We start from the raw sequence: 55576 nt of genomic DNA, 5'->3' as shown, positions 1-55576 counted from the left end.
AGCATGACCGGCAGCAGCAGCACGGCGAGGCCGGAAACCGGCAGCGAAATCAGGCGCGAAACGGCCATGGTGGCGGAACCTTCCCAAACGCAATAACGGGCGTGGGATAGCATAAATCCTGCCCCGAGGCCAATCACCGTCATCCAATATGGCGGGCCGCTCATTTTTACACAACAATAGTGTTGTAAATGAATGGCCATGAATTTTCCCTTAATCGCGAAGATTCGCCAGATCGATATTTTATCATTATATTACAATTGCTTACGTGGAAGCCGCATGCGGCTGGCCCACCCAGTATGGATTTCAGCGCCGGCCCCACTCGGCCACCCACTTGCTTCAGCCGTTCAGGGCGACATCGGCGCCGGCGGGGATGGCGCGGGGTCGTCATTTCCGCCACAGCATTGGGAGGGGCGGGTCAGCGTCGCTGTCCTGGCGACGAATCGCCCGGACGGATTCGGTGTGGCGCGATTGCAACAGTAATCGGAAAAGCAGGCCGGATTCCCATGCTTTAATTGACACTTGCAGGGGGGCAGTGGCTTCATCCCTGACGATCACTCAGCCCACCCGGGCTGATTGTTCGTTGCTCGCCGCCGGGCACTGCAATGCTGGCGGCAAGTACTGCAACCCAAATCCCGGTGGGAGAGGAAAAGAGGAACATGAAGAAGACGCTGCTTCTGCAAACCGCGCTCGTGGCTGCTGCCGGCATGATGCTGGCCGACGCTGCGACCGCCCAGGACAAGGCCGTTCCGATCGGTGTCACCGTCGGCGGCTACATGGTCCGTTCGTTCAGCGTGCAGGACCGCGGTGTTCAGCAGGTTGATCAGCCGGCTGCCACCTTCGCGGCGCCTGACGCGGAAATCTGGTTCAACATCCGCTCTGTTCTGGACAACGGCACCGTGATCGGCGGCCGTATCGAGCTGGAAGGCTCGACCGAAAGCGACCAGATCGACGAATCCTACCTGTTCGTCGAGAAGCATGACCTTGGCCGTATCGAAGTCGGTTCAACCGACCTCGTGCCCAACAAGATGCTGTACGGCACCCCGAACGCCATCCCGGGCGACTCGACCACGGTGACCGGCGCTTCGGGCGATTTCTTCGGTAGCAACTCCTACATGATGTGGTTTGCTTCGAATCCGAACGACAAGGAGCACATCAACATCTATACCTCCTCGAACCGCTATTTCGGTTCGAAGGTTGGCAAGGGTCTGCAGCTCGGCTTCTCATATATGCCGAACGCCTGTGAAGATCGTGGCACGAGCGCGGGTACGGCTGGCTCCTGCCAGACCTTCTCGTCGGCGGCTAACAGCAGCACCGTCAACAACCTGCATAACGTCTATGCGGCCGCGGCGAACTACGTCGAGTCGTTCGGTCCGGTTGATGCCGCTCTGTATGCCGGCTGGTATCAGGGCACCCCGGGTTCAGGCACGACTGCTGCGCACAATGGTGACACCCTTGGTGGTTACCAGGGCGGCGTGAACTTCGCCTACAACATCGGCGACGGTTCGCAGATTCAGATCGGTGGCCTGTTCACGCAGGAATCGACCGACGCGAATACTGCTAACAAGCATGGCTATGCCGGCGGTCTGAAGTATCTGACCAACGGTTCGAAGGCTGGTTCGGTCGGTATTGGCGTCGAAGGCCGCAAGATCCGCGTTACCGGTAACGAAGAGACCCTGTACATGCTGGGTGTGACCTACCAGGTCGCCACCGGCATCCTGACCTTCGCCGGCGCCGGTCACGAGACCGTCGATCCGGACGGTTCGGCCAGCGACAACAAGCAGACCTTCGGGACTGTCGGTATCCGTCTGGACTTCTGATCCGGTTTCTACCGGGTAAGAAAGGAGAGGGCAGGGAAACCTGCCCTCTTTTTTTATGTAAATTCCGGCCGATTTTCTGGCTGGAAACAGTCTGTTGTATAAATGCAACAGCCCGCGCACGGGCTCATCCCCTGTGTCCGTTGTCACGTCTTTGAGCTTTAAGCCGATTAAGCTTTGGGCATACTGGTGACTAATATGCTGCCGCTAGGGCAATCGCGGGAGATCGTCCTTCGACGCTGACCTGTCACCCCCATAAAGGACTCCCAGGATGAGAAAGACCCTTCTTCTGCAAACCGCGCTCGTCGCGGCTGCCGGCCTGATGCTGGCGGATGCTGCCAGTGCCCAGGACAAGGCCGTTCCGATCGGTGTTACCGTCGGCGGCTACATGACCCGTTCGTTCTCCATTCAGGATCGCGGCGCCCGCCAGGTCGACCAGCCGGCGCAGACCTTCGCGGCGCCGGATGCGGAAATCTGGTTCAATATCCGCTCGGTTCTGGACAACGGCACCGTTGTCGGCGGCCGTATCGAACTGGAAGGCTCGACCGAAAGCGACCAGATCGACGAATCCTACCTGTTCGTCGAGCGTCGTGACATTGGCCGTGTCGAACTCGGCTCGACCGACCTCGTGCCCAACAAGATGACCTACGGCACGCCGAATGCCATTCCGGGTGATTCGACCACCACGGTCGGCTCTGTCGGCGATTTCTTCGGCAGTGATCAGTACCGCCTCCGGTTCAGCGCCATTCCGGACGACAAGGAGCACATCAACCTCTACACGTCGGCGAACCGCTATTTCGGCTCGAAGGCAGGCAAGGGTCTGCAGCTCGGCTTCTCGTATCTGCCGAACGCCTGTGAAGATCGTGGCACGAGTGCGGGTACGACCGGCTCCTGCCAGACCTTCAGCGGCGCTGCGAATGGCAGCACTGTCAACAACATGCAGAACGTCTACGCGGCCGCGGCGAACTACATCGAGTCGTTCGGTCCGGTCGACGCCGCTCTGTTCACCGGCTGGTACCAGGGTCGCCCGGGTTCGGCTTCCAACCCGAACGGCGACACCCTGCAGGGTTACCAGGGCGGCGTGAACCTTGCCTACAACGTCGGCGACGGTTCGCAGGTCCAGCTCGGCGGCATGTATACCCAGGAAGAGCTCGACACGATTTCGGCCAACAAGCACGGCTGGTCGGGCGGCCTGAAATACCTGACGTCCGGCTCCAAGCCCGGTTCGGTCGGTATTGGCGTCGAAGGCCGCAAGGTCCGAGTCACCAACGTCTCCGCCAGTGCCGGCGGCAACGGCCAGGGCTCGGATGAGACCCTGTACATGCTGGGTGTGACCTACCAGGTCGCCACCGGCATCCTGACCTTTGCCGGTGTCGGCAACGAGAAGGTCGAATACGACACTGCCGGTATCTCGGACAACAAGCAGACCTTCGGGACTGTCGGTATCCGTCTGGACTTCTGATCCGGTTTCTACCGGGTAAGAAAAGAGAGGGCAGGGAAACCTGCCCTCTCTTTTTTTGTCGGAATTCCCTGCCGATGCTTTCTTGCCTGTTGCCAGTCCGGGATGCCTGCAGCCGTCACTGTAGCCATTTGGCAACACTGCCGTGCCGATTCCGCCACTGTGATGGCGATCACAGTGTGACTGCGATCACGGACTGAGCCGCAGTGGCAACTCTGGTTATGCTCCGGTCTGCGGGTAACGCACAGGAACCTTCTCTCGACGCTGACACGTCACTCCAAACGAAGGATTCCATAGATGAAAAAGACGCTGCTTCTTCAGACCGCGCTCGTCGCGGCTGCCGGTCTGATGCTGGCGGATGCTGCCAGTGCCCAGGACAAGGCCGTTCCGATCGGTGTCACCGTCGGCGGCTACATGACCCGTTCGTTCTCCGTTCAGGATCGCGGCGCCCGCCAGGTCGACCAGCCGGCCGCCACCTTTGCGGCGCCGGATGCGGAAATCTGGTTCAACATCCGCTCGGTTCTCGACAACGGCACCGTTGTTGGCGGCCGCATCGAGCTGGAAGGCTCGACCGAAGCCGACCAGATCGACGAATCCTACCTGTTCGTCGAACGCCGCGACATCGGCCGTATCGAAGTCGGTTCGACCGACCTCGTGCCCAACAAGATGCTGTACGGCACCCCGAATGCCATCCCGGGCGATTCGACCACGGTGGCTGGTTCGGTCGGTGACTACTTCGGTGGCTCCTACCAGATGTGGTTCGGCGCCATTCCGAATGACAAGGAACACATCAACATCTACACCTCCTCGAATCGCTATTTCGGTTCGAAGGCCGGCAAGGGTCTGCAGCTCGGCTTCTCGTATCTGCCGAATGCCTGTGAAGATCGCGGCACGAGCGCGGGTACGACCGGTTCCTGCCAGACGTTCAGTGCCGCTGCGAACAGCAGCACCGTTAATAATATGCAGAACGTCTATGCGGCTGCAGCCAACTACATCGAGTCGTTCGGTCCCGTCGATGCTGCCCTGTATGCGTCGTGGTACACCGGCAAGCCGGCTTCCAGCACCTTCGCCTCCGCTGGCGGTACCGACAATGTCGGTGGCTATCAGAGCGGCGTGAACTTCGCCTACAATATCGGTGACGGTTCGCAGGTGCAGCTCGGCGGCCTGTACACCCAGGAATCGCTGGACGCGAATACCGCCAACAAGCATGGCTGGGCCGGCGGTCTGAAGTATCTGACCAATGGTGCGAAGCCCGGCTCGGTCGGTCTCGGCGTCGAGGGCCGTAAGGTCCGCGTCACCAACCTGACCAACATCAACGGTGACGGCAACGGCTCCGAAGAGACCCTGTACATGCTGGGCGTGACCTATCAGGTCGCCACCGGCATCCTGACCTTCGCCGGCGTCGGCAACGAGAAGGTCAACTACGACACCGCGAGCATCAGCGACAACAAGCAGACCTTCGGGACTGTCGGTATTCGTCTGGACTTCTGATCCGGCCACACGGTCTGATCTGGAAAGGGAGCCGGGCAACCGGCTCCCTTTTTCTTCTTTTTTGTCCGGCCGGTTGCTAGTGCAGCAGCAGGGTGGCGAGCAGGCCGGTAATGGCCGCGAGCAGGGCCGTTTGCAGAACGCGGATCGGGTCGCGTCCCCGTGCCGTCGGCGATGCGGCAGGGGATATCCCGTCGCCGGCCGGTTTCTCCAGCCGTTCGGCAATTTCCGGCAGCCGGCGGAGAATCCGCAGCAGGCTGCCCGCCGCATCGCGCAGCAGGGCTTCCGGCCCGAGATTGTCGCGCGCCCAGTCCTCGATCACCGGCCGGGCCGCTTCCCAGAAATTGATATTGGGATCGAGGCTGCGCGCCACGCCCTCTACCGTCACCATGGTTTTCTGCAACAGCAGCAGGTGGGTCTGCGTCTGCATGCCGAAGGTTTCGGTGATCTGGAACAACTGGGCCAGCAGGCGGCCGATCGAGATTTCATCGACCGGCCGCCCGAGGATCGGCTCGCCGATCGAGCGGCAGGCCTGGGCGAAGGCGTCGACGTCGCGGTCGGCCGGCACATAGCCGGCCTCGAAGTGGACCTCGGCCGCGCGCCGCCAGTTGCCGGTCAGAAACGCCCCCAGCATCTCGGCCATGAATCGCCGCGTCTTCATGTCGAGCCGGCCCATGATGCCGAAATCGACCAGTTCCAGCCGGCCGTCGGCGGCGACGAACAGGTTGCCGTGGTGCATGTCGGCATGGAAATAGCCGTCGCGCAGCGCCTGCTTGAGGAAGACGCGGATCACCCGGTCGGCCACGGCGGCCGGGTCGAGGCCGGCAGCAATGATCGCGCCGCGGTCCTCGATCGGGATGCCGGCGATGCGCTGCACTGTCATGGCCCGGCGCGCCGTGCGCTGCCAGTCGATGGCGGGGACGATCACATCCTCGTCGTCACGGAAATTGTCGCGCAGTTCGGATGCTGCGGCAGCCTCGAGACGCAGGTCGAGTTCGATGGCCACCCAGGCACGCAGGGAAGCCACCACGTCGCGGGGTCGCAGGCGGTCGAGTCCGGCGACCTGGCGCTCGGCCGCCTCTGCCAGCCAGGCAAAAAGTTCAAGGTCGCGGGCGAAGGCATCGGCAACGCCGGGCCGCAGCACCTTTACCGCCACCAGTTGGCCATCGGTCGTTTCGGCGAAATGCACCTGCGCCACGCTGGCGGCCGCCACCGGGGTGTCATCGAAACTGGCATAGATCTCGTCCAGCGGCCGGCCGAGTTCGGCCGCGACGATGCTGCGCGCGGTGGCGGCGGCAAACGGCGGCAGGCGGTCGCGCAGCTGTCCGAGGTCCGCAGCCAGTGCCTCGCCGACCAGATCGGGTCGCACCGACAGCACCTGGCCGAGCTTGATGAAACTGGGGCCGAGCTCGCCGAAGGCGGCGGCCAGCCGCTCGCCCTCGCGCAGATTCCGCCGGCGCCTGCCGAACAGCGCCTGGAACAGGCCAAGGCCTGTCCGTGCCGCTGCTGGCAGCGGCAGGTCGCGCTGCAGGATGCCAAGTGCATCATGGCGTGCCAGGCAGCGGCCGATGGCAAACAGGCGGAGCAGGTGGCGCAGGTCGGTCAGCACGGGCGTGGCAAATCCGTCAGATGCGCCAGCCGGAATGCAGCGCGGCGATGCCGAAGCTGAGGTCGCGGTGCTGCACATTGCCGAAGCCGGCCGCGCGGATCATCGCCGCGAAGCTTTCCTGGTCGGGAAAGCGGCGGATGCTCTCCACGAGATAGCGGTAGGACTCCTCGTCCTTCGCCACCAGTCCGCCGATCTTCGGCAGGACGTTGAAACTGTAGAGGTCGTAGGCCTGCGCCAGCGCCGGATTGCGCACTTTCGAGAATTCCAGGCACAGAAAGCGCCCGCCCGGCTTCAGCACGCGATACGCTTCGCGCAGCGCGACGTCGATATGGGTGACATTGCGGATGCCAAAGGCAATCGTATAGGCATCGACCGAGCGGTCGGGCAGGGCCAGCGCCTCGGCATCCATGCATGCCCAGTCGAGCCGGGTCAGCCGGCTCTGGTCGATGGCGCGGTTGCGGCCCTGCTCCAGCATGGCGGCATTGATATCGGCGACCAGCACCTCGGCCTGGGGTGCCCGGTCGAGGATGCGGAAGGCGATATCGCCGGTGCCGCCGGCGACATCCAGCACGCGGATCGCGCCGCGGGGGCTGAGCCAGTCGATCATGGCGGATTTCCACAGCCGGTGGATGCCGCCCGACATCAGGTCGTTCATCAGGTCGTAGCTGCCGGCGACCGATTCGAAGACGCCGCGGACCAGCCGCACCTTGTCGCCTACCGGCACGCTGCGGAAGCCGAAATGGGTCTGGTTTCCAGTATCTTGGCCCGGATCTGTCATGACGGGGCCGACCATAGCCGAAATGCCGCCTGCGCGGTATAGACAGAGCCATGCCGGAACTACCCGAAGTCGAGACCACGCGCCGCGGCTTGGCGCTCAGGCTGGAAGGCCGCCGTATCGACCGTATCGAGGCGCGCCGGCCCGACCTGCGCTTCCCGCTGCCCAAGGATTTTGCCGCCCGTATCCGCGGCCGCCGGGTCGAGGCGCTGGAGCGCCGGGCGAAATACATCCTGATCCGGCTCGACGGCGGCCTTGTCTGGCTGATCCATCTGGGCATGTCGGGCCGCATGGTGCTGCGTCAGGGCTGGCCCAACGAGATCGGCCCCCACGACCATGTCCTGTTCAGCACCGACGAGGACTGGACGGTGGTGTTCAACGATGCCCGCCGCTTCGGCATGATGGACCTGATCGAACCGGACGCCATCGCAGGCCATAAACTGCTGGCTGGGCTGGGGCCGGAGCCGCTCGATGATGCCTTCACGGCGGCCGTGCTGGCCGCGGCGCTCAGCGCGAAAAAGACCCCGATGAAGGCGGCCCTGCTCGACCAGACCGTGGTGGCCGGCCTGGGTAACATCTATGTCTGCGAGGCGCTGTTCCGTGCCGGCATCGACCCGCGCAAGCTGGCCGGCAGCGTGAAGCCGGAGCGGCTGGCCAAGCTGGTGCCGGCGATCAAGGCGGTGCTGCGCGAAGCGGTGAAGGCCGGCGGCTCATCCTTGCGCGACTATGTGCAGTCCGACGGCGAGCTCGGCTATTTCCAGACCCGGTTCCGCGTCTATGACCGCGAGGGACAGGATTGTGTGACCTGTCGCCGCCCGGTCCGCCGCATCGTCCAGTCGGGCCGCTCGACCTTCTACTGCGGGTCCTGCCAGAAGTGACCCGCCGGGGCTGAGCCGGGGGCTGATCCGGGGCTGGTCCGGTGTCGGTTTTCTCCCTGTAATCCGGCCGCCAAAGGCTTCCAAAACCGGTCCTGACCTGCCACATTCCCGGCCATGTCACGCCCCGGCTGGAGGTTTCTCCCGGTCCCGGCGCTAGCCGCATGTCTCGGTCTCGGCCTCTTGGTCGGCGCGGGTCTGTCGCTGGCGGGTTTTCTTGCAAGCCACTGGAATGTAAAGATTTTCATCGGCGACGCCTGGGCCGCCGAGGCCTTCCTGTCGGTCGCCGACGATATTCCGCTGATGTCCGGCCTGACCGAGAATACCGATGCCGCCACCGTCTTCGACAAGCCGGCCGGCCGCATCGTCACCGCCGAGGCCGGCGGCCCGGTCACCATCGCGGCGGTGCGGGCGTTTTATGCCGCCACCCTGCCGCAGCTCGGCTGGCTGCCGGACGGCGACAATCGTTGGCGGCGCGATGCCGAACAGCTCCGGCTCGGCTATGCCAATGCCTCAGGCCGGCTGACCGTGCGGTTCGAGATCCTGCCCAACCAGTAACGACGCCCGCGAAGAGGCGAGCAAAAGGAAGAGTGTCATGGCGTATGAAAACATCCTGGTGGAAGCGCGCGGCCCGGTCGGGCTGATTACCCTCAATCGCCCGCAGGCGCTGAACGCGCTCAGCTCTTCGCTGATGCAGGAACTGGGCAAGGCTGTTGACATCTTCGAGGACGATCCCGCCATCGGCTGCATCGTCGTCACCGGTTCCGAGAAGGCCTTCGCCGCCGGCGCCGACATCAAGGAAATGCAGCCCAAGACCTACATGGATGTCTTCAAGGCAGACTTCATCACCCGCGACTGGGAACGCGTCGCCAAATGCCGCAAGCCGGTGATCGCCGCGGTGGCCGGCTATGCGCTCGGCGGTGGCTGCGAACTTGCCATGATGTGCGACTTCATCCTCGCCGCCGACAATGCCAAGTTCGGCCAGCCGGAAATAAACCTCGGCACCATCCCGGGCGCCGGCGGCACCCAGCGGCTGACCCGCTTCGTCGGCAAGTCGAAGGCGATGGAGATGTGCCTCACCGGCCGCATGATGGATGCCGAAGAGGCCGAGCGCGCCGGCCTGGTCAGTCGTATCGTGCCGAAGGACCAGCTGCTCGACGAAGCCCTCAAGGTCGCCAACCGCATCTGCGAGCTGTCGCAGCCGATCGTGATGATCGCCAAAGAGTCGGTGAACCGCGCTTACGAGACCACGCTGGCCGAAGGCATCAAGTTCGAGCGCCGCGTCTTCCACTCGACCTTTGCGACCGAGGACCAGAAGGAAGGCATGGCCGCCTTCGCCGCCAAGCGCAAGGCCGAGTTCAAGAACCTCTAGGGCGACGGGAAGGACGACGGTATGGCACCGCGCGGCAAATCCCGCAGCGACGCGCAGGAGAGCGAGAGTGTGGACCCGGCAGCCGGCCTGCTGCCGGCCGGCCTGCGCGACGTTCTGGCGCCGCGCGCCGAATGGGAGGCACAGGCCAGCGAGAAGCTGCTGGCCGGCTTCGCCCGTCACGGCTATGTGCGGGTCAAGCCGCCGCTGATCGAGTTCGAGGAAACCCTGCTGGCCGGCTCCGGTGTCGCACTGGCGGGCCAGATGTTCCGCGTCATGGATCCGGTATCGCAGCGCATGATGGGCCTGCGCAACGACGTCACGCTCCAGGTCGCCCGCATCGCCGCCACCCGGCTGCGCGATGCCGTGCGGCCGCTGCGCATGGCCTATGCCGGCCAGGTGCTGCGCGTGCGTGGCAGCCAGCTGCGCCCGGAGCGGCAGTTCGCCCAGGCCGGTTTCGAGCTGATCGGTTCGGATGCGCTGGCCGCCGATGTCGAGACCGGCGTGCTGGCGGCCGAAGCGGTGGCCGCGCTCGGCGTGCCCGGTCTGTCGCTCGATATCACCCAGCCGCAACTGGCGCCGACCATCACCGAGGCCCATGGCCTGGACCCCAAGGCGGCCCGCGCCGCCCGCCGGGCACTGGATCGCAAGGATGCTGCTGAACTGAAGGCGGTCGGCGGCGCCGCGGCACCGACCCTGCTGAAGCTGCTGGAACTGGCCGGCCCGGCGCGCCGCGCGCTGGATGGCCTGAAGGCGCTCAAGCTGCCCGATGCGGCGGCGAAGATCGTTGCCGACCTCGATGCCCTGGTGCGCGAGGTTTCGGCAGCGGCGCCGGACCTGCTGGTGACGCTTGATCCCGGCGAGTTCCGCGGCTTCGAATATCACACCGGCATCGCCTTCAGCCTGTTCGCCCGCAATGTGCGCGGCGAACTCGGCCGCGGCGGCCGCTACACCACGCCGGCCGGCGAGCCGGCCACCGGCTTCACGCTCTATCTCGACAGCGTGATGCGCGCCCTGCCGGCGCAGCCGGTGCCGCCGATGGTCTATCTGCCCCATGGCACGCCGCGCAGCACGGGTGCCGAGCTGCGCCGCCAGGGCCATGCCACCTGGGCGGCGCTCAACCCGGAGGCCGGCGATCTGAAAAAGGCCGCGAAAGCCGCCGGCTGCAGCCATGTCTGGGACGGCACCGCCGTCCGTCCCGTCTGAATCCCTGATTTCCGTTTGCCGTGAAGGACTGTTGAGATGAGCAACGTGGTGGTTGTCGGCGCCCAGTGGGGCGACGAGGGCAAGGGCAAGATCGTCGACTGGCTTTCCCTGCGCGCCGATGTGGTGGTGCGGTTCCAGGGCGGCCACAATGCCGGCCATACCCTGGTGATCGGCAACAATGTCTACAAGCTGTCGCTGCTGCCGTCGGGTATCGTGCGGCCGGGCAAGATGTCGGTGATCGGCAACGGCGTGGTGGTCGATCCCTGGGCACTGATCGCCGAGATCGAGAAGCTGCGCGGCCAGGGTGTCGCCATTTCGCCGGCGAATCTCAAAGTCGCCGACAATGCCGTGCTGATCCTGCCGCTGCACCGCGATCTCGACGGCCTGCGCGAGGATGCCGCCAACGGCGTGAAGATCGGCACCACCCGGCGCGGCATCGGTCCGGCCTATGAAGACAAGATCGGCCGTCGCGCCATCCGCGTCTGCGACCTCGCCGACCGCGCCATGCTGGAACGCAAGCTCGACGGCCTGCTGTCGCATCACAACGCGCTGCGCCGTGGCTTCGGTGCGCCGGAAGCCGACCGCGCCGCTCTGCTGGCCGAGATCGAGGCGATCGCGCCGCAGATTCTCGAATATGCCGCGCCGGTCTGGCTCGAGCTTGACGAGGCACGCCGCACCGGCCGCCGCATCCTGTTCGAGGGCGCGCAGGGCTCGCTGCTCGACGTCGACCACGGCACTTATCCGTATGTCACATCGTCGAACACCATGGCGGGCAGTGCCGCTGCCGGCTCCGGCCTCGGGCCCGGCTCGCTCGGTTACATTCTCGGCATCGTCAAGGCCTATACCACGCGCGTCGGCGAGGGGCCGTTCCCCACCGAGCTGGTCGACGGCGTCGGCCAGTGGCTCGGCGAGAAGGGCCGTGAATTCGGCGTGGTGACCGGACGCAAGCGCCGCTGCGGCTGGTTCGATGCCGCGCTGGTGCGCCAGTCGGTCAAACTGAACGGCATCCATGGCATCGCGCTGACCAAGCTTGACGTGCTGGATGGCCTTGACGAGCTGAAGATCTGCACCGGCTATGAACTGAACGGCAAGCGGCTCGACTATTTCCCCGCCGCCATGGCCGACCAGGCCGCGGTGACGCCGGTCTACGAGACGCTGGAAGGCTGGAAGGACAGCACCCAGGGCGCGCGCAGCTGGGTCGACCTGCCGGCGACGGCGGTGAAATACGTCCGCCGCGTCGAGGAACTGATCGGCGCCCCGGTGGCGCTGCTCAGCACCTCGCCCGAACGCGACGACACCATCCTGATGAAGGACCCCTTCGAGGATTGAGCGGCGGTTGCACGGGCTTCTGCTGCATACCCGGAAATGCGGGCGATAGCGGCCACATTACCGGAAAGTAATGTCGCCATTACCGGGTGATAACTTTCGTTTCCACGCCCTCGGGCTGAGACTGTGCCCATCGGATTTCATCCACGGGAGCGGATCTCATGCTCAGGACCCAGGAAGCTGCATTGTATTCGGTCGGTGCCGCCGGTATCGGTGCTCTCTGCGAGGCGATCTGCCTCGATGCCGCCGAAGTGGCGCGGGCCCAGCGGGTCAGCATCTGGTTCTTCGCCGAGGACGGCAGCATGGTCTGCCAGCGCATGGTCGATACCCTCGACGGCCGCATCCAGCAGGGTGCGGTGATCCCGCGCGACGCCACCGAAGCCTATCTCGAAGCCGCCAGTCGCGGCCTTGAAGCCACCGTCACCAACAACGCCCCGGCCCTGCATGACGGCAGCGCGGTGGATGCCAACCGGCTCGACCTGTTGCTGGTCGATGGCGTCAATGCCCCGGCGGCGGTGTTCCGCTGTGAACGGCCGGCCGGCGCCGCCGACTGGTCGGAACGCGATCTCTATGTGGTGCGCAACCTGGCGCAGACCCTGGCTGCAACCCTGCGCCGGACCTGCAACAGCCATCAGCCGCCGCAACGCGATGCCGCGGCGGCCCAGCGGCGTCCGCTGCTGCCGCCGATGGGAATGATGCCGCAGAATCTGGGCCGGATGGGTCTTGAGGGAATGGCCAAGCAGCCGCAGCTGGATATCCGACTGCCGGACCTGACGCCACCGTCGCTGTCCGAGCCGGAAGAAGCCGGCGGCGACCTGCCGCCCTACTGGAGCGACGAAGGCGAATGCTGATCGGCGGGAGCCGGCAGCTGCACTGACTGAAGGGCGCCTTTTGGCGCCCTTTTTACTGCAGGGCGGTGGGCGACATGCCCTGTTCGGCCGCCGCGGTACGCACCGATTTCTGCAGTTTCTCGAAAGCCCGCACCTCGATCTGGCGCACGCGCTCGCGGCTGATGCCATAGCGCGACGACAGGTCTTCCAGGGTGGCCGGATTCTCGGTCAGCCGGCGCTGCACCAGGATGTCACGCTCGCGCTCGTTCAGGCCGCCCATCGCCGCTTCCAGCAGCTTGTGGCGGCTGTCGAACTCATCGCCCTCGGCCAGCCGGGTTTCCTGGTTCGGCGTCTCGTCGACCAGCCAGTCCTGCCACTCGCTGCTGCCCTCCTCGTCGCCGCGCACCGGTGCGTTCAGCGAATGGTCGGGCGCCGCCAGCCGGCGGTCCATGGTGATGACTTCGTCCTGCGAGACCGAAAGCTGGGTGGCGATCTTCTCGACCTGCTCGGGCGTCAGCTGGCCGCCATCGATCGCCTTCATCTGGCCGCGCAGGCGGCGCAGGTTGAAGAACAGTTTCTTCTGCGCGGCCGTGGTGCCGATCTTCACCAGCGACCATGAGCGCAGGATGTATTCCTGGATCGAGGCGCGGATCCACCACATCGCATAGGTCGACAGCCGGAACCCCTTGTCGGGATCGAAGCGTTTGACCGCCTGCATCATGCCGACATTGCCTTCCGAGATCAGCTCGCCGACCGGCAGGCCATAGCCGCGATAGCCCATGGCGATCTTGGCCACCAGACGCAGATGGCTGGTCACCAGCTTGTGCGCGCTCTCGATATCGCCGCGGTCGCGCCAGGCCTTGGCCAGCAGGAATTCCTCCTCCGGCTCCAGCATGGGAAACCGGCGGATTTCGGAAAGGTAACGCGACAGGCCACCTTCGGTGGCGGAAATGGCAGGCAGGCTGGCAGAGGCCATGGATTTTCGTACTCCCCCGGCCGGCGCCGCTTTGGGTCGGGCGCCGGGCTCGGTTTGAAATGTGGGGTTGCTATCTTGCATTATCAATGAGTGGAGCGGCGGAATGCGGCGGAAGTGGGGCGGTAAACCGCAACATCCTGTGCGGCCCGTCACGGGGCCGGCCGGTCCCGCAGATGCCAGACTGCCCGGGCGAGCGGTAAACCGCCCTGATCCAGATCAGGTTCCCGGCTGCCATTCCCGCAGGATCACCGCCACCAGCAGCATGTCGACCCGCCGGCCGTCGTCGCTGAGCGGCAGCAGCAGGGATTCATTCTCGAACAGCCGGCCGTCCATCACCAGGCGGTGGCGCCGGCGGCGGAACGGCCGGCCGGTCTCCGCCACCTCGGTATAGGAAATCCTTAGAATCTCTCCCATTTCCCTGCGCGGATACTGCTCGAGATCCTGTCCCGTCGGATCGAAGCCGACATCCTCGACCAGGTTGACGCCGAACAGCCGGAAGCGGAACCGCAGCCGTGGCCCGCCATGCCGCACCTCGACCAGGGCCAGGTTGCCGAGGATATAGCCCATGTCGAGCGGATCAATGTCGGCCCGGGCCGGCATGGCGCGGCCGGCGCGGCAGGAATCCCAGTAGGCGGCCAGCCGCTGCAGCCGGGAATCCTCGATACCCTCGGGCAGGGCGGGAATCTCCATGCCCCGGATACTAACGGTTTTTGGGGTCCAGGGCAGCGATCAGCCCGGCCATGTCGGCGGGCAGCGGGCTTTCGAAATGCAGCTCTTTGCCGGTCACCGGATGGCGGAAACCCAGCGTCGCCGCATGCAGGGCCTGGCGCGGGAAACCGGTCAGCGTCGCCACCAGGGCGTCGTCCAGCGCGAAACGCCGCCGGCTGCGGCTGCGGCCGTAGAGCGTATCGCCGACCAGCGGGTGGCCCTTGGCGGTGAGATGGACGCGGATCTGGTGGGTGCGGCCGGTCTCGAGGTCGCAGCGCAGCAGGGCGCAGACCGGCTGGCCCTTGGCGTCGAAGATCATTTTCTCGGTGGCATAGAGGGTGGCGGCCGGCTTGCCGTTGCGGCTGACCACCGCCATGCGCTTGCGGTCCTTGGGGTCGCGGCCGATGGCGCCCTCGATGCGCCCCTGCAATGGTGACGGATGACCCCAGACCAGCGCCAGATAGCTGCGTTCGATGTCGTGGGTGGCGAACAGGGTGGCGAGGCCCTGATGCGCCGCATCGGTCTTGGCGGCAACGATCAGCCCCGAGGTATCCTTGTCGATGCGGTGCACGATGCCGGGCCGCTTCACCCCGCCGATACCCGACAGGCTGTCGCCGCAGTGATGCAGCAGGGCGTTGACCAGCGTGCGTTCGGGGGTGCCGGGTGCCGGATGCACCACCAGGCCGGCCGGCTTGTCGACCACGATCAGGTGGGCATCCTCGAAGACCACGTCGAGCGGAATATCCTGTGCTTCCGGCTCGGCGGCGATCGCCTCCGGTGGCGCCACGGTATAGGCCTCGCCCGGTTTGATCTTGCGCGACGGGTCGGTTATCGTCTGACCGCCCAGCCGGACATGGCCGTCGAGCACCAGCGCCTTGAGCCGCGAGCGTGACAGGGGCACAACGCCGGGGGCTGCACCATCCGCCTCCGGCATGGCCTCGGCCAGCCAGCGGTCGAGCCGCTCGCCGGCCCTCTCGGGCGGCACCGGCGCGAGAAGATGAATGGCGGTGTCAGCCATCAGAGCGGCTTGGCATCAGAACGGCCTGGCATCAGAAGGGCCGGGGCATCAGAAGGGCCGGGGCATCGGACAGTATCGGGCATCTGAACAAATCACCTGAACGGAGTATCGGGAAACGGCATGACCAGCGGAGCGGCAGAGGCGGCGGACCCGAAGATACGGTGGCTGAAGCCTGTCGTCATCGGTCTGGGCATCATCTTCCTTGGGCTGGCGGTTCTGCTGGTGGTGCTGATCCTGACCGGCGGCCCGAAACGCTCCGGTCCGGTCACCGGGCCGCTGGCGGCGCGCGCCGTGGCGGTGGAAAACCAGGTGATGGCCCTGCCGAAGAACAGCCGCGTCACCGACGTGCTCAGCTCGGGCAGCCGCATCATCGTGCGGGTCCGGCTGGCCGACGGCACCGAACGGCTCTATGCGCTCGATGGTGACAGCCTGAAGCCGCTCGGCAGCATGACCCTGCAGGTCGAGCGCTGAGCCGGTGATGCTGGTGCTGACCCCTGATCAGTCGGCCGCTCTGGCCGGCCTTGCCGAGGCGGCCTTCCCGCAGGAAGCCTGCGCGCTGCTGGTCGGCATCGACCACGGCAATGGTCGGGTGGAAATCCAGCGCATCGTGGCAACGGCCAATGTCGCAGCTGAACCGGCGCGCGGTTTCGAGATCGATCCGGCCACGCATATCGCCCTGCTGCGCAGCCTGCGCGAGGGCAACGCGCCGGAACGCATCGTGGGGCACTGGCACAGCCATCCGAACGGCCGGCCGGAGCCATCGGCCACCGACGCCGCGATGATCCACGATCCGGGCCTTGTCTGGCTGATCTCGGCAGTCGATGCTGCCGGCCATGCCCGGCCGCCGCGGGCCTTCCGGCCACTGCCGGACGGCCGCTTCGACCCGATGCCCGTAGAAACCGCCGCAGCCTCTTCGTAACACCGCCCCAGCAGGACTGAACGCCATGGATTTCCGTTCCGACAATGTCGCCGGCGCCGCGCCGGAGATTCTCGCCGCGCTCGCCGCCGCCAACGACGGCACCGCCTCGGCCTATGGCGATGACGACTGGAGTCGCGAACTCGATGCCGCCTTCTCGGTGGTGTTCGACACCGAATGCCGGGTGTTCCCGGTCGCCACCGGCACGGCGGCCAATGCGCTGGCGCTCGGCTGCCTGGCGCCCGGCTTCGGTGCGGTCTTCGCGCATCAGGACAGCCATATCGTCGTCGACGAATGCAACGCGCCGGAATTCTTCACCGATGGCGCCAAGCTGGTGACCCTGCCGGGCGCCGGCGGCAAGATCGATCCGGCGGCGCTGGAAGCTGCGCTCGGCCAGGGCTGGAGCGGCGTGCAGCACCATCCGCAGCCGGCCGCCGTCAGCCTGACCCAGGCGACCGAATCCGGCACCGTCTATTCGCCCGACGAGGTGGCGCAGTTCGCCCATCTGTGCCGCGCCAACGGCATGCATCTGCATATGGATGGCGCGCGTTTCGCCAATGCGGTGGCCGGCATGAATGTCTCGCCGGCGGCGCTGACCTGGCGGGCCGGCGTCGATGTGCTCAGCTTCGGCGCCACCAAGAACGGGGCTTTCGCCGCAGAAGCCGTGGTGTTCTTCAAGCCCGAGCTGGCCGCCAGCTTCCTCTATCGCCGCAAGCGCGGCGGCCATCTCTTCTCGAAGATGCGTTTCCTGTCGGCACAGCTGCTGGCCATGCTGCAGGATGGCCTGTGGCTGCGGCTGGCGCGGCAGGCCAATGCGCGGGCACAGCAGCTGTCGGAAGGCCTGCAGCGCATCGACGGCGTTTCGGTCGCCTGGCTGGTGCAGGCCAACGAGGTCTTCGCCGCCATCCCGGCCGATATCGCCGAACGGCTGCGCGCGCGTGGTTTCCGCTTCCATCCGTGGACTCCGGACAACAGCCTGCATCGCTTCGTCTGCGCTTTCAACAAGACCGAAGACGATGTCGCCGGTTTCCTGCGTGCCGTGACGGAAGAAGTGGGGGCAGCTTAAACTCTTGTCACCGTCATGCCCGGGCTTGACCCGGGCATCCCATTTCATCGCAAGCATAAAAATGGGACCCTCGGGTCAAGCCCGAGGGTGACGGCTCTTTTCTTTGATGTTCTCACACTTCCCAGGGCGCGCGCGGCGTGAACTTCTCGACGAGATAGTCGACGAAGACGCGCACCTTGGCGGCGAGATGCTTGCGCGCCGGATAGACGGCATGGATCGGCCAGCTGACATCGGCGGCATAATCGGTCAGCACCGGCACCAGCCGGCCGTCGCGCAGCATCCGTCCCACCGCGAAATCGGCGGCATAGCACAGGCCGACACCGTTCAGCAGCAGGCGCAGGATGGCGTCGCCGTTGTTGGTCTGGAAATTGCCATGCACGGTGATGCGCTCGACGCGGCCATCGGCGACGCGGAACGGCCAGGTGTTCAGGCCGGCCGGGCCGTCGAACAGCAGGCAGTTATGGTGCATGAGGTCGGCCGGCGTTTTCGGCGCACCGTGGCGTTCGATATAGGCCGGTGCAGCGCAGACGATGCGGCGATGGCTGCCCAGGCGCCGTGCCATCAGGACCTCGTCATGCAATTGCCCGGTGCGGATGCCGATGTCATGACCCTCGGCGACCAGGTCGACCACATGGTCGGCGAAGGTGAGTTGCACATCGACCTTGGGGAAGCGGGCGAGGAATTCCGGCAGCAAGGGCACGATCTGCTGCATGCCGAAGCCATGGGCGAGGGTGACCCTGAGCGGCCCGCGCGGTTCGGCCTCGGCGCCGCCGACGCTGGCCTCCACGGCATCCAGTTCGGCGAGAATCCCGCGGGCCTGGTCGTAATAGGTGCGGCCCTCGACGGTCATGCTGACCCGCCGGGTGGTGCGCTGCAGCAGGCGGGCCCCGAGGCGGTCCTCCAGCCGGCTGATCATCTTGCTGACCGCCGACGGGGTCAGGTGCAGCTCTTTCGCGGCATCCGTGAAAGAGCCGGTTTCTGCAACCAGAACAAAGGTTTCCATCTCGCTGAAACGGGTCATGGCGGTGCTTCTTGTGAATAGAATTCACTAAATAATGCCTATTTCTGGGATTAATGAAACCAGAAACATGCATTAGCTTCATCCTCAGGCACACGAAAAGATGAGGCCAAAATGAGCACCCAGCCCCAGATTCAGTTTCCCGTCCTGTTTTCGGACACCCGTTATGTTTCGGCCGCCGAGCTGACCTATTACCGGCGCCGGGCTTTCGCGCTGCGGCAGCAGGCCATCGACAGCGGCCTGCGCAAGCTGGTCGACAATGTGGTGCGCACCGTCCGCGCGCTCAGCACTGCCGGCCAGGTCCGTCTCGCCGCCGCCGAGTAACGTCTTGCAGGGCTGGCATCTGCGTCCTAGGTGAAGTCTCCGCTGCACGCCTCCCCAGACGCTGCAGCCTTCCCGTCCCGTCCGGAGACTTGCCCTATGGCTGCGATGCCGGCCCTGTTTATCAGCCATGGCTCACCGATGCTGGCGCTCGAACCCGAGCAGCCGGCGCACCGGTTTCTGACGACGGCCGCGGAAGCCTGGCCGCGACCGCGCGCCATTCTCGCGGTCTCCGCCCATTGGGAGACCGCCGCGCCGGTGCTCGGCGCCACCGCGCAGCCCGACACCATCCATGATTTCTCCGGCTTTCCACCTGAGCTCTATCGCCTGCGCTATCCGGCGCCGGGTGAACCGGCGCTGGCGGCCGCGATCCGCGATCCGCTGGCGGCGGCCGGCATCGACGCCACGCTCGATCCGCAGCGCGGCCTCGATCATGGTGCCTGGTCGCCGCTGCTGCTGGTCTACCCACAGGCCGACATTCCGGTGCTGCAGCTCTCGGTGCAGTCGCGCCGCGATCCGGCGCATCACCTGCGGCTCGGCGCCGCGCTGCGGGCCCTGCGCGAGGACGGCGTACTGGTCTTCGCCACCGGCTCGCTGACCCATAATCTGCGCGCGCTGGACTGGCGCGGCGGCGGCAAAGTGATGCCCTGGGCGCAGGATTTCTCGGACTGGATGCATGACCGCCTGGTCGCCCGCGACGATGCGGCGCTGGCCGATTACCGCGCGCAGGCGCCGCATGCGGCGATGGCGCATCCGACCGACGAACACCTGCTGCCGCTCTATGTGGCGCTGGGGGCGGCGACGCCGGGCGTGGCCGCCGAACGGCTGCATGCGAGCTTCGCGCTCGGCAGCCTGTCGATGGAGAGTTACCTGTTCAACTGATGGCGGCTGCGGCCTATTTGCCGAGATCGGCGAACAGCCGGAATACCACCACGTCGAGGATGACGACGTAGATCATCATCGCCGCCAGCATGAAATAGCGGTGGATGTCGCTGGTGACGCGCGATTTGCGCCGCCGCGCGCTGCGCGTGAAATTCGCGAAGTCATGCACGATGTAGAGAATCTTGGCGTGTTCGCTGCCCTGCCAGTTCTGCAGCATCATCAGCACGATCAGTGTGATCAAGGCGACGAAGCTGAGGAAGCCGGCAACGAAATGCGCGACGTCGCTGGCAAACGGCATCGCGATGCCGAGGCCCACCAGCGCCAGGGCCAGCAGGGTGAAGTATTCCAGCATGTGCCATTGCTGGCGCTTGGCGAACAGGATGTTGCGCGCCGCCTCGTCGTAGAGCAGGCGGAACTCGGCATGGGTCAGCTCGTCGAGTTCGCTCGCTGCGAGCTGCTCGACTGCGGCCTCGTCGCCGCTGTCCGGCGGTGGCGCCTTGGCCGCCAGCGGGCGGGGCGGGGTGCCGGCCGGACCGGTCGGTTTATGCGGAGGCGTTGCCATGCCGCAAGCCTAGGACGGCATGGTTAACAAAGCGTGGGATTTTGCCGGTTTCGTCCGGATTATCCGGCCCGGCAGGCGCCGCGGCGCCCCGGCAGATTCTGCCGCCCGGCAAACCCGGCGTGTAACCGCACAACCATAAGGTTGGGTAATTCCGTTTTATTTCAAAAGATTACCGACACTCCCGCAGTTGGCCCGCCGCTTGCTTCTACTGGCCCGACACAAGAGGTTTGCGATGCAGGTCGGTTCTCTCAATTCATCGGTTCCCACCCCCGGCACTTCGACCGGCAGCGACGATACGGCGCTGCGGGCCGAGGATTTCTCGCGGGTGCTGCAGAACGCCTTCTATGGCAACGCGCGGGCCACGGCCAATACCGTCGGCAATGCCGCCGCCCCGCTCCAGGACAGCCGCAACGACCAGGCAAGCCGTCCGGCCGACCCGAGCCGCGACCGCCAGCCCGATCCGCGTGAGTCCGACGACCGCTACAGCCGCTACGACCGGTCGCGGTCCTCTTCCTCGTCTTCGGCACCGCGCGAGCGCGATGATCGGCGTGACGATACGGCCTCCGTCCGCGATGCCGCCCCGGTGCGCGACCGTGACGACAGCCGCCCGGCCAGCCAGGCGGCAGACAAACCGGCGGACAAGCCGGCCGACAAGCCGGCGGCGGCCGCCGGCGATACCGCAAAGGATGCCGCGCCGGCCCAGCCGGCGGCCGGCGATGCCAAGCCTGCGGACGCCAAGGGTACCGACGCCAAGGGTGCCGATGCCAAGGGCGCCGATGCCGGCGACACCACCGGCAAGCCCGGCGACAAGGCCACCACGGACGACAAAGCCGCCGACAAGGACAAGTCAGCCGACAAAACCGCTGTTGCGGCCGGCGCCGACGTGATCCTGGCCCTGCTGCAGCAGCAGACTGCTGCGCCGCAGGCCGCCGTGACCGCGCCCGCCACGGCGGCCGATGCCGCACTGGCCCAGCTCGCCGCGGCCCAGCAGGCGGCGGCGGCCGGTCCGGCTGTGACTGGCGATGACAGCAAGGCTGCCGGTAAGGATGCCGCGGCTGCCGATCCCGCCGCGGCTCTGGCTGCGGCGGCAAAGGGCGCCACCAAGGCGACGGGCAAGGATACGCCGGTCACTGCGGCGCAGGCTGCGGCCGCTGCCGCTGCAGCCGCAGCCACCGACCCGGATGTCGACGCCGCCGCGCCGGTCGCCGGCAAGACCGACACCGCCGCCGCGGCCCTGCTGGCCCAGCAGCAGGCGGTTTCGCCCAAGGATCTCGCCGCCATCCAGCAGGCCCTGGCCGCGCAGACCGCCGCGCAGCCGGCCCGGCCGGCAGCGACGCAGACGGCCGACAGCGGCAGCAGCAAGAAATCCGGTGACGGCAAGCTGCATGTCGAAGTGAAGACCGACACGACTGTGGCGGTTGCCGCGCCGAAGGGGCTGGTCGATCAGTCCGCGCTGCTTGCCATGCAGGCCGATGGCGATGATGCCAATGCGCTGCTCGCCCAGCAGAAGGCGGCGGAAGCCGCCGGCGGCCAGGTCGCCGGCGGTGCGACCGCCGAAGCCGGCAAGTTTGCCGCGACGCTCGGAGCGCTGATCGGCGGCGGCAACAACGGCAGCAGCACGACCGGCGCCACCGCTGCGACCGGCCAGACCGCACAGCAGGCCGCGCAGACCGCGACCCTGCCGGGCACCCAGCCGGGGGCGCCGCCGACCGTGGCAGCCCAGCAGGCCGCAACCCAGGCCACCGCCCGCAGCCTCGCCGCCTTCGTGCCGCCCGGCGAGCAGGTTGCCGTGCAGATCAAGCGCGGCACCGCCGAGGGCCTCGACAAGATTTCGATCAAGCTCGATCCGGGCAATCTCGGCAAGGTCGAGGTCAAGCTCGAGGTCGGCCATGACGGCCGCCTGACCGCGGTGATTTCGGCCGACAAGCCGGAAACGCTGCAGATGCTGCAGCATGGCGCGCACAACCTCGAACAGTCGCTGCGCGATGCCGGCATGAAGACCGACTCCGGCTCGCTGAACTTCACCCTGCGCGACCAGGGCCAGGCCGGTGCCGGCGGCACCGGTGACGATGGCCGTGGCGGCCAGGGCGGCAACGGCCAGCGTGGCCGCGGCCAGGCCGATTATGCCGATAACGGGCTTGCAGGCGATGCCGCCGTGCAGGCCTCCGCCCGGGCCCAGCGTGCGGCTGCCGCGCGCGGCGGCCTCGATATCCGAATCTGACCCGTAACCCGAGGGAGAATCCCCATGGTCACCGGCGTAAACAACAATACCACCAACAACACGACGCAGACGCCAACGCAGGCGGACAATGCCAGTTCCTCGCTGGCCGGCAACTTCAACACCTTCCTGACCCTGCTGACCACGCAGCTGAAGAACCAGGATCCGACCTCGCCGATGGATTCGAAGGAATTCACCCAGCAGCTGGTGCAGTTCAGCCAGGTCGAGCAGTCGATCAACCAGAACAAGAACCTCGAGAAGCTGATCTCGATGTTCGCCGCGCAGACTGCCAGCAACAACATCAACTTCGTCGGCAAGCTGGTCGACGTCGACAGCGACACGGTGAAGCTCGCCACCAAGGGCGATGTCGGTTTCTGGTCCTATGACCTGCCGGTCGGCGCCACCAACGTGAAATACACCATCACCGACTCGACCGGCAAAGTGATCCGCAGCGTCACGTCGAAGGTCGACAGCACCGCCCAGGGCCGCATCCAGGTGGCCTGGGACGGCCAGGATTCCACCGGCAACCAGATGGGGGCCGGCAGCTACAAGCTGGCGGTCACGGCCACCGATGCCCAGGGCAAGACGGTCGATGGCGTCAAGGTTTATTCGCGCGGTTATGTCACCTCGCTCGATACCATCGACGGCACCCAGTACCTGATGGTCGGCGGCCAGCAGATCACGCCGGACAAGGTGGTTTCGGTGATTGCGACCACCAGCAATGGCGGCGGCAGCGACAACAGTGGCGGCAGCGATACCGGCAGCGGCAGCGGCAGCGATACCAGCAGCGGCACCTGACCCCGGTCTCGCGCCTTTCGGATTTAGGGCTTTGTTAAACCACGGAACCTAGCATGCAAAACCTCCATTCCCAGACGGCCAGAACCCGAATGCTGCCCCCGCAGAGCCCGCACGCCAGCATTATCGGTCCGGAAGGGCAGCGCATCACCCGCGATACGCTGCCGCCGGCCAATACCAAGCGCTGGGTGATCCGCCGCAAGGCCGAGGTGGTCGCGGCGGTGCGCGGCGGTCTGCTGACCCTCGAGGAGGCCTGCCAGCGCTATGCGCTGACCATGGAGGAATTCCTGTCCTGGCAGCGGGCGATCGAGCAGCATGGCCTGCCCGGCCTGCGCACCACCCGCCTGCAGGATTACCGCCCCGGCCAGCTGCGCGTCGTGGCCGGCCGGTCTGCCGCCGAGTAACGCCGGCAGATAGCTCCGGCCCGCTTTTTCTGTCCGTTCCGGCAACACCCCGGTAGGCAAATTTTGCCGGGGTGTTAACCTCTTTTTCATCCCGGCTTCCTACCTTGGCATACAGGGCAGGAGGCGCCTGCCCGGTCCTGCGCCTGTGCATGGGGTGAAGCCGTGAACGGAATCATGAATTTACTGCGGAATATCGGTCCCGCCCGGCTTGCGATGCTGGCGGCGACCGCTGCGGTTCTGGTCGGCTTTTTCGTCTTCCTGGGCATGAAGGTCACGCAGCCCAAGATGGCGCTGCTGTACGGCAACCTGGAAATCCAGGAATCGGGCGACATCGTCAATCGCCTCGAAGCCCAGAAGATCCCCTACCAGCTCGCCAACAACGGCAACCAGATCCTGGTGCCCGAGGACCGCGTGCTGCGCACCCGCATGATGCTGGCCGAGGCCGGCCTGCCGTCCGGCGGCGGCGCCGGCTACGAACTGTTCGACAAGGCGAATGCCCTGTCGGCCACCAATTTCATGCAGAACCTGAACTACCTGCGCGCCACCGAAGGCGAGCTGGCGCGCACCATCCGCTCGCTCGACCAGGTGCAGTCGGCCCGCGTGCATCTGGTGATGCCGCAGCGCGAGGTGTTTACCCGCGACCAGCGCGAGCCGTCGGCCTCGATCGTCATCAAGACCCGCGGCGGCCGCCTCGACCCGCAGCAGGTGCGCGCGATCCAGAATCTCGTCGCCGCCGCCGTGCCCAGCCTGAAGCCCGGCCGCGTCGCCATCGTCGACGACCGCGGCAATCTGCTGGCCAGCCCGCAGGAGGAGCTCGATCCGGCCACCGCCACGGCTAACCGCATCGACGACATGCGCCGCCAGGCGGAAGAGCGCCTGCGCAAGAATATCGAGACCCTGCTCGAGCGTTCGGTCGGCGTCGGCAATGTGCGCGCCGAAGTCACCGTCGACATGGACTTCGACCGTGTCACCACCAACCAGGAACTCTACAACCCCGACCAGCAGGTGGTGCGTTCGACCCAGACGGTGAACGAGGACAACCAGAGCCAGGAAGGCCAGCAGAACGTCACGGTCGCCAACAACCTGCCCGAAGCGCAGGGCCAGAACGGCAACCAGGCGACCAACAAGTCGACCCGCACCGAGGAAGTCACCAACTACGAGATTTCCAAGACCACGCGCACCCAGGTGCGCGAGGCCGGGGTGATCAAGAAGGTCTCGGCCGCGGTGCTGATCAACAACATCGTGCAGGTCGACGGCCAGGGCCAGAAATCCTACCAGGCGCGCTCGCCCGAGGAGATGCAGCAGCTCTCGGCGCTGGTGCGCAACGCCATCGGCTTCGACCAGCAGCGCGGCGACTCCGTCGAGGTCGTCACCATGCGCTTCGCCGAGCCCGGCGACATCCCCGACCAGGTCGACCCGAACAGCCTGCCGGTCTTCCTCGGCATGACCAAGGCCGACCTGTTCCGCATCGGCGAGATCGCCGGTTATGTGCTGCTCGGCCTGCTGGCCATGCTGCTGGTGGTCCGCCCCATCGTCCGCCGGGTGCTGGAAGCCTCCCGCGAGAGCGAGGATGTGCCGCCGGGCATGTTGACCCCGGCGATGTCGGGTGTTCCTATGGTGGTCGGCGGTGCGCCGATCTCCGAACTGCCGGCCGCACCGGACGCCGGCATGGCGCCGCCCACGCCGGGCATCGAGTCGATGATCGACATTGCCCGCATCGAAGGCCAGGTGAAGGCCTCGAGCCTCAAGAAAATCGGCGAAATCGTGGACAAGCATCCCGAGGAAGCCGTCTCGATTATCCGCAACTGGCTCTACCAGGCGGCCTGACGGCTTCGGTCCAGGAGTAAGTCATGGCAGAAAAGGACTTCCGGCAGCTCAAGGGCCCCGACAAGGCGGCGATCCTGATGCTTGCGCTCGGCGAGGAGCATTCGTCCAAGATCTGGCCGCTGCTCGATGACGAGGAGATCAAGGAAATCTCCCAGAACATGGCCAACCTCGGCGCGATCAATTCCGAGATCGTCGAGAAGCTGTTCCTCGAATTCGTCAACAACTTCTCGTCCACCGGCTCACTGACCGGCACCTTCGACAGCACGGAACGCCTGCTGATGAAGGCGCTGCCCAGCGAGCGCGTCAACCAGATCATGGAAGAAATCCGCGGCCCGGCCGGCCGCACCATGTGGGACAAGCTCGCCAACGTGAACGAGAACGTGCTGGCGAACTACCTGAAGAACGAATATCCGCAGACCGTCGCCGTCGTGCTGTCCAAGATTCGCCCCGAGCATGCCGCTCGCGTGCTGGCCGCCCTGCCCGAGGAATTCTCGATGGAAGTGGTCATGCGCATGCTGCGCATGGAGGCGGTGCAGAAGGAAGTGCTCGACAAGGTCGAGCAGACCCTGCGCACCGAATTCATGTCGAACCTGGCGCGCACCAACCGTCGCGACAGCCATGAAATGATGGCGGAAATCTTCAACAGCCTCGACCGCAACACCGAGGCGCGCTTCCTCGCCGCGCTGGAGGAGCGCAGCCGCGATGCCGCCGAGCGCATCAAGGCGCTGATGTTCACCTTCGAGGACCTGATCAAGCTGGACCCGTCCGGCGTGCAGACCCTGCTGAAGAGTGTTGAGAAGGACAAGCTCGGCCTGGCGCTGAAGGGCGCTTCCGAGACGCTGCGCGACCTGTTCTTCTCCAACATGTCCGAACGCGCCTCCAAGCTGCTGCGCGAGGAAATGGAATCGATGGGCCCGGTGCGCCTGAAGGATGTCGACGAAGCACAGATGCTGATGGTCAACACCGCCAAGGAACTGGCGGCGAAGGGCGAGATCATGCTGGCCGACAACAAGGGCGAAGACGAACTGATCTACTGAGCGGATGGCAATTCAGGTTTTCATGGCAAGCAAGGCGAAATTTCTGTTCGACATGCCATTCGACGGCACCAAGCCGCGGGTGGAGCGGTCGTACGCGCCGAAGGCGCCGCCGCCGAAGTTCTCCGCCGAGGAGATCGAGGCGACCCGCGCTGCCGCCTATGCCGAGGGCGAGGCGGCCGGCCGTGCCGAAGCCTATGGCGACCACCAGCGCAATCTGGAGCATGCCCTGCAGGCGATCGAGAGCCAACTCGCGGCGATTGCCGCCGCCGAGGAACGCTCGCGCATCGCCGCGCGCGCCGAGGCCGTCGAACTAGCCGCGGTGCTGGCGCGCAAGCTGGCCGGCCGGCTGCTCGAGGCCCAGCCGCTGGCGCAGATCGAGGCGCTGGTGCTGCGCTGCCTGGACGACATGCGCGACGAGCCGCGGTTGGTCATCCGCGCTGCCGAAGCGGTGGTGCAGCAGCTTGATGCGCGGCTCGATCAGTTGGTGGCGCAGTCGGGTTTCGGCGGCAAGGTGACGCTGGTGCCCGACGAGACGCTGGCGCCGACCGATTGCCGCATCGACTGGGCCGACGGCTCGGCCGAGCGCCGGCAGCAGAAGCTGGAACAGGACGTCGACCTTGCGGTCGACCGGTATATCGCGGGCCTGCATGCCGAACTGGCGGAGCCCAACAGTGAAACGTGACCGCTGCGTGGCAGCCGTGCCGGCAGGCGCAGGACAGGTCAGGGGGTAAAGGGACATGGCGGAAGGCGGCGACGATCTTGACCTGAAAGACCTGGGCGACGCTCAGGGCATGATGGAGGATGACGATCCGAATGCGGCCCGCACGGCGGCGGACCTGCAGGCGGTTTTCGATATTCCGGTTCATGTCTCGGCGGTTCTCGGCAAGGCCAACATGCAGGTCAGCCAGTTGCTCAAGCTCGGCCGCGGCGCGGTGGTCGAACTCGACCGCAAGGTCGGCGAGGCGATCGACATCTACGTGAACAACCGTCTGGTGGCGCGTGGCGAAGTGGTGGTGGTGGAAGACCGCCTCGGCGTGACGATGACGGAAATCATCAAGGGCGGCCGCGGGTGAAGCGGCGATGCTGGACGACCGGTAGCACGCAGGAAGGGGTCTGAGGCAGGTTATGCGGCTGATCATCATCGGAACGCTCAACGGGCAGATCGGTGCCGCGACGCGCATCGCGCTGCAGCGCGGCGCCAAGGTGGCGCAGGTCGAGGATATCGACCAGGCGCTGAACACGCTGCGTGCCGGGCGTGGTGCCGACCTTGCGCTGATCGATGTCGGCCTCGATGTCCGGCGACTGGTCGACAGCCTCAAGGAAGAACGTTTCAACCTGCCGGTGGTCGCCTGCGGCATCGGCAACGACGCGCGCGCCGCGGTGGCCGCGATCCGCGCCGGTGCCAAGGAATACCTGCCGCTGCCGCCGGAACCCGATCTGATCGCCGCGGTGCTCGAGGCGGTGGCGGAAGACAGCCACCAGATGATTTTCCGCGACCCGGCCATGGGCCAGGTGGTCCGGCTGGCCGAGCAGATCGCGCCCTCTGGCGCCTCGATCATGATCACCGGCGAAAGCGGCACCGGCAAGGAAGTGATGGCGAGCTATATCCATCGCAAGTCGCCGCGCGCCGAGCGCCCCTTCGTCTCGGTCAACTGCGCGGCGATCCCCGATACCCTGCTGGAATCCGAACTGTTCGGCCACGAGAAGGGTGCCTTTACCGGCGCGGTGGCGCGCCGCATCGGCAAGTTCGAGGAGGCCAACGGCGGCACCCTGCTGCTCGACGAAATCAGCGAGATGGATATCCGCCTGCAGGCCAAGCTGCTGCGCGCGATCCAGGAGCGGGTGATCGACCGCATCGGTGGCGCCAAGCCGGTCAAGGTGGACATCCGTGTCATTGCCACCTCGAACCGCAATCTGGTCGAGGAAGTCGCCAGAGGCACCTTCCGCGAGGATCTGCTGTTCCGTCTCAATGTCGTGAACCTGAAGCTGCCGCCGCTGCGCCAGCGGCCGGACGATATCGAGCTGCTGGCGGTGCATTTCGTCAAGAAATACGCGGACGCCAACGGCGTCGCCGAACGCGCGCTCAGTCCGGCCACCATCGATGCCCTGCGCAAGGCGCATTGGCGCGGCAATGTGCGCGAACTGGAAAACACCATGCATCGCGCCGTGCTGCTGGCGCTCGGGCCGCAGATCGAGGTCGGCGACATCCGGCTGCCCGACGGCTCGGCGCTGGCCGACGCCGCCGGCCGGCCCATCGCGGCGGCGGCCATGGGCGAGGCGGGCGCGATGGATGCCGGCACCGGCGGCCTGGTCGGCCGCACCGTCGCCGATGTCGAACGCGACCTGATCATCGACACGCTGAAGCACTGCCTGGGCAATCGGACCCATGCGGCGAATATCCTCGGGATTTCGATCCGCACCCTGCGCAACAAGCTGAAGCAGTATACCGACGAAGGCCTTGCCGTTCCGGCAGCAACCGAAGGCAGCCGGGCGACGGCCTGATGGCCGCGCCCTGATGGGGGAAGGAGAGACGGATGGCGGAGAACGCACCGGCTGACGCCCCGGGAGGCTCGGCTGGCCCCGACCTGATGGGCCGCCTGCGCGGCATCGGCAAGCATGGCGACATCATGCTGGCCTTCGGCATCATGGCCATCCTGTCGGTGCTCATCCTGCCGATGCCGACCTGGCTGCTCGATATCGCGCTGGCGATCTCGGTGACGACCGCCGTGCTGGTGATGATGACCTGCCTGTTCATCCAGCGTCCGCTGGAATTCAGCTCGTTCCCCACCGTGCTGCTGATCACCACGATGCTGCGGCTGTCGCTGAACCTGGCATCCACCCGCCTGATCCTCGGCCATGGCCATGAAGGCACCGATGCTGCCGGCCATATCATCGAGGCCTTCGGCCAGTTCGTCATGGGCGGCAACCTGGTCATCGGCGTGATTGTCTTCGCCATCCTGGTGATCGTGAATTTCGTGGTCATCACCAAGGGTTCCGGCCGTATCGCCGAGGTGTCGGCGCGCTTCACCCTGGACGCCATGCCCGGCAAGCAGATGGCGATCGACGCCGATCTCTCGGCCGGCCTGATCGACGAGACCGCCGCACGGCTGCGCCGCAAGGAGCTGGAAGACGAGTCGGGTTTCTTCGGCTCGATGGACGGTGCCTCGAAATTCGTCCGCGGCGATGCCGTCGCGGGCATCATGATCACCTTCATCAACCTGATCGCCGGGATCCTGATCGGCGTCGTCCAGAACGGCCTGCCGTTCTCCCAGGCGCTCAACACCTATTCGATCCTGACCGTCGGTGACGGCCTGGTGTCGCAGATCCCGGCGCTGATCATCTCGGTCGCCGCCGGTATCATGGTCTCCAAGGGCGGTGTCAGCGGCTCGACCGACAAGGCGCTGTCGGCGCAGCTGTCTTCGGTCAAGGGGCTGGGCATGGCCGGCATCCTGGCGGCCTGCTTCGCGCTGATCCCGGGCATGCCGTTCCTGCCTTTCATGCTGCTCGGTCTGGTATCCGGCGGCCTGGCCTATCTCTCCTGGCAGCAGGAGAAGCGGGCCCTGCGTGCCGCCTACGTGCCGCCGCCACCGCCGCCGCCGCCGGTCAATCCGCTCGACGAGCCGGTGATCAATGCGCTGGCGATCGATGACCTGCGGCTGGAGCTCGGCTTCAGTCTGCTGCCGCTGATCAATGACGCGCGCGGCTATCGCCTGACCGACCAGATCAAGGCGCTGCGCCGCCAGATCGCCATCGACATGGGCTTCATCATGCCCAGCGTGCGCATCCTCGACAACATGCAGCTGCCCGGCACGACCTATGTGGTCCGGGTCAAGGAAGTCGAGGCGGCGCGCGGCCAGGTGCGGCCCAACGCCCTGCTGGTGATGGACCCGCGCGGCGAACGCATCGCCCTGCAGGGCGAGGAGACCATCGAGCCGACCTTCGGCCTGCCGGCCATGTGGGTCGACGAGAGCATGCGCGACGAGGCGATGTTCCGCGGCTATACCGTGGTCGATCCCGGCACGGTGATCACCACGCATCTGACCGAAGTGGTCAAGGACAACATGTCCGACCTGCTCAGCTTCGCCGAGACCCAGAAGCTGGTCGACGAACTGAAGAAGACCAACGAGAAGCTGGTGGGCGAAGTGATTCCGACCCGCATCAACGTCAATGGCGTGCAGCGTGTGCTGCAGAATCTTCTGTCCGAGCGTGTCTCGATCCGCGATTTCGCCACCATCCTCGAGGCGATCGCCGAGGCCAGCGGCTATACTCAGAGCATCACCCAGATCACCGAGCATGTCCGCTCGCGGCTGGCGCGGCAGATCTCCAGCGCGCACCTCAGCCCGGACGGCTATATCCCGCTGGTCACCCTGTCGCCGCAGTGGGAACAGAATTTCGCCGAAGCCCTGGTCGGGCAGGGCGAGGACCGCCAGCTCAGCATGCAGCCGAGCAAGCTGCAGGACTTCATCGCCCAGGTGCGCCAGACCTTCGAGCGGCTGGCCGGCGAGGGCCATATGCCGGTGCTGCTGACCAGCCCGACGATCCGGCCCTATGTGCGCTCGATCATCGAACGCTTCCGTCCGGCGACCATTGTGATGTCGCAGCAGGAAATCCATCCGAAGGCCAAGCTTCGGACCGTGGCGCAGATCTAGGGGTGACCTGACCGATGCGGATGAAAACCTTCCAGGCGGCGACGATGAACGAGGCGATGAGCCTCGTGCGCGACGCGCTGGGCAACGAGGCGATCATCGTGTCGACCTACACCCACCGCGACGGCGGCGGGGTGGAGATCACGGCTGCCGTCGAGCAGCGCGTCGATGAGGATTTCGCCACCGAGGAGGCGCAGAACCTGCGCTATGGCAGTGGCAACGGCCGGCTGTTTGTGCCCGACGAGGATTTCGGCGAACTCGATCCGGCCGAACTCGGCGCGCTGATCGGCGATTCGCTGTCCTGGCATGGCATCCCGGCGCGTATCGCCGAGCGGCTGATGCAGGCGGCACTGCGCGTCGGCCTCGACGATGCGGTCGGTGCGCTGGCCGAGGCGCTCGACGAGAGCTATCGCTTCCCCGGCCTCAGCGGCGACAACCGGCCGGTGATCCTGATCGGCCCGCCGGGCAGCGGCAAGAGCATCGCCACCGCCAAGATCGCTGCGCGCTGCGTGATGGAGCGTCGCCCGGTGCATGTGATTTCCACCGACAGCAGCCGGGCCGCCGCCGGCGAACAGCTCGCCGCGCTGTGCCGGGTGATGAGCGCACCCTTTATCGAGACCGCCGATCCGCGCGAGCTGGCCTATGCCGTCAATGCAGCACCAGCCGATGCCAAGCTGGTGGTCGATACCGCCGGCATCAACCTGCATGCCGCCACCGAGCGCCGCGCGCTGAAGGCGCTGATCGAGGCCTCCGGCGCCGAGCCGGTGATGGTGCTGGCCGCCGGCACCGATGCCATGGAGGCCGGCGAGCTGGCCGCCCAGGCCGTCTCGCTCGGCGCCCGCCGCTTCATTGCCACCCGCCTCGATGCCGCCCGCCGGCTCGGCGCGCTGATCGCCGCCGCCGAACTGGGCGGGCTGGCCTTTGCCGATGCCGGCGCCAGTCCCTATGTCGGCCGCGGCTTCGAGCGGCTGGATGCCCTGGCGCTGGCGCACCGGCTGCTCGCCGATCCCGATGCCGCGGTTGCCGAAGACCCGGTGACCGAGCTCAATCCCTTCGCCGCTGCCCAGCGCGGTGCGCCGAAACCTGCCGTATCCCGTTCCCCTTCATTCAGGGCTGCCGAATGACCATGACCGCCACGCTGCCGCCTGCCAATCCGCCCGCCACGCCGCCCGCCGCACCCACGGCGCGGCCGACGCGTCACCCGGCCGCGGCACTCAAGCAGCCGAACATCCTGGCCATCGCGTCTGGCAAGGGCGGCGTCGGCAAGACCTGGCTGTCGGTCACCCTGGCGCATTGCCTGGCCCGGCAGGGCCAGCGCGTGCTGCTGTTCGACGGCGATATCGGCCTCGCCAATGTCGACATCCAGCTCGGCCTGATGCCCGACCGCGACCTCGGCAGCGTGATCGCCGGCCGCTTCAGCATGGCCGATGCGGTCATGCCGTCCGAGGCCGGCTTCGACATCATCGCCGGCAAGTCCGGCTCGGCCTCGCTGTCGACGCTCGATGCCGCGGCGCTGGCCGACCTGCGCGACCAGCTGGTGCAGCTGGCGAGCTCCTACGACAAGCTGATCATCGATCTCGGCGCCGGCGTCGATGCGGTGGTGCGCACCTTCTCGGCCGCCGCCGGCGTCACGCTGGTGGTCACCAACGACGAGCCGACCGCGCTGACCGATGCCTATGCCTTCATCAAGCTGGCACGCATGGCCGACCGCAACGCCGACGTGCGCGTGGTGATCAACATCGCGCCGACCACCCGTGAGGGCGAGCGCACCCATGCCAAGCTGGCCAAGGCATCGGAGAATTTCCTGAAATACGCCCCGCCGCTGGCCGGAGTGATCCGCCGCGACGACAAGGTGCGCGATGCGATCCGCAACCAGGTGCCGCTGCTGACCCGGCATCCGATGTGCGAAGCCGCCGAAGATGTCGAGGCGCTGGCTGCCGGCCTGGCACGCACGGGCCAGCCGGCGCATTCCTGACCTGACCGGGCGCGGGGCATGACCGCGTGAGCGATATCGGTCCCGTCGTCCCGCCCCCGCCGCCGCTGCCGGTCACGACCCCCCAGCCGGCGACCCCCACACCTGCCGGCACGGTGCCGCCGCCACCGGCGCTGCCGCCGGATGGCAGCCAGACGCCGGGACAGCAGAGCGGCGGCCAGCAGAGCGGTGGACAGCAGGCCGGTAGTCAGCCTGCCGCCACGCCGCCCGCCAGCACGCCCTCCGGCAACACCGGCACCCCGCCGACCACCGGCCCGGCCACGCAGACTCCGGTCCCGCAACCCGCGCCTGTGCAGACTCCGCCGGCCTCCGGCCAGGCACCTGCAGGCCAGTCTTCGAGCGGTCAGGCTTCGACCGGCCAGGTCCCATCCGGCAACGCGGCGACGCAGATTTCCGACAGCCTGCGCGAACTGGCGCAGGGCGGTGCCTTCACCGCCCAGGCGGTGGCGCGCGACGGCGTCGCCCTGCTGGTGCGCACCGCCGCCGGTACCACGCTGTCGCTGACCGGCCTCGCGGGCGTGCTGGCACAGAACGACACGGCGCTGCTGACGGCCGTCCTCAAGCTGCAGCTCAATGCCGAAAACCCGCAGCAGGCCACGGTGACCACTGTCAACGGCAGCGCGCTGCAGCCGCCGGTCGCCGCCGTGGCCCAGCCGCCGACCGCCGCCCAGCTCGCGCTCGCCATTTCGCCGCCGCAGCCCGGCGGTGCTGCCGCGACGGCGCTGCCGACTCCCGGCCAAACGCTGACCGCCGTGGTGATCCCGCAGCCCCTGCAGGCCAGTACGACCCAGACCGCCGTCCTGCCGCCGGGCAGCCAGCTGCAGCTCGTCGTGCAGAGTGCGACGCCGCCAGCCAGCGTGCCCTCTGCGGCACAGGCCGCGGCAACACCGACTGCCGCGCAGATCGCGCAGCAGGCCACCCAGCCAGGTTCGGCGCGGGCGGTGACGTCGCCGGCCGGACTGGTGCAGACGCCGACCTCCGCCGCGACCCCGCCGGCGGGAAGCTCTACCGTGGTTCCGCCGCTGTCGGCCCTGCCGCCGGCCGGTACGTCGCAAGCGCTGGCCGCCCAGCCGCTGCCGGCACCGGGCGCGGCACTGGGCGCGGCGCCGGCCAGCACATTGCTGCCGGGCCAGCCCGCGCTTCAGGCCGGGCCGCAGTCCGGCGTGCCGGCGCTGCTCAGCGGCATCGTCACCGGCCAGAACCAGGCCGGCCAGACCCTGGTGAACACGCCGCAGGGCCTGCTGGCGCTGACATTGCCGCAGACCCTGCCGCCCGGCGCACAGGTGACGCTGGAACTCGCCGCGCTGGTACGGCCGGCGCCGCCGGCGGCCACGACGGTCGGCCCGGCACCGCTGGCCGGCGTGCTGTCGCGCCTGCAGGGCCAGTGGCCGGTGCTGCAGCAGACGCTGGACGCCATCCGCGCCGCCGACCCGGCGCTGGCCCAGCGCCTGCAGGACCAGCTGATGCCGCAGCCCAACGCCCGGCTGGCGGTCACCGCGCTGCAGTTCATGGCAGCCGCCGCCGCCGGCAGCGCCCAGGCCTGGCTCGGCAGCGAGGCGGTGCGCAAGCTGGAACAGCAGGGCAAGGGCGACCTGCTGCGCAAGCTGGACGACGATTTCCGCGACCTCGGCCGCCTCAACCAGCGCCAGGGCGACAACCAGTGGCAGGCGCTGGTGATGCCGATGTTCCTCGGCGGCCGCGTCGAGGCGATCCAGATCTTCATGCGCCGCCGGCGCGACAAGAAGCGGCAGCAGAACCAGACCCGCTTCATCATCGACTTCAACCTCGAAAGCACCGGGCCGATCCAGTTCGACGGCTTCATCAGCGTCAAGCAGCTCGATCTGATCCTGCGCTCGGAAACCACCTTTGGTCCGGCCTTCCGCCTTGATGTCTCGGCGATCTTCGAGGAGGCCATCGCGCTGACCGGCATGACCGGCTCGATCCGCTTTCACAGCCGCGAGAAGCCGCTCGACTGGCCCAGCCCGGAACTGGAATCGCGCGGCCCGACGACAGAGCTGAAGGCCTGAGCGCAAGAAGCGGATGGCATTTGCCGCCGTCAGGCCTTAGTCAGGGGCATGACACACCAACAGACTGTCACGTCCGGCATGTCGGCCTCCGTCTGGGGCCTGCTGCTCGTCCTCTCGGTCCTCTGGGGCGGCTCGTTCTTTTTCGTCGGCATGGCCGTGCGCGATCTGCCGCCGCTGACCATCGTCGCCTGCCGCGTCGGGCTCGCCGCCCTCGTGCTGCTGCCGGTGCTGTATCTGGCCGGCCTGCGCCTGCCGCGCGGCGGCACGGTCTGGCTCGCCTTTTTCGGCATGGGCCTGCTCAACAACGCGATCCCGTTCAGCCTGATCGTCTGGGCCCAGGGGCAGATCCCGAGCGGGCTGGCCTCCATCCTCAATGCCACCACGCCGATCTCGACCGCGCTGGTCGCCCATGCCTTCACGGCGGACGAAAAACTGACGGCCAACCGCATCCTCGGCGTGCTGCTCGGGCTCGCCGGTGTCGTCATCCTGCTGGGGCCGGAGCTGCTGCTGTCCGGTCTCGGCGGCAATGTGCTGGCCCAGGGTGCGGTGCTGCTGGCGACGTTGTCCTATGCCTGCGCCGGGGTATTCGGCCGTCGCTTCCGCCGCCTCGGCGTGCCGCCGCTGGCCACCGCCACCGGGCAGCTGGTTGCCTCGTCATCCATGCTGCTGCCGCTGGCGCTCGTCGTCGACCGGCCCTGGCTGCTGCCCCTGCCGGCGCTGCCGGTGCTGGCTGCGCTGGCCGGCCTGGCGCTGCTGTCGACGGCGCTGGCCTATGTGATCTTCTTCCGGGTGATGGCGGCGGCCGGCAGCAACGTTAATCTCGTGACCCTGCTGGTGCCGGTCAGCGCCATCCTGCTCGGCGTTCTGGTGCTTGGCGAAAATCTGGTGCCGCGCCAGATCGCCGGCATGGCGGTGATCGCGCTCGGCCTGCTGGCCATTGACGGAAGGGTGCTGCGGACAAGAAAACAGGACCCTCGGATCAAGTCCGAGGGTGACTAAAAAAATGAACTGGAAATTTTCGTCATGCCCGGACCAGATCCGGGCATCCCATTTTTACTAGCCCGGCGTGTTGTCGGGGCGGTCCTGGCGGCGGATGAAGCCCTGCAGGCCGGCCTCGTCCATCTCGGCCTGTTCGCGGCGCTCCTGCTTCTGGCGCTCGCGGCGTTCCCAGTTCTCTTTCACCAGCTCGTATTTCTTCAGCTCGCGGAAGCCGGCGTTGACCTCTTCCTGGGCGGCGGCGATGCGATCGATCACCTCCTCGCGCGAGACGATCAGGTTGGCATGGCGTTCGCGGTTGGCCTTGCGGTAGTTGGTGAAGCCGGTGCCCGCCTCGTAGTTCCGGGTCGCGATCTTGCGCTCGCGCTCCAGCTCCTGGTCGAGCTTTTCCATCTGGCGTTCGATGTTGCCGCGCAGGATTTCAAGATCGACGACGATGCGGCGGCGCTCGTCGAGGCGCCATTTCCACAGCCGGATCAGTCCGTCCACGCCACGCATTGCACGCTACTCCCCCTGACAGCGCCCGGCTACTGCGCGGCCTGTTCGCTGCCGCCTTCGGTGAAGATTTCCGCCAGCCTGGCGTAGCCCGACGCGAGGTCGGAGCGTTCGCTTTTCTGCTGCTTGAGGAAGGCCTCCAGCATCGGCTGGTAATGAATCGCCTCGTCGACCCTCGGGTCCGAGCCCATGCGGTAGGCGCCGAGCCGGATCAGCTCGGCCATGTCCTCGTAGGTCGCCATCAGCTGGCGCGCCCGGCTGACCAGCAGGTTCTCGTCGTCGGTGTTGCAGCCCGGCATGGTGCGCGAGATCGAGCGCAGGATGTTGATGGCGGGATAGCGGCCGCGCTCGGCAATGGCGCGTTCCATCACGATATGGCCGTCGAGAATACCGCGGGTGGCGTCCGCAATCGGCTCGTTGTGGTCGTCGCCGTCGACCAGCACGGTGAACAGTCCGGTGATGCCGCCTTCCGAGGTGCCCGGCCCGGCGCGTTCCAACAGGCGCGGCAGCTCGGCAAACGTGGTCGGCGGATAGCCCTTGGTGGTCGGCGGCTCGCCGCCCGACAGGCCGATCTCGCGCTGCGCCATGGCGAAGCGGGTGACCGAATCCATCAGGCAGAGCACCTGCAGGCCCTGGTCGCGGAAGAATTCCGCCACCGCCAGGGTCATATAGGCGGCCTGGCGGCGCACCAGGGCGGGCTCGTCCGAAGTGGCGACGACGATCACGGTGCGGGCGAGGCCCGCCTTGCCGAGATCGTCCTCGATGAATTCCTGCACCTCGCGGCCGCGTTCGCCGATCAGGCCGACCACGTTGACGTCGGCCTCGGTATAGCGCGCCATCATCGACAGCAGCACGGACTTGCCGACGCCGGAGCCGGCGAAGATGCCCATGCGCTGGCCGCGGCAGCAGGAGATGAAGGTGTTGATCGAGCGGATGCCGAGATCGATCTTCTTGCCGACGCGCTTGCGCATGTTGGCCGGCGGCGGGCTGGCGCGGAGCGGATAGGGCGCGGCGCCGTTGGCCAGCGGCGGGCCGCCGTCGAGCGGCCGGCCGAGCCCGTCGATGACACGGCCGAGCCAGCTGGGGTCCGGATAGACCACCGGCTGGTCCTCGGCGACCACGGCGCGGCAGCCGAGGCCGACGCCTTCCAGCGAGCCATAGGGCATCAAGAGCGCGCGGTTCTGGCGGAAGCCGACCACCTCGCATTCCACCTCGCGGCGGTCGCGGGTCTGCACCCGCACGCGCGAGCCGATGGAGAGATAGCGTTCCACCCCGGCGATCTCGACCAGCAGGCCCTGAATCGAGGTGACGCGGCCGGTGAAGCTCACATCCTTGATGCGGTCCAGGTCCATCAGCAGGCTGTGCACGGGCAGGCTGGTCATCGGGTCTCCCGAGAGGGGCGCTCTCGCAAGGGTCTGGGCGGGTCCGCCGGGGCCGGTTCGGGCGGCCGTCCGGGGCGGGGCCCACCCTAGGGGTTAAAGCCTTAACTGCCGGTAAAACCGACAGAAAGTTGCTTTTCGGCAGCGAATACCCGTCATCCTAGCACGGAGGGGTCGCTTTCGCCCGCGCCGGGGAACCATGAGGCCATTAATTCGTTAACTTTGTTTATTAACACTGGTAAATTAAGGCGAATCGGGCTGCCACCAAGGGGGGTGCCATGCGTGTGCTGCTGATCGAGGACGACGCCGCGATGGCCAAGAGCATCGAGATGATGCTCGGCCAGGAAGGCTTTAACGTTTACCGGACGGAATACGGCGAAGAGGGTCTCGACCTCGGCAAGCTGTATGACTACGACATCATCGTGCTCGACCTGAACCTGCCCGACATGCACGGCTACGATGTGCTGAAAAAGCTGCGTGCCGCCAAGGTTGATACCCCGATCCTGATCCTCTCGGGCATGGGCGAGGCGGACAAGAAGGTGAAGGGCCTCGGCTTCGGCGCCGACGACTACATCACCAAGCCGTTCAACAAGGACGAGCTGGTCGCCCGCATCAACGCCATCGTCCGTCGCGCCAAGGGCCATTCCCAGTCGGTGATCCAGACCGGCAAGCTGACCGTCAACCTCGACGCCAAGTCGGTCGAGGTCGAGGGCGGCCGGCTGCATCTGACCGGCAAGGAATACGCCATGCTGGAGCTGCTGTCCTTGCGCAAGGGCACGACCCTGACCAAGGAGATGTTCCTCAACCATCTCTACGGCGGCATGGACGAGCCCGAGCTGAAGATCATCGACGTCTTCATCTGCAAGCTGCGCAAGAAGATCGCCTCCGCCACCAGCGGCGACAATTACATCGAGACGGTCTGGGGTCGCGGCTATGTGCTGCGCGACCAGGTCGAACCGGTTGCCGCCACCGCCAAGCGGGCCGCCGGCGCGCGTTAGCCGCGCCCAAAGCGGACTCGGGGTCATGAAATCCCTGCTCGGCCAGTGGCAGCTCTGGGCCCTGCTGTCGGCCGGCTTCGCCGCTTTGACCGCGATCTTCGCCAAGATCGGCGTCGAGGCCGTCGCCTCCGATTTCGCCACCTTCATCCGCACCATCGTCATCCTGGCACTAGTCTCGGCGATCCTGATCGCCACCGGCCAGTGGCAGCCGCCGGGCAGCGTGCCCGGCCGCACCTGGCTCTATCTGGTGCTGTCGGGCTGCGCCACCGGCGCTTCGTGGCTGTGCTATTTCCGCGCGCTGAAAATCGGCGATGCCGCCCGCGTCGCGCCGGTCGACAAGCTCAGCGTCGTCTTCGTCGCCATCTTCGGCGCCCTGTTGCTGGGCGAGAAGCTGTCGCTGCTCAACTGGTTCGGCGTCGCACTGATCGCCGGCGGCGCGATCCTGGTGGCGCTTTAGTCCCTAGCGTCGCGCCTGGTCGGGCCAGAAGCGCACGCCTTCGCGGGCAAGGCCGCCGCCGGTGCCGATGGGTGTGCCGTCGGCGCGCCAGCAGGCCGCACCGGTCATGCTGCCATCGGCGTTGAAGCGGATCGCATTCATGCCGCCGCCGACATGGGGCACCGGCAGCACGTCATGGCCGCGTGCCGCCAGCGCCTTGCCGATCGCCGGGCCGAAGCCCTCTTCCAGTTCGACTTTCTGGCCCTGCGTCCACAGGCGCGGCGCTTCCACCGCTTCCTGCAGGTCCATGCCGTGGTCGATCAGGTTGACCATCGCCTGCATGGCCGAGCCGAAGATGCGTAAGCCCCCCGGCAGGCCGAGCGCATAGGCCGGCTTGCCGTCCTTCAGGATGATGCTCGGTGCCATCGAGGTGGTGATGCGCTTGCCCGGCGCCACCGACAGGGCTTTGCCCGGATGCGGATCGAACAGGTACATGTAGTTGTTGGGGATGATGCCGGTGCCGGGCAGGATGAAACGGGCACCGAACAGCGAATTGATCGTCTGCGTGCTGGCGATGATGTTGCCGTCGCGGTCGGCCACGGTGACATGGGTGGTGTTCGGCGATTCACCCGCCGCCACCCCGGCGCTCCAGCTCTGCGCGCGGGCCATGTCGATCTGCGCGCGGCGCTCGTCGGCATAGGCCTTCGAAATCAGCTTGGCCACCGGCACGTTGACGAAGGCCGGGTCGGCGGTGGCCGCCGCGCGGTCGGCGAAGGCGATCTTGAGCACTTCTGCCAGCAGGTGCAGATGATCGGTCGAGCCAAATCCCATGCTGCCGATGTCAAAGCCTTCGAGGATGTTCAGCATCTGCACGACGTGCACGCCGCCGGACGAGGGCGGCGGCGGCCCGACGATCTCGTAGCCCCGATAGGGACTGCGCACCGGTTCGCGTTCGATGGTGCGATAGGCGGCCAGGTCATCCAGCGTGATCAGGCCGCTTGCGGCCTCCAGCCCCTCGACGACCCAGCGCCCGAGCGAGCCGCCATACAGGGCGGCCGGCCCATGGGCGGCGATCTGCCGCAGGCTCGCGGCATAATCCGACTGCACCAGTTTCGATCCGGCCGGCAACGGCTTGCCGCCGGGCAGATAGAGCTGCGCGATCTCGGCATTCTGCGCCAGGTCGCCGGCGGCCTCGGCGGCGCATTCCGACAGATACGGCGTCACCGTGAAACCGCGTGCGGCATGGCGGATGGCGGGTTCCATCACATCGGCGAGCGGCAGGCGGCCGAAGCGGGCGAGCGCCTCGCACCAGCCCTTGAGCGTGCCGGGCACGGCGACGGCTTTCGCGCCGACCGCATTCTCGCGGCCCTCGGTCTCGAGATAGCTCGGGCCCGGCGTGTCGCTGGTGGCGCGATAGGTCTCGGGCCCGGCGGCGGCCGGCGCGGTCGCCAGCCCGTCGATCACCCGGTGGCTGCCGTCACCGAGGCGGATATGCGCCATGCCGCCGCCGAAAATGCCGACCATCATCGGCTCGACCACGGTCAGCGTGAACAGCGCGGCAATCGCCGCATCGATGGCGTTGCCGCCGGACGCCAGCATCTCGGCGCCGGCCGCAGAGGCCAGCGGATGATTGGTCACCACCATGCCGCCGCTGGCGCTGGCCGGCGTCTTCTCGGGCATGAAGGGGGCGGTGGCGCGGTTGCGCCAGGAGGCTTCGATCATCGGCGGACGTCCTCTTGATAAGGGCCGAGCATGACGACCGTATCCGGCCGGCGCAACCCGCCAGGCCCGGAAAGCCGTTGCCCGCGGCAATGCCGTGCGGATTACGGCGCGACGCTGATGGTCACGGTGTCGTCGCCGGTCCGCACGGCGATGCGGCAGCCGGCCATGGCGGCCAGCTTCCGTGCATAACGGGCCAGCGCTGCCTGCGGTTCGCGCGGCCAGTCGCCGTCGCCGAGGCCGGCCGCCGCCGTCTCGGACCAGCGCAGGCTGCTGCCCTGGCCGGTGATACGCCAGCCGTTTTTCGCCGTATCGCGGGCCAGCGTCAGCGTGCCGCCGCGCACCAGAGCCTGGGCGGCGAGCAGCAGCAGCAGCAGCACGGCCTTGCCGAGCGGCTTGGGCAGGCTGCCGGCCGGCTCGTCGGGCAGGATGGCGGTGATCTTGCCGCCGGCGAAATAGGCCTCGGCCACCCGCGCCAGTTCGGGCAGCGCCAGCGGCTCGTCCAGGCTGCCCGAGGCACCGAGCGCCTGGCGGAAAAACGCCAGCCGCCGTGCCGCGTCGCCGCCCGACATGGCGATCAGGCCGATCGCCTCGTCGCGCATGGCGGGGTCGGTTTCCTCGGCCAGCAGCTCGATGCCGTTGTTGATGGCGCCGATGCTGCCGGCGAGGTCGTGGCAGAGCCGCGAGCAGATCAGCGCGACCAGGTCGAGGTCTTCAGCGGGAACATCGGCGGTGCCGGACATGGATTTTCCCCGGTGGCATGGTGGCAGCAGGGTGCCGCCGTGTTTAGGATAGCCCTGTCTAAAGCGGCCGGGGCGGGGGATCAACCGGCGGTGCGGCACCGAAGGCGGACCCGAAACACGCATGCAGGCATCATATGCACCGGGCGACTGGGTGGAACACCCCTATCAGCCCGACTGGGGCGCCGGCCAGGTCCAGTCGGCAATCGGATCGCGCGTCACCGTCAATTTCCTGCATGCCGGCAAGCAGCTGATCAACACCGACCAGGTGCCGCTGCGTGTTATCCAGCCACCCGAAGCCTGAGAGTTCCCCGAGCGTAAGATGACCGTGCCGTCCGACCATCCCGAGATCCTGGCTCCGGCCATCCTGACCCTGGCCCGCAAGGCCGGTGCGGTGATCATGCAGGTCTACGCGACGGCGTTCGACAGCCGCGCCAAGGCCGACCATTCGCCGGTCACCGATGCCGACGAGGCCGCCGAGGCGGTGATCCTCGCCGGCCTGCGCGCGCTGACCCCCGATATTCCGGTGATCGCCGAGGAACAGGCGGCGCGCGGCCGCCTGCCGGCGCTCGGGCCCGGCCCGTTCTGGCTGGTCGATCCGCTCGACGGCACCCGCGAGTTCATCGGCCGCAACGGCGATTTCACCGTCAACATCGCCCTGATCGGTGCCGACCGCCGGCCGCAGCTCGGCGTCGTGCTGGCGCCGGCCTGCGACGGCGGCATCGCCTGGCTTGGCATGGCGGGGCAGGGGGCGCGGCGCTATGACGGCCCTGACGACATCACCGGCGCGCCGGTCCGCGCCCGCGCGGTCCCCGCTGACGGCGCCACCGTGCTGGTCAGCCGCAACCACCGTGACGCCGAGACCGATGCCTGGCTGGCGACGCAGCATGTCGCCGCCGAAGTCACCGCGGGCTCGTCGCTGAAATTCTGCCGCATCGCCGAAGGGGCCGCCGATCTCTATCCGCGCTTTGCCTCGATCATGGAATGGGACACCGCGGCAGGCCAGGCCGTGCTGGAAGCCGCCGGCGGCGCCGTCATCACCTGGGACGACGTGCCGCTGTCTTACGGCAAGCCGGGCTTCCGCAATCCCGGCTATCTGGCGCGCGGACTGGTGGGCTGATGCATCATCTCGCCCAGCTGATCGACGAATTCGGCTATCTCGCGGTTGTGGTCGGCACTTTCCTGGAAGGTGAGACCATCCTGGTGCTGGCGGGTTTCGCCGCGCATCAGGGCTATCTCAACCTCGGCTGGACGATCCTGGCCGCCTTTATCGGTTCGGCGGCCGGCGACCAGCTGTGGTTCCTGCTGGCGCGCTATCACGGCCGGCGCTGGCTCGACCGCCGGCCGGGCCTGGCGGCGCGGCTGGCGCCGGCGTCGCGCTGGCTCGAACGCAATCCGACACTGTTCATCCTCGGCTTCCGCTTCGTCTACGGCATCCGCAATGTCGCGCCGGTGGCGATCGGCCTCAGTGACATCCCGGCCCGGCGCTTCGTGCTGCTCAATCTGCTGGCGGCTGCCGTCTGGGCCTGCCTGTTCGCGGTGATCGGCTATGTGTTCGGCGAGGCGGTGGAAGCCGTGCTCGGCCGGCTCAAGGCCGTCGAGCAGCATCTGTTCGCGGCCGGCGTGCTCTGCGTGCTGTTTTACTTCGCGGCGCGCTGGCTGGCAGGCGTGATCCGTCGCCGCATCGGCTAGTAGCCGTCGCGGCCGCCGCCATCCATCTTGTCGGGATCGAGATCGTCGTAGAGGTCCGGCGGCGCCGGCTGGAAGCCGCGCAGCTTGGCGTAGCGCAGCAGCTGTTGCGGCGTCAGGACGTCATGGGCGGCCAGATGGCTGCGCAGCCGCACGGCGCGCAGGCGGCCCTGCAGGGCGCCGAGCTGGGCGGTGATGCCATCAATGCGCGCCGGGCTGATGTTGTTCTGGGCGAAGGCGAAATCGAGCCGGCGTTCCTCGAGGGCGATGCGCCGGCTCAGTGCGTTCAGCTCGCCATCGGATTTCTGCTGCAGGGCGCGCAGGTCCTGGCGCTGCGCCGGCGCCAACGCCAGCTGGTCGGCCATCTGCAGAACGGTTTCCGGGGCGGGGTAGAGATTGCGTTCGGCGGCCGTCGAATCGCCATCGGTCAGCGCCGCCACCAGCGGCTTCTGTTCGATGGCCGCAGGCGTCTCGCCGGCGGTGCGGGCAGCCGGATCGGCCTGGCGATGGGTCAGGGCGCCAAACGCCACCCCCATCACCAACAGCAGGCCAAGCGCCAGCGTGGCGACAAAGCGTCGCGTCATTCATGTCTCCAACGGGGTCGTGCAACCGCCGTGGCGGATGCATCCATGAACGCATGATATAGGGCAGTGAATGCTATCTGTCGGTGACGATGATCACGTCTGCCGCTGGGTCAACTGCGTAAAGTTTTTCGACATCGGCCTGCCGGCGCTCCAGCGTGGCGCGCTGGTTGATATAGCCCTTGTCGGTAATCTCGTTGGCGTCGATCTGCGGCGGTTCGGACAGCAGCAGCACGCGGCGCACCTGCAGCGACGAGCCACCCTGTGTCGTATTGTATGCGGCCAGCCGTTCGGCGATCTGCCGGTGCAGGGCCGCCGGCTCCAGCTCTTTCGCCGCGGCGGTCGGCCAGGCCAGCAGGCCGACGGAGTCGCGATCCTGCCCGGTCACCACGGCATCCTGCAGCAACGGCGAACAGGCGGCGAGGGCTGCCACGCGCACACCGCCGACATGCACCCAGGTCCCGGTCGTCAGCTTGAAGTCCTCGGCAATGCGGCCATCGAAGACCATGCCGCGCTCGGGCGCGGCGTCATCGGCCAGCTTCGCCGCATCACCCATGCAGTAGAAGCCGTCCTCGTCGAAGGCCTTGCGGGTCTGCTCCGGGTTGCCGAGATAGCCCGGCGTCACGTTCGGGCCCTTGACGCGGACCTCGAACTTGCCGGCGCTGGGCACGAATTTCACCTGCACGCCGGGCACCGGCACGCCGATCACGCCGGCCCGTTCGATCGGATAATGCGCCGCGGTCGCCATCGGCGCCGTCTCGGTCGAACCCCAGCTCGAGGTCATGCAGACGCGCTTGCCCAGCACATGGATCGACAGCGCCTCGAGCCGGGTCCACAGGTCGGGCGGCAGGGCGGCGCCGGCATAGAAGATCATCTGCAGCCGGTTGAAGAAGCGGCGGCAGAGCGCGTCGTCCTTTTCCAGATGCGGTAGCAGCATGGCGTAACCGGCCGGCACGTTGAAATAGACCGTGGGCGAGACCTCGCGCAGGTTGGCAATGGTCTTCTCGACCAGGCCCGGCGCCGGCTTGCCGTCGTCGATATGCAAGGTGCCGCCCTGGCGCAGCACCATGTTGAAATTGTGATTGCCGCCGAAGGTGTGGTTCCACGGCAGCCAGTCGAGCAGCACCGGCGGCGTCGCCTTCAGGAACGGCCAGATCTGCGCGATGGCCTGCTGGTTGCTCATCATCATGCGGTGGGTGTTGATCACCCCCTTGGGCAGGCCGGTGGAGCCGGAGGTGAACAGATACTTCGACACCCAGTCGGGCCGGATCGCCCCGAAGCGCGCATCCACTGCGGCAGTCGGCGCGGTTGCCAGCAGGGTGGCGAGATCGGTGACCTGCTCGACTCCGGCCGGCAGGGCCGCCAGCACTTTCGCAAACGGGGCGCCGGCGGCATAGACCAGTTTCGGTTTCACCAGCCCGAAGATGTGGTGCACCTTGGCGAAGTCGCCGCTCATCAGCGAATAGGCGACGCTCACCGGCACCACCGGCACGCCGGCGACGAAGCCGCCCAGCATCAGCAGCGCATGGTCGATGCTGTTGCCCGACAGGATCAGGATCGCATCCTGCTGGCCGAGGCCACGGTCGAGCAGGCTCTGTGCAATGCGCCGCGCCGCCGCCCAGGCTTCGCCATAGGTGATGCGGCGCCAGCCATCGGCCGCGGTGACGCTGCGCTCGGCGATGAAAACCGCGTCGGGCCGCGCCCCGGCATGTTTCTGCAGCAGCAGTCCGGCATGGTCGGCGTAGGAGCCGAGCGGTTCTTCCGATTCGAGGATAAAGCCGCCATCGCCATGCGCGCGGCGGCGGATGCGCGGTGTGGCCAGATCGAGGGCGATGAATGGCGGTTTGGCCGCGCCGGCAATCCGGGCGTCGGTCATGGCATCCTCCGGTCGTTTCTTCCCTGCCGGGGTTTGTAACCCAGCATTACAATTATGGCCGCATGATACCCGATGCGGCCCGCCGCTCAAGCAGAATCAGCAGGGCGGCAGAATCAGCAGACCGGAGAAATCAGGCGTTGATGTCGATGACGGCGCGGCCGCGCACCTGGCCGGCGAGGATCTTCGGCGCCAGCTCGAAAATCTCCGACAGCGGATGCACCTCCGCCATGGCGGCCAGCTTGTCCTTCGGCAGGTCCTTGGCGAGCTGCCACCAGGCGCGCTTGCGGCGATGCATCGGCGCCATCACCGAATCGATGCCGAGCAGGCTGACATTGCGCAGGATGAAGGGAAACACGCTGGCCGGCAGGTCGGTACCGCCCGCCAGGCCGCAGGCGGCGACCCAGCCGCCGTATTTCACCTGGGACAGCACGGTCGCCAGAGTCTGGCCGCCGACCGAATCGACGGCGGCCGTCCAGCGCTCCTTCGCCATCGGTGCGCCCTTCTGGGCGAGTTCCGCGCGATCGACAAAGCCGGCAGCGCCGAGCGATGCCAGATAGTCATGGGTCTCCGGCCGCCCGGTCGCGGCGATGACGCGATAGCCCTTCTGCGCCAGCAGGGTGACGGCGACCGAGCCGACGCCGCCGGCGGCACCGGTGACCAGCACTTCCGCGTCCTTGTCCGGCGTCAGTCCGGCATCTTCCAGGGCCTGCACGCAGAGCATCGCGGTATAGCCGGCAGTGCCGATGGCCATGGCCTCCTGCAGCGAGAAGGCATCCGGCGGATGCACCAGCCACTCGCTTTTCAGCCGGGCATATTTCGCATAACCGCCCCACTGGGTTTCCGACAGGCCGAAGCCGTTCACCACCACCTTGTCGCCGGGCCTGAACTCGGCACTGGTCGATTCCACCACGGTGCCGGCGATGTCGATGCCGCCGACCATGGGCAGCTTGCGGGCGATGCGGCCGCCGGTCAGTGCCAGGCCGTCCTTGTAGTTCAGGGTCGAATAGGCGACCTCGACCAGCACGTCATGCTGTGGCAGGTCGGACAGTTTCAGCTGCCTGAAGGCGGCTTTCGGCTTGCCGTCGACATCCTCGATCAGTACGGCGCGGAAGGTGTCGGACATGGGCGATCCCTATTCCTTTTTTGCGTCATGCCCGCGAAAGCGGGCATCCCATTCAATGGGATCCCGGGGCGTCGCTGACGCTGCGCCCGGGATGACGATTGTGTTTGGCTTTGTTACCGCAGCGGTTCGAGGATCGAGACGTAGTTCGCCGTGGCGACGCCGCCCATGTTGAACACGCCGCCGAGCTGGGGCGCCTTGAGCTGGATGTCGCCGGCGCTGCCATTGAGCTGCATCGCTGCCATCACATGCATGGACACGCCGGTGGCGCCGATCGGATGGCCTTTCGATTTCAGGCCGCCCGAGGGGTTGATCGGCAGCTTGCCGTCGGCCTGGGTCCAGCCTTCCATGATTGCTTTCGCGCCCTGGCCCGGCGCAGTCAGGCCCATCGCCTCGTATTCGATCAGCTCGGCAATGGTGAAGCAGTCATGGCTTTCGGCAAACGACAGGTCCCAGACGCTGAGGCCTGCCTCGGCGAGCGCATCGGCCCAGGCTTTCGCCGGGCCTTCGAAGGCAATGACATCGCGCTTGGCCATCGGCAGGTAATCCTGCACATGTTTGGCGGCACGGAAGGCGATGGCCTTTTTCATGCCGAGCGCGGTCTGCACGTCGGTCAGCACCAGCGCCGCGGCGCCGTCGGAGACCATCGAGCAATCGGTGCGGCGCATGCCGCCGACCACCAGCGGGTTCTTGTCGGACACCGTCCTGCAGAAGTCGTAGCCGAAATCCTTCTGCATATGGGCGAGCGGGTTCTTCGCGCCGTTCTTGTGGTTCTTCGCCGCGATCATCGCGGTGGCATCCGACTGGTCGCCGTAGCGCTGGAAATACTGCGCCTGGATGGCATCGAACACGCCGGCGAAACCGCCTTCGTTGAACACCTCAGTCTTGCGATAGCTCGCCTTCAGCAGCACGTTGCCGACCACGCTGGTCGGCGCGGCGGTCATCTTCTCGACGCCGACGCAGAGCACGAAGCGGGCCTTCTTCGCGGCAATGGCATTCAGGCCCTGGTAGACCGCGGCCGAGCCGGTGGCGCAGGCGTTTTCCACGCGGGTCGCCGGCTTGAAGCGCAGGCCCGGATCGGCCTGCAGCACCAGCGCGGCGGTGAAATCCTGGTCGGTCAGGCCGCCGTTGAAATGGCCGAGATAGATGGCATCGACATCCCGCGGTTCGATGCCGGCGTCGCGAATCGCGCCGACGGCGACCTCGACGATCAGGTCCTCGGCATCCCTGCCGTCCAGTTTGCCGAACTTGCTGTGATTCCAGCCGACGATGCAGGCGGTCATGACTTCCTCCGGGTCTCTTGGCGGCTCTCGGGGCCGTTTCTGGGGTCGGAGTAACAGAGTGTGCCGGGCAGGGTTAGTCAAGCAACCGGGCCGTGCCGGCGCGGCCCGGTTTGGCGCGGGCGCGGCAAATCGCCATTTTCATGCGTCAAGAACATTATAGGAAAATATGGGCTTGAAATCTGCACTGATGTCGCGCAAAGTTCCTTTAATGTTCTTATAAAGGAGCCCGCCATGATCCGGTCCGTTCCGCCGCGCCAGCCCGCCAGCTGTCCCCCGTTCGACCCGCCCAGCCTCGACGACCTCGACTATCTGCCCGATCCGCTCGGCCGGCCGGGCACGGGCTTTTACGAGCAGAAACCGAAAGCCGCCGACATCCGCGGCTGGGAAGAGCCGCGCGATGACTGACGGCCGCGCCGCCGGGTTTGGCAGCAGGAGCCCGTGAGTGCCAATTTCTGTCACGTTTACAAAATCTTATTGCAATGCAACGGACACTTTCGGCAGGCTTTGACTGTTGGTACGCCGGCCCTGTCGGTGATTCGCCAGTTGGTGGTCCCGGATATCGGGTGCGGCTCCCGCAGAAGCAGGAGGCGAAGATGTCCGATCATTCCCTCAACCCGACTCCCGCAGGCCGGGATCCGGCAGAGCGGACCGCACGGCTGCAGCGGCTGCTGACCTGCCGCCTGACCACGGCGGAAATCCTCTACCACATGCCCGACCACCCGGCCCTGCTGCAGAGCTATGTCTGGCAGGACTACGACCTGGCGCCGAAATTCCCCGGCCTGCAGAAGTTTCTCGGCTTTTGGGAATCGAGCCTCGACGGCCGGCTGCATTCGGTGCGCGTGGTGTCGGCCCGGCTGGTCAGCCCGGCGGAATACCGCGCCGCCGCGGCCAGTTACGACCTGCACTGATCCAGGGCACTGACGCCAGGCATTGGCACCGGAGCCGCCGGGCCTGTGAAGCTGCTGCCGGTATGCTAGTCTGCGGCCGCCTCATAGCCATCTGCGAGTCGGGAATATGTCGCTGGTTCAGTATCTTGAAGAGTCCGCCGCACTGATCGCCAAAGCGGCGACGCCCGAACGCGCCGCCCGCGTCGACGCCGCCATTGCTGCCATCGTCGCGGCGCTGGGCGCCGACCGGCCGCTGCTGGTCTGTGGCAATGGCGGCTCGGCGTCGGATGCCATGCATATCGCCGGCGAACTGGTCGGCCGCTTCCTCAAGGAACGCCGCGGGCTCAACTGCATTGCGCTCGGCGCCGATACCGCGACGCTGACCGCCTGGGCCAACGATTACGATTATGCCAGCGTCTTTGCCCGCCAGGTCGAGGCCTATGGTCGCGCCGGCGGCGTGCTGCTCGGCATCACCACCTCGGGCAATTCCGCCAATGTGCTGCAGGCGGCCGAAGCGGCGAAGGCCAGGGGCATGACGGTAATCGGCCTGACCGGCGAGGGCGGCGGCAGGCTGGCGCCGCTGTGCGACATCCTGATTGATACACCGTCGCGGCACACCCCGCATGTACAGCAGATTCACGCCTGTCTCTATCATTACATCTGCGAGCAGGCCGAGGCAGCGCTGGCTGTCTGACAGGTTCTTGACCATCCGATCCGTTAACGACTTGTGAAGGCGGGGCTGAAAGAATCCGGTGGCATCCGCCGACCCAAGAGGGGATCGGCCCAAGGGGGTTCCGTGAGTGCTGCATTCGAAAAGGTAAAGGCGGCGGCCGAGGCCTACGAGCGGTCGATTCCGGCCGTTACGGTCCCGATCCGGGACAAGTCCTTCAGCATGGTTGTGCCGAACCTGAAATGCCTGGGCTTTGCCCTGACTGCGGCGACCCGCGAGCCGGCCACCAATGCCTGGATCTATGGCTTCAGGCCGGGCGAGGTCTTCTTCGACGTCGGCGCCAACAACGGCCTCTATGGCCTGATTGCCGCCGTGGTCGCCGGCTGCGAGGTGCATGCCTTCGAGCCGCATTTCGCCAGTTATTACGTGCTGACGCGGAACATCTTCGTCAACAAGCTGCAGGACCGGATGTTCTCCTATCCGATCGCCGTGGCCGATACGGAAAGCTGCGGCAAGATGTTTCTCAGCAGTATTACCGCGGGCAAGTCGCTGAACAATTTCGGCGATGCGCGCCCGAGCGACGATCCGCTGTGGAACGCGACGATCCCGCAGGGCTCGGTGTCGATGAGCCTTGACCGTTTTTCCGAGCAGACCGGGATCGTGCCGCACCATATCAAGATCGATGTCGACGGCATCGAGCCGTTGATCATTGCCGGTGCGGCGAAGCTGCTGGCCAATCCGAAACTGGTCAGTGTGATGGTCGAGACGATGGAACAGCTGGAAAGCCACCGGCCGATCCACCAGCACATGCTGGATGCGGGCTTCACCCGCTTCGTCAAGGATCCGGCCGGCATCTTCTATTTCCGCAGCTGAGCGGCGCATCCCGATGTGCGGTATTACCGGCTACCTGAATTTTGGCAACCGCCGTGCACCGGATCATCTCGCGGCACTGATCGGCCGTATGAATGCCGCGGTTGCCCATCGCGGGCCGGATGACCGGGGCCAGTGGCATGACCCGGAAAATTACTGCCACCTCGGCCATACCCGGCTCAGTATCATCGACCTGTCGTCCGCCGGCCACCAGCCGATGCACACCGCCGACGAGCGTTATGTCATCACCTTCAATGGCGAGATTTACAACTTCCAGGCCTTGCGGCGACTGCTTGAGAAAGACGGCGCGGTGTTCCGCACCGCGACCGATACCGAAGTCCTGCTGAACGGCTTCGCCCTGCTCGGCACCAGGCTGTTCGAATATATCGACGGCATGTATGCGCTGGCGATCTTCGATCGCGAGACCCGCTGCCTGACGTTGGCCCGCGACCGCGCCGGCGAGAAGCCGCTCTACTATGCCGCGACCGACAGCCTGTTCGCCTTCGCCTCCGAACTGCGACCGCTGCTGGAGATTGCCGACCTACCGGTGGCGCTGTCGGAAGAGGCGCTGGCGCAGTATTTCACCTTCCGCTACGTGCCCGAGCCGGACAGCATGCTGGCACCGATCCGCAAGCTCGAACCCGGCATGATGCTGCAGGTTTTCTCCGACGGCCGGCAGCGCCGGCAGCGGCATTTTTCCTTTGTTATCGACCAGGATGGTGAAGCCCCGGCTTCCGATATCGAGAATTACACCAGCGTTCTCGAGAAGGTCCTGACCCAGGCCCTGCGCGACCGGCTCAACAGCGACGTGCCGCTCGGCATGTTCCTGTCCAGCGGGGTTGATTCCTCGCTGGCCTGTGCGTTGCTGACGAAAGAACTTGGCCAGTCGGTGAAAACCTTCACCATCGGCTTTGAGGGCGATCCGCAATCCGAGCATCGGGCGGCCCGTGACATTGCCGCGACGCTGGGCGCCGAGCATCACGAGCATATTTTCAGCGCGGCCGATTTCGACCGCATCTGCGACGACATAGGGCAGCTGCTCGACGAGCCGAACGGCGACCGCAGTTGCGTGCCGACTTACCTACTGGCGGAATTCACCCGCAAGCACGTCACCGTGGCGATCTCCGGCGATGCCGGCGACGAGCTCTATGGCGGCTATGGCCGCTATCCGGCCTTTGCCATCGCCTATGACCGGATGACCGATTTCGTGCCGTCCACCATGGTGCAGACCTATATCGAACGCGGCCTGCCGGTGACGGCGGCTGACGCGGTGCGGGCGGCCTTCCCGCAGGGCTATGCCGCCGTGCAGGCGCAATACGAGAAATATGCGCCGCTGTTCATGCATCCGCAGCGGCCGGCGCTGCATGCCCTGCGCCAGCTCGATTTCAATACCTACCTGCCCGGCGCCGTACTGGCCAAGGTCGACCGCATGAGCATGCGGCACGGCCTGGAGACGCGCACGCCGTACCTCTATCCGACCGTGATCAAGCTGGCGGCCAAGGCCAGCCAGGACCTGTGCATGACCGGGCCGGTGCAGAATCCGGTGCAGAAAGTGGCCATGCGGCATTTGCTGGCGCGCTATCTGCCGCAGCAGCACGTGCAGGCGCCGAAAAAGGGTTTCGGCATGCCGCTCAGTGTGTTCTTCAACAATAAGCCGCGCATCGAGGCGGAGATGACCGCGGCCTATCGCCGGCTGGCCGATACCCGCTTTTTCGGCGCGCGACCCGGTGCGCTGGACCGGCTGTTCGCCGGCATCGGCGGCAATATCAACGCAGTCTGGGCCGGCATCGTGCTGGCGCGCTGGATCGACAGCGTGGAACGCCCGTTATGACCGCGCCCGAATCGAAAACTCCGGGGCCGCAATCCATGGAGGAGCTGGTCGAGCATGCCGCCGGCCAGGTCACCGACGCCCTGCCGCCCGCAGTGGAGGCGCGGCTGCGGGATCTGATCGGCCGCTTTGATGCGGCGGTCGCCGGCCTGGCACCGGTGCCGCTGACCTGTGTGATCTTCCATCTGACCCTGCCACCCGATGCGCGGCGGATCGATTATGTCGACATCCAGGCCGACCAGGGCAAGATCGACTATATCGCCGTGCTGCAGCATGCCTTCGCCATGGCGCGTGCCTTCAATCCCGATTGCCGCATCCTCTATATCACCGGTGAGGCGGATGACGCCGACTTCGTGCCCGCCGACGTGACCGTAGTCCGTCTGCCGCTGGAGCCGCGCCACCTGATGTACGAGCGCGTCGTGGCGATCAGCGCCTATGTGCAGTCGCGGGCTTTCGCGTCGGATACCGCGTTCCTCGACAGCGACGCCTTCGTCAATCTGCCCCTGGCGCCGCTGTTCCGGCTGCCCTTCGATGTGGCGGTGACCTATCGCAACGATCCGGGCCTGATGAAGATCAACGAGGGCGTCATCTTCGCCTCGCCGCGTCGGGGGCTGGCGGCGCGCGGATTTTTCCGCCGCTATCTCGCCACCTACGAAGCACTGCGTGGCGATCCTGTGGTGGTCGGGCAGTACAAGGAAATCCGTCGCTGGCGCGGCGGCCAGCTCTCGCTGTCTGCCGTTTCCCATATCGCCGGTGTGGTCAGCGAAACCGACATCCGCAAGGTCGCCGGTGCCCTGGTCCGCTACCTGCCGTGCAATTCCTGTAACTTCTTCGTCCGCGACGGCGACAAATGGCCTCACGTCATCCTGCAGCGCAAATTTGTCCTGCACCTCAAGGGGCCGACCAAGAATGCTGTCGCTGCCGTGGCGGCCTTCCAGGTCAACTGGAGCCATCAGGTGCCGGAGGAGGGCTCCCTGGCCGCCAGGCCGGACCCGGTTCAGGCACCGGCCCGGCCACCGGCCGCGATGCCGCGGATCGGCGATCTGCCGGTCATCGGCGACATGCCCCGCATCGGCGATCCGCCACGCCTCGGCAACCCGTCGCCGGCGCCAGGTACGTCGCCCGGGCTGGGCGCCGGTTATGTCAAACCGATGTTTTCCTTCATCAACAAGGAATATAATAAGCCACCGTTCGCCCTGCCTGCCGTGCGGCAGAAGTTCGCCATGATATTGCAGGCAGTGCTGCAGACGATGGGCGCCAACCAGCCGGACAGCGGTGCCTTCGCTGCCGACGACATGGTGATCTGGTTCCGCAACCTCGGCTTTCTCGAACAGGAAGACTTCATCGCTGCCTTCGGCCCCTATCTTGCCGATCCGACACTACGCGCCCGCATCTGGCGCATCTACATGCTGTGCTGGGGCGTGAAGAGCTGTGTCGGCCTGCCTGGCGATTTCATGGATGTCGGCTGCTACGACGGCCGCACCGTGGAAATCATGGAACGCTACTGCAATTTCCAGACGGTTCCGGACAAAACCTGGTGGCTGTACGACATGTTCGAGAATCCGCCGCAAGAGGCGCGCAAGGCCAGCCATGGACCGCAGCTGTTTGAGAGGGTACAGCAGACTTTCGAGTCGCGTGGACGTTTCCGTGTCATCAAGGGGCCGGTACCGGAGAGTTTCGCGCAGGGCCTGCCCGACCGGGTTGCCTTCGCGCAGATCGACCTGAATGCAGCGGAACCGGAAATCGGCACCCTGCATGCTATCTATGACCGTATCGTGCCCGGCGGACTGATCATTTTCGACGATTACGGCTTCCGCCGGCATCGGCCTAGCTTTGTTGCCGAGCTGGAGTATTTCACCCGGCGCGGCCAGATCGTCTGGGAAAGCCCGACCGGGCAGGGGCTGTTCATCAAGCGCTGACAGACCGTCAGCACTGGCCGTCAGCCCATTTTCCTGAGGATGGCCATTTCGCGATAGAAGTGGACAAATTCCACGTCGCTCTGCCGCCAGTCCATCTGCATCAGCACATTGTTGATGAAACTGATGAAATGCCGGCGGTCGAAGCGGTCGGGCTCGATCTTGAACGGCAGCAGCTTCGGGTAGGCCGGGTTATGGGTACATTTCAGGTCTTCGATCACATAGAGCCCGCCGGGCTTGAGGGCCGGCCAGTTGACCCGAAGGGCATCGACGATATCGGCGCTGACATGCGAGCCGTCGTCGATGATGACATCGCAGTCCCGGGCGAAGGTCTGCTGTGTCGCATTGCCGATCTCGATGCGGATATTGGGATAGCTGCGGCACAGCTGGCTGCAGTCCGGCCGGATATCGGCGCCGATGATCTCGGCATCGCTGAAATAGCGTGACCAGGTCTTCAGCGAACTGCCGCAGGCGACGCCAATCTCGAGCAGCTTCACGCCCGGCTTCTGGCGCAGCGGCCCGAGGTATTTCTCGTAGACCTCGGTATAGCGGTGCTTGATGCTGCCCTTGTCGGTTTTGAAATGGTCGGCCAGCTCGGTCAGGCTGGCACGGGCATAGTCGATCACCTCCGACGGCTCGTAGTCCACCGGCGGCGTGGTATCCAGCGAATAAATCCGGTCGGCGGAAGGAGCCTGGCCAGCGGTCGCAGTCATCGGTGGAAATCCCTGTGGTGAGGGCCGCGGTTATCCGGCGGCGACAAAATGCGTGTCGACGCCGGTCTTGCCGGAGCGGCCGAGTGTGCCTTCGTTGCTGAAGGCGCGCGGATTGAGCGGGCAGCCGGTGCAGATCGGCGTCTTCTGTTCGAGGAAATCGCGGATCCAGCCGAGCACGCCGGGCTGCCGCCAGGCCTGGGCAAAGCTCATTTCGC

General features: G+C 66.5%; 56 protein-coding genes (2 of these 56 running past the window's edge). 38 read left to right on the top strand and 18 right to left on the bottom strand.

The features are described from left to right. Positions 1 to 200, bottom strand: the beginning of a protein-coding gene (locus ACFOOQ_RS06435; protein WP_379723235.1) for a DUF3576 domain-containing protein. It extends 508 nt beyond the left edge of the window; the window shows 200 of its 708 coding nt (coding positions 1–200); the start codon lies at positions 198 to 200; the stop codon falls past the left edge of the window. Positions 201 to 656: 456 nt separating this feature from the next. Between ACFOOQ_RS06435 and ACFOOQ_RS06430 the strand changes: the two genes are divergently transcribed. From ACFOOQ_RS06430 to ACFOOQ_RS06420, 3 genes are all read left to right on the top strand, one after another. Continuing rightward, a complete protein-coding gene (locus tag ACFOOQ_RS06430; RefSeq protein WP_379723232.1) occupies positions 657 to 1817 on the top strand; it encodes a hypothetical protein in 1161 nt (386 codons plus the stop codon). Positions 1818 to 2085: 268 nt separating this feature from the next. Then, positions 2086 to 3276 (top strand): porin, encoded by a 1191-nt coding sequence (locus ACFOOQ_RS06425; RefSeq protein ID WP_379723228.1) that lies wholly within the window; start codon positions 2086 to 2088, stop codon positions 3274 to 3276. A gap of 294 nt (positions 3277 to 3570) precedes the next feature. Next, complete coding sequence (locus tag ACFOOQ_RS06420; protein WP_379723225.1) at positions 3571 to 4764, top strand: hypothetical protein; 1194 nt, start codon at positions 3571 to 3573, stop codon at positions 4762 to 4764. A gap of 76 nt (positions 4765 to 4840) precedes the next feature. Here the strand turns inward: ACFOOQ_RS06420 and ubiB are convergent, their stop codons facing one another. After that, the gene (ubiB, locus tag ACFOOQ_RS06415) at positions 4841 to 6370 is read right to left on the bottom strand and encodes a 2-polyprenylphenol 6-hydroxylase (RefSeq protein WP_379723222.1); all 1530 of its coding nucleotides are present in this window, start codon (positions 6368 to 6370) and stop codon (positions 4841 to 4843) included. A 16-nt stretch (positions 6371 to 6386) separates the two neighbouring features. Continuing rightward, entirely contained in the window at positions 6387 to 7148 is a 762-nt protein-coding gene (ubiE, locus tag ACFOOQ_RS06410; protein ID WP_379723219.1) for a bifunctional demethylmenaquinone methyltransferase/2-methoxy-6-polyprenyl-1,4-benzoquinol methylase UbiE, read from the bottom strand. 50 nt (positions 7149 to 7198) lie between these two features. Between ubiE and mutM the strand changes: the two genes are divergently transcribed. From mutM to ACFOOQ_RS06380, 6 genes are all read left to right on the top strand, one after another. Beyond that, positions 7199 to 8023: a bifunctional DNA-formamidopyrimidine glycosylase/DNA-(apurinic or apyrimidinic site) lyase gene (mutM, locus tag ACFOOQ_RS06405; RefSeq protein WP_379723216.1), complete on the top strand. Its 825-nt coding sequence runs from the start codon at positions 7199 to 7201 to the stop codon at positions 8021 to 8023. A 180-nt stretch (positions 8024 to 8203) separates the two neighbouring features. Further along, entirely contained in the window at positions 8204 to 8578 is a 375-nt protein-coding gene (locus ACFOOQ_RS06400; protein WP_379723213.1) for a hypothetical protein, read from the top strand. 37 nt (positions 8579 to 8615) lie between these two features. After that, positions 8616 to 9392 carry an enoyl-CoA hydratase gene (locus ACFOOQ_RS06395; RefSeq protein WP_379723210.1) on the top strand — a complete coding sequence of 259 codons (777 nt, stop codon included), beginning with the start codon at positions 8616 to 8618 and terminating at the stop codon, positions 9390 to 9392. Positions 9393 to 9413: 21 nt separating this feature from the next. Beyond that, a complete protein-coding gene (locus tag ACFOOQ_RS06390) occupies positions 9414 to 10595 on the top strand; it encodes an ATP phosphoribosyltransferase regulatory subunit (RefSeq protein WP_379723208.1) in 1182 nt (393 codons plus the stop codon). A 36-nt stretch (positions 10596 to 10631) separates the two neighbouring features. Further along, positions 10632 to 11924 carry an adenylosuccinate synthase gene (locus tag ACFOOQ_RS06385; RefSeq protein WP_379723205.1) on the top strand — a complete coding sequence of 431 codons (1293 nt, stop codon included), beginning with the start codon at positions 10632 to 10634 and terminating at the stop codon, positions 11922 to 11924. Between the two features lie 158 nt (positions 11925 to 12082). Continuing rightward, entirely contained in the window at positions 12083 to 12772 is a 690-nt protein-coding gene (locus tag ACFOOQ_RS06380) for a hypothetical protein (RefSeq protein ID WP_379723201.1), read from the top strand. Between the two features lie 52 nt (positions 12773 to 12824). Here ACFOOQ_RS06380 and rpoH read toward each other — a convergent pair whose 3' ends face one another. The 3 genes from rpoH to ACFOOQ_RS06365 form a co-directional block, all read right to left on the bottom strand. Next, on the bottom strand, positions 12825 to 13727 hold the full coding sequence (rpoH, locus tag ACFOOQ_RS06375; RefSeq protein WP_379723198.1) for an RNA polymerase sigma factor RpoH: 903 nt from the start codon (positions 13725 to 13727) through the stop codon (positions 12825 to 12827). A gap of 216 nt (positions 13728 to 13943) precedes the next feature. Next, positions 13944 to 14417 carry a PAS domain-containing protein gene (locus tag ACFOOQ_RS06370; protein WP_379723195.1) on the bottom strand — a complete coding sequence of 158 codons (474 nt, stop codon included), beginning with the start codon at positions 14415 to 14417 and terminating at the stop codon, positions 13944 to 13946. A gap of 10 nt (positions 14418 to 14427) precedes the next feature. Next, complete coding sequence (locus ACFOOQ_RS06365) at positions 14428 to 15453, bottom strand: RluA family pseudouridine synthase (protein WP_379723192.1); 1026 nt, start codon at positions 15451 to 15453, stop codon at positions 14428 to 14430. Between the two features lie 120 nt (positions 15454 to 15573). On the opposite strand from ACFOOQ_RS06365, the gene ACFOOQ_RS06360 reads away from it, so the two are divergent. From ACFOOQ_RS06360 to ACFOOQ_RS06350, 3 genes are read left to right on the top strand one after another with little or no spacing between them, the layout of a single operon-like run. Further along, entirely contained in the window at positions 15574 to 15924 is a 351-nt protein-coding gene (locus tag ACFOOQ_RS06360; protein WP_379723189.1) for a hypothetical protein, read from the top strand. Between the two features lie 7 nt (positions 15925 to 15931). Continuing rightward, a complete protein-coding gene (locus tag ACFOOQ_RS06355; RefSeq protein WP_379723186.1) occupies positions 15932 to 16372 on the top strand; it encodes a M67 family metallopeptidase in 441 nt (146 codons plus the stop codon). Positions 16373 to 16397: 25 nt separating this feature from the next. Beyond that, positions 16398 to 17435 (top strand): threonine aldolase family protein, encoded by a 1038-nt coding sequence (locus tag ACFOOQ_RS06350; protein WP_379723183.1) that lies wholly within the window; start codon positions 16398 to 16400, stop codon positions 17433 to 17435. A gap of 112 nt (positions 17436 to 17547) precedes the next feature. Here ACFOOQ_RS06350 and ACFOOQ_RS06345 read toward each other — a convergent pair whose 3' ends face one another. Next, positions 17548 to 18456, bottom strand: coding sequence for a LysR family transcriptional regulator (locus tag ACFOOQ_RS06345; protein ID WP_379723180.1), 909 nt, complete (start codon positions 18454 to 18456; stop codon positions 17548 to 17550). A 111-nt stretch (positions 18457 to 18567) separates the two neighbouring features. On the opposite strand from ACFOOQ_RS06345, the gene ACFOOQ_RS06340 reads away from it, so the two are divergent. Both ACFOOQ_RS06340 and ACFOOQ_RS06335 read left to right on the top strand, forming a co-directional pair. Beyond that, a complete protein-coding gene (locus tag ACFOOQ_RS06340) occupies positions 18568 to 18777 on the top strand; it encodes a hypothetical protein (protein WP_379723177.1) in 210 nt (69 codons plus the stop codon). Between the two features lie 96 nt (positions 18778 to 18873). After that, positions 18874 to 19656 carry a DODA-type extradiol aromatic ring-opening family dioxygenase gene (locus tag ACFOOQ_RS06335; RefSeq protein ID WP_379723174.1) on the top strand — a complete coding sequence of 261 codons (783 nt, stop codon included), beginning with the start codon at positions 18874 to 18876 and terminating at the stop codon, positions 19654 to 19656. 13 nt (positions 19657 to 19669) lie between these two features. Here ACFOOQ_RS06335 and ACFOOQ_RS06330 read toward each other — a convergent pair whose 3' ends face one another. Next, positions 19670 to 20218, bottom strand: coding sequence for a hypothetical protein (locus tag ACFOOQ_RS06330; protein WP_379723171.1), 549 nt, complete (start codon positions 20216 to 20218; stop codon positions 19670 to 19672). 232 nt (positions 20219 to 20450) lie between these two features. Between ACFOOQ_RS06330 and ACFOOQ_RS06325 the strand changes: the two genes are divergently transcribed. From ACFOOQ_RS06325 to ACFOOQ_RS06265, 13 genes are all read left to right on the top strand, one after another. Then, entirely contained in the window at positions 20451 to 22439 is a 1989-nt protein-coding gene (locus tag ACFOOQ_RS06325; protein WP_379723168.1) for a flagellar hook-length control protein FliK, read from the top strand. Between the two features lie 24 nt (positions 22440 to 22463). Then, positions 22464 to 23234, top strand: a complete 771-nt coding sequence (locus ACFOOQ_RS06320; RefSeq protein WP_379723165.1) for a flagellar hook assembly protein FlgD — start codon at positions 22464 to 22466, stop codon at positions 23232 to 23234. An 89-nt stretch (positions 23235 to 23323) separates the two neighbouring features. Beyond that, positions 23324 to 23635: a CtrA inhibitor SciP gene (gene sciP, locus ACFOOQ_RS06315; RefSeq protein ID WP_379723162.1), complete on the top strand. Its 312-nt coding sequence runs from the start codon at positions 23324 to 23326 to the stop codon at positions 23633 to 23635. Positions 23636 to 23809: 174 nt separating this feature from the next. Further along, a complete protein-coding gene (gene fliF / locus ACFOOQ_RS06310) occupies positions 23810 to 25462 on the top strand; it encodes a flagellar basal-body MS-ring/collar protein FliF (protein ID WP_379723160.1) in 1653 nt (550 codons plus the stop codon). Between the two features lie 23 nt (positions 25463 to 25485). Continuing rightward, entirely contained in the window at positions 25486 to 26499 is a 1014-nt protein-coding gene (fliG, locus tag ACFOOQ_RS06305; protein ID WP_379723157.1) for a flagellar motor switch protein FliG, read from the top strand. 4 nt (positions 26500 to 26503) lie between these two features. Beyond that, positions 26504 to 27181 carry a hypothetical protein gene (locus tag ACFOOQ_RS06300; protein ID WP_379723154.1) on the top strand — a complete coding sequence of 226 codons (678 nt, stop codon included), beginning with the start codon at positions 26504 to 26506 and terminating at the stop codon, positions 27179 to 27181. A 109-nt stretch (positions 27182 to 27290) separates the two neighbouring features. Continuing rightward, positions 27291 to 27572 (top strand): flagellar motor switch protein FliN, encoded by a 282-nt coding sequence (fliN, locus tag ACFOOQ_RS06295; RefSeq protein WP_379725358.1) that lies wholly within the window; start codon positions 27291 to 27293, stop codon positions 27570 to 27572. Positions 27573 to 27624: 52 nt separating this feature from the next. Continuing rightward, positions 27625 to 29001 (top strand): sigma-54-dependent transcriptional regulator FlbD, encoded by a 1377-nt coding sequence (gene flbD / locus ACFOOQ_RS06290; protein ID WP_379723151.1) that lies wholly within the window; start codon positions 27625 to 27627, stop codon positions 28999 to 29001. 32 nt (positions 29002 to 29033) lie between these two features. Then, the gene (gene flhA / locus ACFOOQ_RS06285) at positions 29034 to 31148 is read left to right on the top strand and encodes a flagellar biosynthesis protein FlhA (RefSeq protein WP_379723148.1); all 2115 of its coding nucleotides are present in this window, start codon (positions 29034 to 29036) and stop codon (positions 31146 to 31148) included. Between the two features lie 14 nt (positions 31149 to 31162). Beyond that, on the top strand, positions 31163 to 32269 hold the full coding sequence (locus ACFOOQ_RS06280; RefSeq protein ID WP_379723145.1) for a flagellar biosynthesis protein FlhF: 1107 nt from the start codon (positions 31163 to 31165) through the stop codon (positions 32267 to 32269). Next, complete coding sequence (locus ACFOOQ_RS06275; RefSeq protein WP_379723142.1) at positions 32266 to 33120, top strand: MinD/ParA family protein; 855 nt, start codon at positions 32266 to 32268, stop codon at positions 33118 to 33120. The genes ACFOOQ_RS06280 and ACFOOQ_RS06275 overlap by 4 nt, the downstream gene beginning before the upstream one ends. Before the next feature lie 26 nt (positions 33121 to 33146). After that, on the top strand, positions 33147 to 35165 hold the full coding sequence (locus tag ACFOOQ_RS06270) for a hypothetical protein (protein ID WP_379723139.1): 2019 nt from the start codon (positions 33147 to 33149) through the stop codon (positions 35163 to 35165). A 48-nt stretch (positions 35166 to 35213) separates the two neighbouring features. Continuing rightward, complete coding sequence (locus ACFOOQ_RS06265; protein WP_379723136.1) at positions 35214 to 36164, top strand: DMT family transporter; 951 nt, start codon at positions 35214 to 35216, stop codon at positions 36162 to 36164. A gap of 57 nt (positions 36165 to 36221) precedes the next feature. Here ACFOOQ_RS06265 and ACFOOQ_RS06260 read toward each other — a convergent pair whose 3' ends face one another. Further along, entirely contained in the window at positions 36222 to 36659 is a 438-nt protein-coding gene (locus ACFOOQ_RS06260) for a hypothetical protein (RefSeq protein WP_379723133.1), read from the bottom strand. A 29-nt stretch (positions 36660 to 36688) separates the two neighbouring features. Continuing rightward, a complete protein-coding gene (gene fliI, locus ACFOOQ_RS06255; protein WP_379723130.1) occupies positions 36689 to 38038 on the bottom strand; it encodes a flagellar protein export ATPase FliI in 1350 nt (449 codons plus the stop codon). Positions 38039 to 38313: 275 nt separating this feature from the next. On the opposite strand from fliI, the gene ctrA reads away from it, so the two are divergent. Next, positions 38314 to 39033, top strand: coding sequence for a response regulator transcription factor CtrA (gene ctrA, locus ACFOOQ_RS06250; protein WP_379723127.1), 720 nt, complete (start codon positions 38314 to 38316; stop codon positions 39031 to 39033). 25 nt (positions 39034 to 39058) lie between these two features. Further along, on the top strand, positions 39059 to 39490 hold the full coding sequence (locus ACFOOQ_RS06245; protein ID WP_379723124.1) for an EamA family transporter: 432 nt from the start codon (positions 39059 to 39061) through the stop codon (positions 39488 to 39490). Between the two features lie 3 nt (positions 39491 to 39493). On the opposite strand, the gene ggt is transcribed toward ACFOOQ_RS06245, so the two are convergent. Together ggt and ACFOOQ_RS06235 are read right to left on the bottom strand one after the other, a co-directional pair. Continuing rightward, the gene (ggt, locus tag ACFOOQ_RS06240) at positions 39494 to 41191 is read right to left on the bottom strand and encodes a gamma-glutamyltransferase (RefSeq protein ID WP_379723121.1); all 1698 of its coding nucleotides are present in this window, start codon (positions 41189 to 41191) and stop codon (positions 39494 to 39496) included. A 101-nt stretch (positions 41192 to 41292) separates the two neighbouring features. Then, the gene (locus ACFOOQ_RS06235) at positions 41293 to 41931 is read right to left on the bottom strand and encodes a histidine phosphotransferase family protein (RefSeq protein WP_379723118.1); all 639 of its coding nucleotides are present in this window, start codon (positions 41929 to 41931) and stop codon (positions 41293 to 41295) included. A gap of 121 nt (positions 41932 to 42052) precedes the next feature. Here ACFOOQ_RS06235 and ACFOOQ_RS06230 point away from each other — a divergent pair, with 121 nt between their 5' ends. Genes ACFOOQ_RS06230 through ACFOOQ_RS06220 form a run of 3 tightly spaced genes read left to right on the top strand, consistent with a single transcriptional unit; the run spans position 42053 to position 43620 of the window. Beyond that, positions 42053 to 42232, top strand: coding sequence for a DUF3553 domain-containing protein (locus ACFOOQ_RS06230; protein WP_379723115.1), 180 nt, complete (start codon positions 42053 to 42055; stop codon positions 42230 to 42232). An 18-nt stretch (positions 42233 to 42250) separates the two neighbouring features. Continuing rightward, on the top strand, positions 42251 to 43048 hold the full coding sequence (gene cysQ, locus ACFOOQ_RS06225) for a 3'(2'),5'-bisphosphate nucleotidase CysQ (RefSeq protein WP_379723112.1): 798 nt from the start codon (positions 42251 to 42253) through the stop codon (positions 43046 to 43048). Then, on the top strand, positions 43048 to 43620 hold the full coding sequence (locus tag ACFOOQ_RS06220) for a DedA family protein (RefSeq protein WP_379723109.1): 573 nt from the start codon (positions 43048 to 43050) through the stop codon (positions 43618 to 43620). The genes cysQ and ACFOOQ_RS06220 overlap by 1 nt, the downstream gene beginning before the upstream one ends. On the opposite strand, the gene ACFOOQ_RS06215 is transcribed toward ACFOOQ_RS06220, so the two are convergent. The 4 genes from ACFOOQ_RS06215 to ACFOOQ_RS06200 all read right to left on the bottom strand — a co-directional run bounded on the left by ACFOOQ_RS06215 (position 43617) and on the right by ACFOOQ_RS06200 (position 48477). Further along, positions 43617 to 44201 carry a Spy/CpxP family protein refolding chaperone gene (locus tag ACFOOQ_RS06215; RefSeq protein ID WP_379723106.1) on the bottom strand — a complete coding sequence of 195 codons (585 nt, stop codon included), beginning with the start codon at positions 44199 to 44201 and terminating at the stop codon, positions 43617 to 43619. The two genes, ACFOOQ_RS06220 and ACFOOQ_RS06215, sit on opposite strands and share 4 nt — an antisense overlap. Before the next feature lie 73 nt (positions 44202 to 44274). Next, positions 44275 to 46074 carry a feruloyl-CoA synthase gene (locus tag ACFOOQ_RS06210; RefSeq protein WP_379723103.1) on the bottom strand — a complete coding sequence of 600 codons (1800 nt, stop codon included), beginning with the start codon at positions 46072 to 46074 and terminating at the stop codon, positions 44275 to 44277. 130 nt (positions 46075 to 46204) lie between these two features. Then, positions 46205 to 47197 carry an acrylyl-CoA reductase (NADPH) gene (acuI, locus tag ACFOOQ_RS06205; RefSeq protein WP_379723100.1) on the bottom strand — a complete coding sequence of 331 codons (993 nt, stop codon included), beginning with the start codon at positions 47195 to 47197 and terminating at the stop codon, positions 46205 to 46207. 113 nt (positions 47198 to 47310) lie between these two features. Further along, positions 47311 to 48477: an acetyl-CoA acetyltransferase gene (locus tag ACFOOQ_RS06200; RefSeq protein ID WP_379723097.1), complete on the bottom strand. Its 1167-nt coding sequence runs from the start codon at positions 48475 to 48477 to the stop codon at positions 47311 to 47313. A 231-nt stretch (positions 48478 to 48708) separates the two neighbouring features. Between ACFOOQ_RS06200 and ACFOOQ_RS06195 the strand changes: the two genes are divergently transcribed. From ACFOOQ_RS06195 to ACFOOQ_RS06170, 6 genes are all read left to right on the top strand, one after another. After that, on the top strand, positions 48709 to 48882 hold the full coding sequence (locus ACFOOQ_RS06195) for a hypothetical protein (protein ID WP_379723094.1): 174 nt from the start codon (positions 48709 to 48711) through the stop codon (positions 48880 to 48882). Positions 48883 to 49070: 188 nt separating this feature from the next. Continuing rightward, positions 49071 to 49385 carry an usg protein gene (locus tag ACFOOQ_RS06190; RefSeq protein WP_379723091.1) on the top strand — a complete coding sequence of 105 codons (315 nt, stop codon included), beginning with the start codon at positions 49071 to 49073 and terminating at the stop codon, positions 49383 to 49385. A 106-nt stretch (positions 49386 to 49491) separates the two neighbouring features. Beyond that, positions 49492 to 50058 carry a D-sedoheptulose-7-phosphate isomerase gene (locus ACFOOQ_RS06185; RefSeq protein ID WP_379723088.1) on the top strand — a complete coding sequence of 189 codons (567 nt, stop codon included), beginning with the start codon at positions 49492 to 49494 and terminating at the stop codon, positions 50056 to 50058. A 102-nt stretch (positions 50059 to 50160) separates the two neighbouring features. Continuing rightward, the gene (locus ACFOOQ_RS06180) at positions 50161 to 50907 is read left to right on the top strand and encodes an FkbM family methyltransferase (RefSeq protein ID WP_379723086.1); all 747 of its coding nucleotides are present in this window, start codon (positions 50161 to 50163) and stop codon (positions 50905 to 50907) included. Between the two features lie 13 nt (positions 50908 to 50920). Then, positions 50921 to 52735 carry an asparagine synthase (glutamine-hydrolyzing) gene (gene asnB, locus ACFOOQ_RS06175; RefSeq protein WP_379723083.1) on the top strand — a complete coding sequence of 605 codons (1815 nt, stop codon included), beginning with the start codon at positions 50921 to 50923 and terminating at the stop codon, positions 52733 to 52735. Beyond that, complete coding sequence (locus ACFOOQ_RS06170; protein WP_379723080.1) at positions 52732 to 54651, top strand: TylF/MycF/NovP-related O-methyltransferase; 1920 nt, start codon at positions 52732 to 52734, stop codon at positions 54649 to 54651. Before asnB ends, ACFOOQ_RS06170 begins: the two co-directional genes overlap by 4 nt. A 20-nt stretch (positions 54652 to 54671) precedes the next feature. Here ACFOOQ_RS06170 and ACFOOQ_RS06165 read toward each other — a convergent pair whose 3' ends face one another. Further along, a complete protein-coding gene (locus ACFOOQ_RS06165) occupies positions 54672 to 55361 on the bottom strand; it encodes a class I SAM-dependent methyltransferase (protein WP_379723078.1) in 690 nt (229 codons plus the stop codon). Between the two features lie 30 nt (positions 55362 to 55391). After that, positions 55392 to 55576: the final stretch of a radical SAM/SPASM domain-containing protein gene (locus tag ACFOOQ_RS06160; RefSeq protein WP_379723075.1), read on the bottom strand. 805 nt of this gene lie beyond the right edge of the window; the window shows 185 of its 990 coding nt (coding positions 806–990); the start codon falls outside the window, past its right edge; the stop codon is at positions 55392 to 55394.

The organism is Ferrovibrio xuzhouensis (assembly GCF_042648965.1).
GTDB classification, from domain to species: domain Bacteria; phylum Pseudomonadota; class Alphaproteobacteria; order Ferrovibrionales; family Ferrovibrionaceae; genus Ferrovibrio; species Ferrovibrio xuzhouensis.
The sequence above is the reverse complement of the archived record's forward strand: the minus strand, read 5'-3'. Positions and strand labels throughout refer to the sequence as shown.

Coding starts and splice junctions, on each gene's coding strand:
- ACFOOQ_RS06430 (WP_379723232.1), top strand. CDS start 657: ATGAAGAAGACGCTGCTTCTGCAAACCGCGCTCGTGGCTGCTGCCGGC.
- ACFOOQ_RS06425 (WP_379723228.1), top strand. CDS start 2,086: ATGAGAAAGACCCTTCTTCTGCAAACCGCGCTCGTCGCGGCTGCCGGC.
- ACFOOQ_RS06420 (WP_379723225.1), top strand. CDS start 3,571: ATGAAAAAGACGCTGCTTCTTCAGACCGCGCTCGTCGCGGCTGCCGGT.
- ubiE (WP_379723219.1), bottom strand. CDS start 7,148: ATGACAGATCCGGGCCAAGATACTGGAAACCAGACCCATTTCGGCTTC.
- mutM (WP_379723216.1), top strand. CDS start 7,199: ATGCCGGAACTACCCGAAGTCGAGACCACGCGCCGCGGCTTGGCGCTC.
- ACFOOQ_RS06395 (WP_379723210.1), top strand. CDS start 8,616: ATGGCGTATGAAAACATCCTGGTGGAAGCGCGCGGCCCGGTCGGGCTG.
- ACFOOQ_RS06390 (WP_379723208.1), top strand. CDS start 9,414: ATGGCACCGCGCGGCAAATCCCGCAGCGACGCGCAGGAGAGCGAGAGT.
- ACFOOQ_RS06385 (WP_379723205.1), top strand. CDS start 10,632: ATGAGCAACGTGGTGGTTGTCGGCGCCCAGTGGGGCGACGAGGGCAAG.
- ACFOOQ_RS06380 (WP_379723201.1), top strand. CDS start 12,083: ATGCTCAGGACCCAGGAAGCTGCATTGTATTCGGTCGGTGCCGCCGGT.
- rpoH (WP_379723198.1), bottom strand. CDS start 13,727: ATGGCCTCTGCCAGCCTGCCTGCCATTTCCGCCACCGAAGGTGGCCTG.
- ACFOOQ_RS06370 (WP_379723195.1), bottom strand. CDS start 14,417: ATGGAGATTCCCGCCCTGCCCGAGGGTATCGAGGATTCCCGGCTGCAG.
- ACFOOQ_RS06365 (WP_379723192.1), bottom strand. CDS start 15,453: ATGGCTGACACCGCCATTCATCTTCTCGCGCCGGTGCCGCCCGAGAGG.
- ACFOOQ_RS06360 (WP_379723189.1), top strand. CDS start 15,574: ATGACCAGCGGAGCGGCAGAGGCGGCGGACCCGAAGATACGGTGGCTG.
- ACFOOQ_RS06355 (WP_379723186.1), top strand. CDS start 15,932: ATGCTGGTGCTGACCCCTGATCAGTCGGCCGCTCTGGCCGGCCTTGCC.
- ACFOOQ_RS06350 (WP_379723183.1), top strand. CDS start 16,398: ATGGATTTCCGTTCCGACAATGTCGCCGGCGCCGCGCCGGAGATTCTC.
- ACFOOQ_RS06345 (WP_379723180.1), bottom strand. CDS start 18,456: ATGACCCGTTTCAGCGAGATGGAAACCTTTGTTCTGGTTGCAGAAACC.
- ACFOOQ_RS06340 (WP_379723177.1), top strand. CDS start 18,568: ATGAGCACCCAGCCCCAGATTCAGTTTCCCGTCCTGTTTTCGGACACC.
- ACFOOQ_RS06335 (WP_379723174.1), top strand. CDS start 18,874: ATGGCTGCGATGCCGGCCCTGTTTATCAGCCATGGCTCACCGATGCTG.
- ACFOOQ_RS06330 (WP_379723171.1), bottom strand. CDS start 20,218: ATGGCAACGCCTCCGCATAAACCGACCGGTCCGGCCGGCACCCCGCCC.
- ACFOOQ_RS06325 (WP_379723168.1), top strand. CDS start 20,451: ATGCAGGTCGGTTCTCTCAATTCATCGGTTCCCACCCCCGGCACTTCG.
- ACFOOQ_RS06320 (WP_379723165.1), top strand. CDS start 22,464: ATGGTCACCGGCGTAAACAACAATACCACCAACAACACGACGCAGACG.
- sciP (WP_379723162.1), top strand. CDS start 23,324: ATGCTGCCCCCGCAGAGCCCGCACGCCAGCATTATCGGTCCGGAAGGG.
- fliF (WP_379723160.1), top strand. CDS start 23,810: ATGAATTTACTGCGGAATATCGGTCCCGCCCGGCTTGCGATGCTGGCG.
- fliG (WP_379723157.1), top strand. CDS start 25,486: ATGGCAGAAAAGGACTTCCGGCAGCTCAAGGGCCCCGACAAGGCGGCG.
- ACFOOQ_RS06300 (WP_379723154.1), top strand. CDS start 26,504: ATGGCAATTCAGGTTTTCATGGCAAGCAAGGCGAAATTTCTGTTCGAC.
- fliN (WP_379725358.1), top strand. CDS start 27,291: ATGATGGAGGATGACGATCCGAATGCGGCCCGCACGGCGGCGGACCTG.
- flbD (WP_379723151.1), top strand. CDS start 27,625: ATGCGGCTGATCATCATCGGAACGCTCAACGGGCAGATCGGTGCCGCG.
- flhA (WP_379723148.1), top strand. CDS start 29,034: ATGGCGGAGAACGCACCGGCTGACGCCCCGGGAGGCTCGGCTGGCCCC.
- ACFOOQ_RS06280 (WP_379723145.1), top strand. CDS start 31,163: ATGCGGATGAAAACCTTCCAGGCGGCGACGATGAACGAGGCGATGAGC.
- ACFOOQ_RS06275 (WP_379723142.1), top strand. CDS start 32,266: ATGACCATGACCGCCACGCTGCCGCCTGCCAATCCGCCCGCCACGCCG.
- ACFOOQ_RS06265 (WP_379723136.1), top strand. CDS start 35,214: ATGACACACCAACAGACTGTCACGTCCGGCATGTCGGCCTCCGTCTGG.
- ACFOOQ_RS06260 (WP_379723133.1), bottom strand. CDS start 36,659: ATGCGTGGCGTGGACGGACTGATCCGGCTGTGGAAATGGCGCCTCGAC.
- fliI (WP_379723130.1), bottom strand. CDS start 38,038: ATGACCAGCCTGCCCGTGCACAGCCTGCTGATGGACCTGGACCGCATC.
- ctrA (WP_379723127.1), top strand. CDS start 38,314: ATGCGTGTGCTGCTGATCGAGGACGACGCCGCGATGGCCAAGAGCATC.
- ACFOOQ_RS06245 (WP_379723124.1), top strand. CDS start 39,059: ATGAAATCCCTGCTCGGCCAGTGGCAGCTCTGGGCCCTGCTGTCGGCC.
- ggt (WP_379723121.1), bottom strand. CDS start 41,191: ATGATCGAAGCCTCCTGGCGCAACCGCGCCACCGCCCCCTTCATGCCC.
- ACFOOQ_RS06235 (WP_379723118.1), bottom strand. CDS start 41,931: ATGTCCGGCACCGCCGATGTTCCCGCTGAAGACCTCGACCTGGTCGCG.
- ACFOOQ_RS06230 (WP_379723115.1), top strand. CDS start 42,053: ATGCAGGCATCATATGCACCGGGCGACTGGGTGGAACACCCCTATCAG.
- cysQ (WP_379723112.1), top strand. CDS start 42,251: ATGACCGTGCCGTCCGACCATCCCGAGATCCTGGCTCCGGCCATCCTG.
- ACFOOQ_RS06220 (WP_379723109.1), top strand. CDS start 43,048: ATGCATCATCTCGCCCAGCTGATCGACGAATTCGGCTATCTCGCGGTT.
- ACFOOQ_RS06215 (WP_379723106.1), bottom strand. CDS start 44,201: ATGACGCGACGCTTTGTCGCCACGCTGGCGCTTGGCCTGCTGTTGGTG.
- ACFOOQ_RS06210 (WP_379723103.1), bottom strand. CDS start 46,074: ATGACCGACGCCCGGATTGCCGGCGCGGCCAAACCGCCATTCATCGCC.
- acuI (WP_379723100.1), bottom strand. CDS start 47,197: ATGTCCGACACCTTCCGCGCCGTACTGATCGAGGATGTCGACGGCAAG.
- ACFOOQ_RS06200 (WP_379723097.1), bottom strand. CDS start 48,477: ATGACCGCCTGCATCGTCGGCTGGAATCACAGCAAGTTCGGCAAACTG.
- ACFOOQ_RS06195 (WP_379723094.1), top strand. CDS start 48,709: ATGATCCGGTCCGTTCCGCCGCGCCAGCCCGCCAGCTGTCCCCCGTTC.
- ACFOOQ_RS06190 (WP_379723091.1), top strand. CDS start 49,071: ATGTCCGATCATTCCCTCAACCCGACTCCCGCAGGCCGGGATCCGGCA.
- ACFOOQ_RS06185 (WP_379723088.1), top strand. CDS start 49,492: ATGTCGCTGGTTCAGTATCTTGAAGAGTCCGCCGCACTGATCGCCAAA.
- asnB (WP_379723083.1), top strand. CDS start 50,921: ATGTGCGGTATTACCGGCTACCTGAATTTTGGCAACCGCCGTGCACCG.
- ACFOOQ_RS06170 (WP_379723080.1), top strand. CDS start 52,732: ATGACCGCGCCCGAATCGAAAACTCCGGGGCCGCAATCCATGGAGGAG.
- ACFOOQ_RS06165 (WP_379723078.1), bottom strand. CDS start 55,361: ATGACTGCGACCGCTGGCCAGGCTCCTTCCGCCGACCGGATTTATTCG.